A 56,807-nucleotide genomic window follows, 5' to 3' on the forward strand; every position below is an offset into this window, starting at 1 on the left:
AAACCTCTCCGTATTCTCTCTTAGTCTTGTTCAGAAATCAAATAGGAGTCCTATATATATAATTATTATTAAGAAAACTCTACCAAATTTAAATCATAATATTAATAACTAACTAATGACTAAATCCAATAAGAAGCCAGGATGAGAGTCAGGAGAGTTAGCGGTAGACCAAAACGGAAATGTTCCCAGAATGACAACTGATAACCAAGTTTTGCAACAGCTTCAGCAACAATTAAATTAGCAACTGAACCTAACAAAGTTAGATTACCTGCCAAAGTAGAACCTGCTGCTAATAGTAACCAGGTTTTTGTGTCTGGATGGGGAAGTAAATGTTGTAAGAGCAATACTGCTGGAACATTGGAAACTAAATTTGAAAGGAGAGCCGTAACTCCTAATATGCTCAGGGGAGTATGAACTAAACCGCCAAATAAATTCAATATTCCTAATTTTTCCACTCCAGCAGTCACAATAAACAGTCCAGAAAACATCACCAGTAAATCCCAGTCTACTTTATTTAAAACTCGTTGCGGTTTGATTCGCCTAGTAATAAACAGTAAACTAGCAGCTACAAGTGTTGCTTGGGCTGGGGATATCCCAATTAAGAATGCAATTAATAGTCCTCCGGTTATCAATAGGCTTTTAGTAAGTAACGGTTTAAAGATGCGGTAACGCACGGGGGTTACACTCGGACAAGACTTAGTAGAACGGACATCAGGATAAAGCCACCACAATAACCCAATTTGTATCAACAAACTTACTAATGCGATGGGAGTCAATGCTTTAGCAAAATCGAGATAGCTGATACCAGAGAATGAACCAATTAGGATATTTTGCGGATTACCACTTAAGGTGGCCACTGAACCCAGATTAGTTGCTCCCGCCAAGGCAAGTAAGTAAGGAATAGGATTGAGTTTCAAAGTTTGGGTTAAACCGAGAACCAAAGGAGTCAAAATTAGAGCGATGGTATCGTTCAGAAAAAAAGCGGAGAGAATTCCACTGCCAAAAGTTAAAACAATCAGCAAACCCAAAGGACTGCTGGTAAAGTGTGTAACTGTATTAAGGGTTAGTTGAAAAAAACCAGCGTAAGCTAAGTTTGTGCTGATTACCATCATGCCAAAGAGGAAAATCAGCGTTTTATAGTCTATAGCTTGCCATGCTTCTTTGAGGTCTAATACCCCTAATCCCATTAGCAAAGATGCACCAACTAAAGCAATACTGGTTCGGTTCATCCGCAAAGCAGGTAGATATCCTAAACCTAAACCTATATAAGTCAGCCCAATGATGATGTATCTGAAAACAATCATGATTTCGCTAGATTCTTTTGATGTGATGCCTTTCTATTAACTCCTGTTTTTGTTTCAGGTACACAGAACCAAAAAACTCCCAAAGCCACAACTGCGTAGGCATAGCCCGCCGTAGGCATCGCTGCTAAAATCGAAAAACCAACATTATAACCAGCACTTTTAACCACAAACCTAAGCTTTCACATTGCTCAAACCCGCACCAATGCCAATGGCAGTGTTGAGCATCCCTTGGGTAATATTAAAGCGCCCTGTGCCTTTAGTCAAATCAGCTACCATCAACACTGAAAGCACACCAAAAATTGCGGCTCCAATACCATCCAGAATTTGCACAGAAACGAGAAAACTGATTCTTGACCAAAATTAGCTAATCAGGTGTCCTTCTGGTTCCTTACCTCTGCTCTTACTTTGTTTTACTCATTAGATGGAGCAGATTCTATCTTTTCTGATTGCGTCTCGTTCGTTTGTTGCAATTGGTTGAGATGAATATTATTCACTTGAACAATAAAGTATTCTAATGCCTGACTTGCTTTTTGTTGCTGTTGGGTTTCGTCAGACACATCATAGCAACGATAAGGCAAAGTTACTCCCAATATAAATTTCTCTTGTTCAGCTTCTAACAATTCAACGGCTGTATTAGCAGCAAGGGAATTCTTCTGAAAAGGAAAAGAAGTCACTATACTCGCAACGATAGAAGCAATAGCTGGACAGAGTACAGGGAGCCACTTGAGCCAAGCTTGTCCGGCTTCTAATTTGTCTACCAGAACTAAAATTGGTGTGACTCCTGATAAAATCACTGTTGCAATTTGCAAACCATAGTAAAGGTTCCTTGATACACTCCTAATTCTTTTATAATCGTCAATCAAGTCTTGGCTGTATTGTAAAGCCTTCCCTCTTGTCAGAGTCAGCGTATCTTTATCCCAGGAATTAGGATTGGTCAATAGATAACCATAGAGTTCAGCTTTTTTGGTGAGTTCAGACTGATAAGCGGCCTTCTTATAGTTCTGAAATACTTGTCTATTGATGAGCAACAAAAAAAAAAAAAAGTTAGAGATACCGCTCCAGAAATTACAACTGTTTTATCATCTGAAAGAAAAATAATAAAGAGTCCAGAAGAGATAAAAGCTGCAAGTAATAAATACTCAATTACCTTCAAGTTAAACAACTTTTTCTCATCTGATAGTGAGGATAAATTTTCAATTCTATCAGAAACCTGACTTTGTTTTTTTTGCCCAAGATTAGTTAATTCAGAAGTAGTCATTGGCTTTTACTCAATAGCTTATTGGGTGAAATGTAGCAATAAAAGGAATAGCAACAAGTAGAATTGCTTTGAGGGGGTAGAAGTCAGGATAAGTTCGCTGGAGAGCAGGTTCACTATAAATAGCTAGTCTTCTAACTTTTGCTTAGATATCCCTTTTATTAAGGCTCTTAGGTAGTTTCTCCCTTGCCAAAACCTTCTAGCATCTGCTGTTGGCTCCCACTTTGCGATTGACTAGTTGGCTTATAATGCTTTACAAAAGTCAAAAATGTTTCTTTCGGTTAAGTAAAATCATTTAAGTCCCGTAAGTCTATTCAATACTAACCATACATACATTTGATTGATAATGCAAGGGTTTATATCTAGTGATTTTACGTAGATAAAAAGTGTTTTTAATACACGTATTATGATTGCCCCAAAAAATATATGATTTGGACTTTGCAATACTTGAATTGTTTTTTTTTGAATTTTAAATCTATCCGGGATGTTAAGCTGTCGCGTAGAGATTGGTGACAACTATTTCGAGAGGAAATTATGCAAGAGTCTGTGATTTATCAAGATATCTTCAAAAAGGAAGACAGTAGGAAGCGCTAGCACTGATAAAATGCGAACAATTGCAGAAATTAACGAGAAAATCAGCCGCCAACGTGCGGTAGTGTTGACGACTGAAGAATTAAAAGCACGAGTTGTAGAAATCGGTGTTACTAAAGCTGCTAAAGAAGTTGATGTAATTACCACTGGTACCTTTGAGCCAATGGAATCAAGTGGTGCAATTATCAATCTGGGACACACTGACCCCCCGATAAAAATTCGCCGTTGCTGGTTAGATGGCGTGCCAGCATACTCTGGTTTTGGGGCAGTAGATTTATATTTGGGTGCGAGTTGTGCTATGGAAGCGATGGACGGGGAAGAAGTCCGAGAACGCGGCGGCGGTCATGTAATCGAAGATTTGATTGCTGGTAAACCCATACACGTAAAAGCGCAAGGACAAGTAACAGATTGTTACCCCAGAGCAAATTTTGAAACTACAATTACCAGTGAAACAATTAATCAGTTTTATTTATTTAATCCGCGCAATCTTTACCAAAATTTTATTGTTGGTGTCAATGGTGGCGATCGCCCCCTCTTCACCTATCTCGGCCCTTTACAACCGCGTCTGGGGAATGCCGTTTATTCTAACCCCGGCGCTATTTCACCCTTACTCAACGACCCGGATTTGCAACTCGTCGGTATAGGTACAAGAATTTTTTTAGGCGGCGGTATTGGCTATGTCGCTTGGGAAGGCACTCAGCACTTCCCCTTACAAAAGCGTTTAGCTAATCGTACACCGATTGGGCCTTCCGCCACTTTAGCTTTAATTGGTGATGCCAAGCAAATGGATGCTCATTGGGTGCGGGGGTGTTACTTCAAAAGTTATGGCCCCTCAATGATGTTAGGCGTTGGTGTACCACTGCCTGTATTAAATGAACAAGTAGTTGAACACTGTGCCGTGCAAGATCAAGACTTAGTAGCCCCAATAGTGGATTTTTCCATTCCCCGGCGTGTCCGTCCCACCTTTGGTTTGGTGAGTTATGCCCAACTGAAATCTGGGCGGATCACCATTGAGGGCAAAGCAGTACGCGTTGCCCCCTTAGCGAGTTTGTTTTTTTCTAGGCAAGTCGCCCTAGAGTTGAAAAAGTGGATTGAAGCAGGTACCTTTACCCTCACAGAACCAGTTTCCCCAATTCCGATGGAGCGATCTTTTTTACCCCAAGACCGGCGGACGGATTTTTGATACTGCGGAATGGGGAGTAAGAATTTTAGATTTTAGATTTTGGATTTTAGATTGAAATTTAATCCAAAATCTAAAATCCAAAATCCAAAATTGAATTGCCCCATGCCCTAATCTTGAGTTGGTTTTGGTCGCTTGATCGGCTTAGGAGCGGGCGTTTTTGGTATAGGTTTGGACACCACAGAAGGATCGGCACCTGCGCCTGTTTTCTTGATGGGACGAGGGGTTTCGCCAGTGCGTCTGGGGGGGAATGGTTTTCTACCACCAGCACCAACACTACCGCCAGCACGAGGGCCACCTTTGAATGGTGGTTTGCGTTTTTTGGGCAAGTCAGCGATCGCCTCAGCTTTTTCTACTACCAAAACGTCAGCTTCCCGCTTGGCTTGGAAGTCCCAGAACTTTCCTACTGCTTTGGTGGTCAGCACACCCCTCAATTTCAACTTAAAATACTTGGGTTTGTCAGTTGATTTCCGTGGAGCCTGCCTAATTTTGACTACCAAGCTTTTAGCATCAAAAGACTGGTATACTACTTCACCACGAACAGAAAAACCACCATCTGCAACTTCTGATGAGGGAATCAGGGCAGTTGTACTTAATTCAGAATTTTCGGATAAGCCATCATCGGGTGTCTGTAACTCTTGCAACTCCAAATCTGACTCGTCCTCATCTGTTGAGTTTTTAGCCAGATTTTCTGGCTCCCAAACTCCGACGATTTGGATGTGCAAGGTATCATTTTCTTGTCTTGTACGTGGATATACTACCCATAAGTGTTCTTTTTCTAAGTCTAGATGATTCTTGACTAAGCTCATAATCCGGCCTAGGAGGACGGCATTGAGTTCTACACCATCTGCGGTCAGCAGCGTACCTTGAGTAAATTGTTCGCTGCTAGCATGATAGCGACCCCGGACTAACCCGATCGCTCGATATTGCATCGGCTCACTAGGAGGCGGAATCGGTTGCAGTCGATTGACTAAGTTCCCATTTGAGTCAATCTCAATGGGGTTGACAGGCGAATTTTCAACTTCTTTAGAGGACTGAGCTGCTATGTGAACATTAGCGGCTGCCTCTACGTTAGTTGGGCCCTGGTTAGAGGCAGAAGAATTGGAGGATTCAGGCAACGGCATCAGGTCGGAATTCATAAAAACTCCTTGCGGCGGAGACACATCCCATTGTGGGATTTTACAAAGGCAGCTGGAAAGAGCATTTGTGCGACTGATGAAAGTATATTTACTTTTCACAAAGTCACACCAGAGTACTCTCAAACAATCCTAAAGGCGCTAAATTTAGTGTTTATACACTAAATGTGTATTTTAGGCCCTCAACACTAGTTTCGGAAGCATATCATAGCTACAATTCTGACGGCTCCTCCTAAAGTCATCACTTACTTTAGCAGTGTGGATAGTTAATTGTTATAAAATTCACAGGCAATTGGCGGTATTCCGCAAAGTTTTGGAAATTTTTAACTTTACGATTTGTGTAAATGATAATGTCATTAGAGTTTAGGAGAAAGACAAAACTGTGACTCAAACACGCAATCGCTGGATAGTTCAAGTCGTCTTGGCGCTGGCAATTCTTGCTTTTGTGGGTGTTTCGGTGATTCCCATAATTGGAGCATTTAATAATACGCCACCGTCAAACCAGAATAGCGTTAGCACCAGAGGCAGTTTGTCCTCCGCTGACCAAAAATCAAAACTCGAAGACGAAGTACGGGGTTACGAACAGGTTTTGCAAAGGGAACCAGAAAATCAGACTGCGCTTAAGGGCTTATTACGGGCGCGGCTACAATTACTGAGTCAAAAAGAAAAAAGTGAGGTTAAACCAGCTGATATCCAAGTCGTCATTGAACCTTTAGAAAAGCTAGCCAAGCTGAATCCCGAACAGTCAGAATATTCAGTGCTACTGTCTCAAGCCAAAGAGCAAATTGGCGATCGCGAAGGAGCTGCTCAAGCTTATCGCTCCTTTTTGTCTACAAAACCTGGTGATTTGAAAGCTTTGCAAGGAATGGTGGCTCTGTTGATCAGACAGCAACGCCCTGAGGCGGCCATTGGTTTGTTGCAAGAAACCCTTTCTAACGCAGCCCAAATAAATACAATTCAGCCTGGAAGTGTAGATACAGTCGCCGTGCAGGTGCTGTTAGGTTCTGTTCACGCTTCCCAGAAACGCTACACTCAAGCTAGCTCTGCATATGACCAGGCAATTAAGAAAGATCCCAAGGATTTTCGCCCCGTTGTGGCAAAAGCGATGCTCCTGAAACAACAGGGTAAAGACGCAGATGCAAAACCTTTCTTTGATCATGCCGCAGCTTTAGCACCTGCTCAATACAAAGACGAAATTAACAAGGCAGCAACGGCTTCCCCTATTCCTAATCCTGCTGCATCTCCCTCGCCTTGATTGAAAAGTACGCCTAAGTAATGGGCATTGGGCATTGGGCATTGGGCATTGGGCAATTCAATTTTAGATTTTGGATTGACGATAGCGCCACGAAGAGCGAGTTCGCGTCCCTTACCCGTCTCGTAGAGAGCGTCTTTTGGATTAAATTTCAATTCTTTAATCCAAAATCTAAAATCTAAAATCTAAAATTCTTACTCCCCCTGCTCCCCCTCACGCTCCTTCAATGGCAGCAACGACACCAAAGACCAAAAACAGGCATCCGCCAATCAGGGTGAGTTGACGCTCAGAAATGCGTCCGGCAATCATTTTGCCGCCGATAACAGCGATCGCAGCACAAATGGCATGTCCTAAAATTGCACCTATTGTGACTCCGATTGGATTATTACCTGCTGCTAGGGCAATAGTGGCAATTTGCGTGCGATCGCCCCACTCTGCCATAAATGTCAACCCAAAAGCTTCTATTACAATTGCCAAGGAAGTCTTTTGCTTTGGCAACTGCAAATCTGCTTTTTTCACCGCAGCTTCAGCTTCTTCTACAACTTCTGTATCACAAGCAGCAGGCATCTTACTAGCGTCATATAACAGTTTGATACCAAAGGCAACAAATAGAGCTATTTCAGCATAATGAATATAAACTTTTGGCAACAAAGATACCGCTTGTCCAAATAGCACTGAAAGGATTGTCATCGCCGCTAAAGCAGCTGTCACACCTATAAATACCAGCCGGCGCGGGTGGTGCATTGCCAAAATTACAGCAATAAAAAATGTTTTATCGCCTAGTTCTGAAACTGTTATTAATAATAAGGCTGCGGTAAAAGCTGTTAACACTCTCTCAAGCTCCTAAAGAATCGTTTACCGATGTGAAGCTTGATGAGAGCCAAAAGACCTCACCAAGTTTACACTTTTCGGTGTCAACTTAGTGAAGGTCTCGCTTTCAAATATTTATTACTTGCCATCTGAACCAGGCTCATCGCCAGTATGTTGATTCAGATGTACTGGCTTTCAAGTTTTTTAGCCAGCAGCTACTCCCCTTCTATGCAATTAAAATTATACATATTTTACGGCTAGAAGTCAAGGGAGTAGGGAATAAAGCGGCACATACAGTCCAATTTAGTGCTTACCAGGTAAAAACTCATCATCTGTGACTTCTCGTAACTGGTATGGACAGGTAACAGGAAAGGATTCTACTAACAAACCAGTTTCAGCTTTTGCTTGCTTAACTGCTTGTGCATAACACTCCGCAAAAACGATCTCAAGATAGGATTTGAGACATGGTTAGATAATTTCTTGCATATCTTTATAATTAACATTGGTGCCTTAAAATGTGACGCACCCTACGGGCTAAAGTAATTGCCAATTATTTAACTAATCAACTTTAAGCTTTGCCAATATCTCTAGGCGTTTCAGATAATTCTTCATGTGTTCAGCACTCTCTGTTGGAACAGAAGGAAGAAATACTGCTCTGAAATCGTTAAGTGCCATATCATTTCCTTTGTCTACTACTTTACTAAAGTCAGAGGTGACGTAATAATCACCCCAAACATTGTTTACCTGCACATAATGCCAACTCATTCAAAAAATTGGCTCGATGAATCATGCACAAGGGTAATGCCACCTCCTGTCTCATCACGCAAGTCCAACCAACTTGGCGCTGAGTTCCCACATTCGCTCGGCTTTTTCGTCATCGCGGGCTTGAGGAGAGACTTTTTGCACAAAGGATTTGCCATCTTTCTTCTGGCGATTTCCCCAGCTCCAATAAGCACCGGATTGATTGTACTCAGGATCGGCAACCACCGCAGCAACTCGTTCTCCCGCCAACTCCTGAGACACGTATCCCCCAGTGATGTACTTCTGGAATAATGGGAAGATTTTCTGAAACAGAGGATAGTGGTTTCGGAATAGGGGCGTTTCTGCAACACATCCGGGATAGAGAGAATTGAAGACGATACCGGTTGACTCGTGATAGCGCTGATGGAGTTCCCGCATAGTCAGCACGTTACAAACCTTGCTGTCTTTGTAAGCTTTGACTGGTTCAAATTTCTTGCCATCAATCATCGAGATCGGCTCTTTAAACCCTTCTGCAAAGCCCAGCAAATCTCCCAAATCGGGACGCGGCGGAATCTTCCCACCTAGTTCGTCTGGATTGTGGGTGACAGTTCCTAAAATGACGAGCCTTGGCTCTGAAGATGACTTCTTCAGATCCTCCAACATCAGATTGCACAATAGGAAATGTCCAAGGTGATTTGTGGCAACGCTTAACTCGTAACCTTCTGGGCTTCGCAATGGCTCCTTTATTAAAGGCATATAAATTGCGGCGTTGCACACCAAAGCGTCTAAGGACTTTCCACTTGCTCGGAAGTTCTTCACAAACTGTCGAACGCTTTCCAAGGAGCCAAGGTCGATATGTATGCTGGTATAACTGTTGTACGGGATTTCCACAGCTTGGGCAGCTTTTTGTGCTTTCGCTAAATCCCGACAAGCCAGTACCACATACCATCCCCTTTCAGCAAGAGCTTTTGCCGCATACAAACCCACCCCCGAAGAGGCACCCGTAATTACAACCGTTGGCTTGTGATGTTGTTCCATTCTGTTCCGCCTCTATTGACTGTCTCTAGGATCTCACACCAGTGAGCCACTATTGTCACCAGCTTTTTCAATGCAGCCCGAAACGCTTCTTCCTCATTTCTATGTTCTGAAAGATATCGTTTCAGTTCAGTATTGGTCATCTGGTTTAGGTTCTGCATCATAGAACAAATTTCCAAGCTTTTAAGGCTGTAACCAATCCCGATCAGGCTTTGTGATTTGACGAGCATTGTTGTATGCCATATCAAGTGTAAGACATGTTGAAGCTCGGTAAAAGGTTGAATGTCTCTCAACAACTAAAGCAAGGTCTGCTCGTTGAGGGTTTCCTATACACAGTGGTAGAAGTAATTGAATCTGCCCTCTGTAGTATTGGGGGATTGCTGTCTTATAATTCCTGCGAACCCTTTCTTTCGCATTGTCTATCGCTCCCTTCAAGAAAGTTTGAAGAGCGTAGTCATCCATAGATTTGTATGGCTCTGGAAAACGTTCTTTGTTCTCTTCAATGATATGTTCTACATTTATTCTCAAATCTTTGCGAGTGTCAAAAACAAGTGAAGCTGGGTCATCAAAGTAGTGAGCTAGATCGGGAAGTTCTGGAAAGTTGTTTAACTCCCAGCGTCCTCCACGGAGCCAAGCCTTGAAGAACCAACGTTGTACGTCTGTTCTGCGATTAACTTCAAACGAAGCATAAATTGTCTCTTGGCTAGGTGTGACAAGACCTGTATTAAAACAACTGTATTGACCATCCTCAGAAAGGGAAATTTTTCCTTCTTCAGCAACCTTGCGGTAGGTGTAACGAATGTAGTTGTAAAGAACTGGAAGAGAACGATCGATAACCGTATTTTGATAATTCCAGTCTTCCGATTCAGCCTCCTCCTTTGCTAGTTCCTGAAGACTAGCATCCATATCTGGAATAAACGCAAATTCAAAAAAATCTTCAGGCCACATACTTTCAAGACTTAATTTAGGGCTTAACTTACTTGAGAGCTAACTAATTAAAGGTGGGTGATGCCCACCCTCCGGTCGTGAAATCTAATATCTAAACTTACTGCAAATATTCTCGTGTTAACTTGTGATTGCCAAAAATTTCCATGTCATATTCAATATTATCTAAAAGAATTGAAAAATTGGTTCTGTCATAGTCTCCCTCACAGAAAGTTTCGAGGCACAGATCATTGTCTTCATCAATATATGCCTTCATAAATATGAACTCAAAATTAAATTCGTTCATATATTCCAAGAGGTGTATTCTATTCATATTTGGCTTAAGAGAATAAAGAGTTCTAATTAATACACCTCTACCTGAAATATATTTAACAATCAAGTTTTGCTTTCTAGGATGACGGCATAAAAGTAAATCATCCCCTTCTTCAACATGATATCCATTGAACTCCAAATGATTACGATATCTTGCTAAGGAATGGGCAACAGAATCACTAATACTCATTTCTGGCATGGTTTGAAGCCTCACAAATTTTTTTAGAAGAGCAGGTAAACTAAACTTATTATTCCCACCCAACCTATAATTTGATCAGGACTAACACCAAAACTCATATTTTCCTTATATATAGGAATCCTACTTGAATCTTGCTCAGTATACTGAGAAGGAAAGCTCTGTATGTCAAGCTTCTAGGCAGCTTATTTGTTCAAAAATCAAATATGAGTCCTATATCTTTATATCTTAGGGATTAAGAAAAGCATTTTTTAACCCCCAAGACCCAATAACTAATACTTCCGCTCTTTTGGCTCAAACATAGTAATCGCCACCGGGCGATACTGTATATCAATTCCCGCTGGTGAATAGTAAGCCATTGTGTGTTTGAGGAAATTAGCATCATCTCGCTGGGAATAATCTTCGCGGAAATGAGCGCCACGACTTTCTTGACGATTCAGGGCTGATGCCAAAATAGTTTGTCCCACTACCATCAAACTTCGCAATTCCAGGGCTTCCACGAGTTCCGTATTCCAGCAACTACCTTTGTCATCTAAATAAATTTGCGGATATTGTTGTTGTATTTCTTCTAGTTTCTGCAAGCCTTCAGTCATTAACGCCTCAGTGCGGAAAACGCCACAGTACTGCGTCATACAATCCTGGAAGGCTTGACGGACATGGTTAATGCGGTACTTTCCTGGTTGTTCTAGCAAAGCTTGGATTTGTTGCTGGGCTTCCGTTACATAGCGTTGCTCATTTACAGAAGGCAACTTACGTTTTTGCACAAATTGCGCGATCGCAGCCCCAGTCCGTTTACCATAAACTACACACTCCAGTAGTGAATTACTCCCCAAACGATTTGCACCATGTACGGAAACACAAGATGTTTCACCCGCAGCAAAAAAAGCATCAACTAAACCATCGCCACTACTGCGGACTTGCCCATCAGTATTAACTGGGATACCACCCATACAATAGTGAATTGTTGGGCGGACTGGCATAGGTTGAGTTACCGCGTCAACACCTACCAAACGGTGTGCTTCTTCCCAACAGAAGGGAACGCGACTCATAATTTTTTCTTTACCCATATGGCGCAGATCCAGATAGACAAAAGGGCCACCAGCACTACCATCGAGATGAATACCACGACCGGCGCGAATTTCGTAAGCGATCGCTCGTGAGGTAATATCACGAGGAGCTAGTTCCATGCGACTGGGTGCATAGTTCGCCATAAAGCGATCGCCTTCACTATTAATCAGATACGCTCCTTCTCCCCGTACCGCTTCTGAAATCAACACCCCTACCGGATATAAACCAGTGGGATGAAACTGGACAAATTCCATATCTTCCAGGGGCAAACCTGCGATCGCAGTCATTGCCAAACCATCACCAGAAGAAGCGTAATCATTAGAGGTGGTATTATAAACGCGACCATAGCCCCCTGTAGCAAACATCACCGCCTTGGCCCGCACCACCTCTATATGTCCATCCAAAAGATGAAACATTACCACACCCTTGGCCTCATTTTCTGACAAAATGAGACGCATCACGTACCATTCTTCATAAACTTGCACCCCATAACGCCGCAGGTTGTTCACCAATTCGTGCAAAATCGCGTGGCCGGTCTTATCAGCAGCGTAGCAAGTGCGGTTGTGGGAATGTCCCCCAAAAGCTCGTTGAGCAATGCGCCCATCCGGTAAACGAGAGAACAAAACGCCCATGTGTTCCAAGTCAATCACCACATCTGGCGCTTCTTGGGCGAGAATTGCCACAGCATCTTGGTCTGCCAAGTAATCAGAACCCTTGACAGTATCAAAAGCATGTGCCTCCCAACTATCTTCTGAATCAACATTTTTCAGCGATGCAGCCATACCACCTTGAGCCGCGACCGAGTGGGAACGAATTGGGTGGGTTTTGGCAACCACAGCAATATTTAAACTGGGGTCAATACGAGCAATTTCCACAGCAGCGCGACATCCTGCTAATCCACCCCCGACAATAATCACATCATGTTCCAGCATAATTAGCCCCCGACTGCAAACCACTGCTGTTCTATTGTAGAGAGGTGATTGTGATTAATGAGGCAGTGCGTTGCGATCGTTGCCGTGGCATCTCTACAAAAAAAATTCCCTGCCTATAGACAGGGATGTTATTACAAATTTTGAAATTAGGAGTGAAAAGTCAACAACAGAGGCAGAAGGCAGGAGGAATACTGCCGTCTGCCTTCTGCCGCGACCGCGCTTAGAGCAAGGGTTTAAGTCGAGAAGACCAAAATTTCCGATTTGGTGGACTGGAAGTAGATGGGGTTGAAGCCGAGTCTTTATTTCAACCTCCTGCCTCCTGCCTCCTGCCTCCTGCCTTCTTCACAAATCAAAAGTTATGGGACAGATTGAGTGACTCATAACTCTTAACTCCTAACTCTTAACTCCTAACTCTTAACTCTTTAACTAGTTGCTTGTACAGGTTGTTGCTGAGACACATTACCTGGTATAGGTTCCATTTTGGTTCCAGGCCCTACAGGGCTAACTTCAATATGATTTAACAAGGTAGTGACAAACGCAAACAACAAGAAAGGTAGCGATAGCAGAACGACGAGACCCGCTGTTGCTAAAGCGTACACGGGTCGCTTGGCACCCATCAGCGCCAAGGCTGATGCCAAACTTAGGGTAATTGTTATCAACCAAACAATTATTTGACCGTAGATATCACCGAAAGTCAGGGTACAGACAAACCGATACTTTTGAATATTATTTCCGCTCATCACATTTGCCTCAAGTCTCTCCTAATAGGTTCTAGGTTAGAGCCATGTTTGCCTTGCAGACAATTTCTAAATATTTTTGCAAGCTTCGTAATATCACTTCACAATCAACTTTTATTCTCACAAAGCGCAATTCCTAGTACAGCATGGCATAAATAGATCAACCATACCCTACGCGAAGTCCTAAAAAGCTAGTTTTATAGCGGAGCCAGTGTGTTGGACGTTGTACCCCTGGAATACAAGCTAGCAAGAGCGTCTTCCCTTCTCCCAAAGGAGAGGCTAACGCTAAAAAGAAGCAACTGGGGTTGTGTTATGCCGCTAAATATTAAGTATACGACTTACGCACTGTACAAATTAATCATGGTATGCTTTACCAAAATAGGTCATTTCAGGCTTTGATTAATCATTACTTTGATGGGAAATAGATTTGCGCTGTAGGGGTAAAGGGCATTGCTAAACCCCGATCACAGATCCGGTTTTTTCCATATGCATATTTAGTGTTTTATGTCAATTGGTAAGTCCTAAAATATATAAATCGAGCAGAATCAGGATGTAAAAACGGATTTTTGGTGTTAAATTTTGAGTATTGCCCAAATTTGTTGAATTAACTCAACAAAACCCTTTATTTTTCCTGGCAATATTGTTTTAGGAGTGAATGTGAATACTATCTTTGTTCGTAAAGGTGTTTTTTGGTTCCCAAGTATAGCTGCTCTTGCAGTCCTGAGTAGCAGCTTATCTGCAAGTGCCCAGACAGTGGACAAGGCGAGCAGTCAGCTATTAACCAACCCTTCCGCAACCCTAGCGTTTCCTAACGAGTTTAGTACAGAACTAGACATTACAAGCCAAAATCTCTCTACAGAAACAACTGAAACATTTACAGTCACAAATTTAACTAAAGTACAGAAGTTCCAGAGCGCTGCAATACAGAAAAACGCTAGTGTAACGCCTACACCTGTACCAGGCACAGTGGCAACCTCATCTGCGATGCTCACTTCTGAGTTTGTACAACCAACTTCTCAACCAACTTCTCAACCATCTGCTCCCAGAGTCGCGCAATCGGATATTGATTTAGGTAGAACTACTCGTGGTGGCAGCAGCTATGTTGGCATCGCTGCTAACATTGGTTTAAGTGGTGATGGCGACACGTCTTTGGGCGACGGTAACTTTGCGGTAATTAGCAAAATCGGAGTGACAAATTCTATATCGGTGCGACCCTCAGCCGTATTTGGGGACAACACTACAATTCTACTTCCGATCACCTACGATTTTTCCTTCAAGTCAGCGGATGCTTTTAGCGAACCGTTAGCGATCGCACCTTACATTGGAGTAGGTGGAGCTTACAAAACTGGTGATGATTCGCAATTTGCCTTTTTGGTATCTGGTGGTATCGATGTGCCTCTAACTTCTCAATTTACGGCAACGGCTGCTGTGAATGCGGGATTTTTCGATAAGACTGATGTAGGCTTGTTGTTAGGAGTTGGTTACAACTTCAGTGGGCTTTAAAAGTTAGGAGTTAGGAGTTATTATGATTAAATTCATAATAACTCCTAACTTTCTACTTGGGGGTAACTTTGTCAATCACCTTGATTTTGCCATCGTCTCCTACTGTCCAAACATCGTAAACACCGACGACATCGCCGTTAGCATCAACATCTACGTTCCCACTGGCTCCTTGGTAGTTAATCTTCTTACCATTTTTAAGTAACTTCAGTCCCTCGCAGACATCAGTAACTTCTGTGCCAGGCCCATTAGAAACTTCACGGATTTTGCTGGCGATACCAACGCCTGTATTTTCCTTAGCAGCTTGCGCTGCCAACGTCAATAAGGCAGCCGCATCCCAAGCTTGAGGAGCATATTCCCCTGGTGCACCACCCTTTTTATCCTTCCACAGCTTGTTGAAAGCTTCTAGTGCTTTGCCGTTGGAACCCGGTACTGTTCCGATCGCTCCAGTTAAAATATATTTCCCATCACTACCTTTGCCAACTTGTTCTGGGAAAGTAGGTGATTTCACCCCATCTGTAAGCAGAATTTGCACTCCCTTGGCCACACCTTGCTGATAGGCGGCTTTCAGGAACAAACTACCAGTTTCAGCGTACAATACAGCCAGCACTGCATCTGGCTTACCAGCAAAAGCCGCAGCCGCTTCTGTATCAAATGTCTGGGCTTTCGGATCGTAGCGAACAGGTTTATCTTTATTAACTATAGTTCCACCCAATTTTTCAAAAGTTTGCACAAATGCTTTTTCAAAGCCAACGCCATAGTCGTTATTAATTACTACTGTAGAAATTCGCTTGAAACCTTTTTTATTAGCAAGTTGGGCTAAGGCTAGTGCTTGGTAGGTATCGGGGGGAGCTGTTCGGGCCCAAAAGCCTTTAAAGTCGCCTTTTTGAGCCTTTTCGGTAAAGACAGGACTGGTACTACCAGGGGAAACTAGCATGACTTTATTCGGCGTGGCAATGGAGACTGCTGCACTAGAAACGCTACTGGCAAATGAACCAACTACACCTGCGACTTTATCTAAAGTTGCTAGTTTGGTCATACCGGCAGCACCAGATCTGGGGTCGGTTTGGTCGTCTACTTGCACCAAGGTAACAGGTTCGCCATTCACCCCACCGCAAGCGTTTACGCTATCGACAAGTAAAGGGACAGAACCTAGCATCTGCTGTCCCACAGAAGCCAAGTCGCCTGTTGTCGGTAGTAGGGAACCAATTTTTAGCCCTTGAGTACTGCTTGTGGTAGTTGAGTTTGCTGCTGGGGTAGCGGTACTTCCGTTGTTAGCTGCACCATTGGGCGTACTGCTATCACCACAAGCCCCAACTAGAAACCCAGTTGCTAGGGTAGCTATACTTAAAGCTAAGGCGGCGCTAATTTTTCTCATAAGTCACTTTCACTCCTCAGATATTTAGGAGCCTAAAAGTAAGATTCAAACTAAATTTGTAAGTTAGCTGGATCTTAATCAAGACTCCAAAGGATAGATCATATCATCCACCTTTGGGAGTAGAAGTATTTAACCCTAGATTAATATTTACTTTTGTACACAGAATAGACTCCGTGTATCAAAGGCTGGAAAACGGAGAGGGAGGGATTCGAACCCTCGGTACGGAGTTGCCTGCCGTACAACAGATTAGCAATCTGCCGCTTTCGACCACTCAGCCACCTCTCCTGACTCACAAATAATAATGTTAGCAGATTTGTTGCGGAGAGTCAATAGTCATTTGTCATTGGGCATTGGGCATTGGGCATTGGGCATTGGGCATTGGGCATTGGGCATTGGGCATTAGTCATTGGTCATTGGTCATTGGTCGGTGGTTATTTATAAAATACTGAGGACTAAGGACTAGGGACAAATGACTAATTTTTTAAAGGACTTGCGATCGCATCCAAGCTACGGGCAAAGTGCGTAACTTTTTCCACTGGGGAACATAAGCTCGCCGACTGAATACATCGTAATCGTTGCGTTCAATCACCTCCAAAATCTGACCGTATAGCATTGATGCTGCCCACACAGGCCAACGGGCGTCCGGCGCTAAATAAGTAATTCCCCGGTCTGATGTGGTATAGAATTGGCGAGCTCGGTCAATTTGAAAGCGCATCAATGCCCGCCAACGCTCATCTACCACACCTTTGAAGAAATCTTGCTCGGTGTAGTTGAATTTTGCCAAGTCCTCAAGGGGAATGTAGATCCGCCCCCGTTTGGCATCTTCTCCCACATCCCGCAGGATGTTGGTGAGTTGATTGGCAATTCCCAGAGCGATCGCTTCTTCTGTGGGAAGATATGGTTGTTTGTTCTGCCGCCACGGTGCTGTGTACATGGTGCTATCTACACCCATAACTGCTGTTGACATTAAACCAACAGTGCCAGCAACGCGGTAACAGTAGAGGTATAACTCCTCAAAGGTTTCATAACGACTGCGATATAAGTCCATGCGCTGACCGGCAATCATATCCCGAAAGGGCTGAATGTCCATCGGAAAGTGCTGGAGGGTATCAACTAAAGCTACATCGTAATTTTCTAATGGGCGTCCCGCAAAAATCGATTCCAGCTGCTGTTCCCATAGGTCTAGGGTTTCTGGCGTGGTAATAGCAGATGCGGGCCCATCCACCAATTCATCTGTACGGCGACACCAAGCGTAAATTGACCAAATAGATTGACGTTTTACCGGACTCATCAGCAAAGTACCCAGGTAAAAAGTCTTGGCATACTTTGCTGTGAGATGCCGACAAAGTTTATAGGACTCGTCTACAGAGACCAGCGTTTTCATGCGCGCGGGGGATTCAGGCAGTTGCAGCATTCGTTGCGGGCGGTCGGGTGAGCGTTTGCAGGTTTGAGGAATTTGCTACCGGGAGAGCCTCAGAAATGGCCTGCGCTGTCAGCTTACCAGAAAGTACGGCACCTTCCATACTGCCTAAGTAGCGTTGCATGGTATAACTTCCGGCGAGATAGAAGTTGGCAATGGGCGTAACTTGTGCGGGACGGTACTGTTGACGACCAGGGGTCGCTTTGTAAACTGAACGCGGCGTTTTCACCACATGAGATTTCAGCAATGTGGCTGGATTGTCTCCCCCAAAGTGGTCGGGGAAGAGTTTTTCTAACTCGGCAATCGTTGCAGCCACAATTTCCTCATCGGATTTGGCAATCCAATCTTTTGCCGGAGCTAGAACTAATTCCAGCATTGAGCGATTGGGGTTGGCATATTCACGGCAGGTATTGCTCATATCAGCATAAACGCTTAGGAGGGGCGATCGCGAAAATAGCAAGTGATCAATTTCTGTAAGTTTCCGGTCAAACCACAGATGCAGGTTAATCACTGGTACTCCTTCCAAGCCTTCTAGCTTCTTAAAAAACTCCATTTGCTTCCAAGGCTTAGGCAACATGACTTTCATTGGGTCAACCGACATAGCAGATACATAGACATCAGCCGTGAAAACTTCATCTTCTGACCCATTTAACCCCCGAATCAAGTACGCTTTCACCGTACCATCGGCGTTGAGTAAAATCTCCTTCAAGGGGGTATTCAACCGCACTTCCCCACCGCGTTCTGTGATGTAATCTACGATCGGGCTGCATAGCCGTTCTGTGGGAGAACCATCCAAAAATGCAATTTTGGAACCATATCGTTCTTGCAAAAATCGATTCAGTGCAGTTAATAGGATCGTTGCAGAAACTTCATCAGGATTTATAAAGGTGAGCGCTTTACATGCGGCGATAAAAACGTCACTAGTTACCCGCTCGTCAACACCTTGCCTTTTCAACCACTCTAAGAAGCTGTACTTATCCATGTCTTCAACATACTTCTGACCCCGAACCACTGCTGGAAGTAGGCCAATTGCAAATCGAATCTTCTGCTCCCAAGTCAACATGTCTTTGTTGCGAAGAATCGACGCAATCACGTTGAAAGGAGATGGAATATCTGGAACATCAAAACGTGATAGTGTCCCAGGCTGATCCGGTTGATTAAAAATCAGCGTATGCTCTTTCCACTGCAGTCTGTCCTCAATGTCCAACTCCTTGAGCAATTGAAGCATATTGGGGTATGCCCCAAAAAAGGCGTGTAACCCGGTTTCGTACCAGTCGCCGTCAGAGTCTTTCCACGCCGCAACCAGACCACCCAGTACGTCCCGGCTTTCCAAGACAATGGGAGTATGACCTGCGTCCGTGAGATATTTCGCGCAGGAAAGTCCTGCTAGACCAGCACCCGCGATCGCTACTCGCATTTAACCCTTATGTCCTTCAATATTTCTTAATGGTTTTGTCGTTCTCATTATACGTTGCAATCCGTTACATTTGGCAGTTATTGGGCGATCGCTTCCCCAAAAAACTTCTGTAAAAGGGAATTTTACTTGAGATGCACCTACCAGAATAAATTGCCAATATCATTGTTGGCAATGGGTTTGCGACGTGCATTTCATCTAGATTTACACCACCGGATGTCAATAAACAAAAGTCATTCCTTTGACTGAAAATAGGTAGTTACAAACTCTTGATCTTAAAGTAGTTGATTTCTTTGGTAATTCGTGTATTTGCTCTAAGGAAATATCTAGGGCATTGGTAAAGCCTGCTAGTTGATTTACAGGTTACTTTCATTCGGTAAAAACTTAATTAATGCAAAAACTTATACTAGTATTTTTAAGTATTTAAACTTAATTAGCAGTGTTACAATTGTATAAACGGAAGGGGAAACTCATACCACACAAGTTACTAAATACATTTCAGTAGAGAAGCTGTTCGGAAGTCGTGCTGCATCCCATAGTCAGTTCGGGCAAATTCTATTTGTAATATTAAACGGTCTTTATGAGTAGGAGTAATTCCTTTATGAAAACAAAGTGGATCTTCCGCAAATCCAAAACCAGCTTTGCCACAAATCTTTACTAAAGATTCAGAACCATAATAATCGCTGATATCTTGATCTGTCTCTCGTTTACGTAGCCAAAGATGTGACGGCTTCTTCTTATTGTGACTACCGCGAACACAGACATGAGGACCGCTTTGATCATCTACATCAGTCAAATAAAAGAAAAACTTCAGAAAACGATAATCGTCTATATCGTAGTGAAATAATTGAGCAGCTTGACTTTTTTGACGATATGTTATGTCACCTGAAAAACTCCACCACATCAGATTCCCTTGATGTACTGCTTGAGCATCTAAATATTTAGTAGCTATTGCCAATAACTTTGGATCATTTTGAATTTTTTTTATAACTGGGCAGAGTAAAGACGTATTAAAATAACTACCGATGAAAAAATGTTTTCCTGACTTAGTTTGTGCTTGTTCCTTTTGATTATAAAAAAACCCCATATTTGTTTTTCTATTGCCATAACAAACTGTTGAATGAGCAAATTAGACTATTTCTTTAACAATATCTTGGGGTAAATTAATTTCTAAATATAACCCTTCGGTTTTCAGGGTGTTAACAACGTCATCTACATTCACATCTGGAAAATAACAATTGCTCTCATTGAGAACGGATGAATATAATTTAACTGAACGTCTTAAGAAAAATATCATCATAGCTCGCCCAGTTTTAAATCGAGCAATTTTACGCATTAAAAGCCATCTAGGATTTTTAGTCAATCCTTTGTAATTTTCATAACAAATATCATAAAATTTTGAATAAATTCTATTTAGATTGTTATTGAATAAACTTATAGACATAAGTCTCCTGAGATTTGGATGGTAGGATGCGTTAACGGAGTGACTCCAAAGGAAAATCGCAAAAATGCTTTTGCGGAAAAACTAATCTATACTTGCGTAAGTAATACTATGTAATATATAGCAATCGGATTTGATTCTTGAAATTATTTGCGTAGGCAGGGAGTAGGGAGTAGGGAATGGGGAATCAGCCCTTTCGAGTTGTACGGAGTTTTTTCAAAAATCAAATAGGAGTCCTATATATTTTAATTGTTAAAAATCAGTAAGAATACTTGCTGAGAGTATATTTACTGTTTCTTTTTACAAGTTAGTCTTTTTTAAAGAGTTGGTGAGAGGTTGAAGGTATTGAGCATAGGGCATTGTTCAAGAAGCGCGAGAGCAAACAGAAAATTCTTCCCCTTTGCACCTCTGCCCCCTGCCTCTTAAAAGTCCCCACTCTCCATAAGGGTGTAGAATCAGGATTTATGTCTTCTAGGTTGAACATCCCAGTTGTTTGCTACACAACCATAGGTAAAGGATTATGCCAGTATCGCAGGAGCTAAGGCGCTTTGGACATCACCTGATTCTAGGTGTTTCCGGCACTACATTAAGCAATGATGATAAACGTGCACTCAACCAATTGAGTCCGGTTGGGGTGATCTTTTTCGCTAAGAACTTTTTGGATAGCACCCCCTATGAGGTTTGGCTGGAAAGCTTCAAGGATTTGAACAGCCAGATACGAGAATATACTGAACGTGATTCAATGTTCATCACCCTGGATCATGAAGGAGGCCGTGTAATTCGTACACCACTGCCAATTACCCGCTTTCCTCATGCCTTGTTGCTGCGATCGCACGCCCGTGAGGTAGCAAAAGCCACAGCCGTAGAACTCAAATCACTGGGAATTAATTTATCGTGGGCACCTGTAGCAGATATTTTTTCCCATCCCAACAACCCCGTGATTGGGCCTCGGTCTTTTGGTAACACTCCCGATACTGTGGCCAAAAGTGCCCGTGACTACTACTTTGGACTTCAAGAGTCAGGAATTTTGGGATGCGCCAAGCACTTCCCTGGACATGGAGACACGAGCAAGGACTCTCATATCGAGCTACCAATACTTAATCTGACTCTAGAAGATTTGCGACTTCGAGAACTTATACCCTTCAAAGCGCTAATCGAAGTACAGATTCCTTTGATTATGAGTGTCCATATCTTATTTCCCAAGATAGATGGTGATGTGCCAGCAACGCTTTCCCAGGCTATCCTCAAAACCATACTTAGAGAGGAACTTGGCTTTGAGGGAGTGGTTGTATCTGACGATTTAGATATGAAAGCGATCTCAGATATGTTTATGAAAGCTGGTACTGTAGCGCGGTCATTTCATGCAGGCTGCGATTTGTTTATTGTCTCGCGCAATATCAACTCATCATCTATAGAAAGAACTTATCAGATTGCTGAAGATTTTGTCGATTCCCTCACCAAGGGTAGCTTAGACGAATCAGTAGTCAAGGCAGCCAGAGAAAGAATTGAAAAACTACTGGCAGTAACACCGCAATATCCCATACATGCTTTGGATAAAGATATATTATTGCAACATGCTAAATTAGCGATCGCTAGTTCGTATTAATAAGCTAACGTGCATTCAAATTACATATTAGCAATTGCCAAAAGGCTGGCTAGGATTGCATTTTTTAATTTTTAATTATTAATTTTGAATTGCTTAATGGGTGGTATAGGGGTCGAACCTATTTCTGCGAGTTAAAAGCTCGCTGCACAGCCGTTATGCCAACCACCCTAGTTAATTTAAATAAAGAAATGAGCGCTGCGATCGTATTACATCGCAAGCGTTGTAACACCAATGCTAGATATGAATCCACCTGGGAGGTACTGCCCCTCCTATTTCTGTGTTATCAGCACAGCGCCTCACTTTTCGGCTTCAGGTGGAAAAGAGGAAGATAGAGGAATCGTAGCTTGCTTCCCGTAGGGTACACCTACAGTTGCCCATACCCTGGTTTTCAAGACCAGTTGCCGTCCATACTCTTCGAGAAGGCTTCGCCTACAGCGGCATCTTCCATTCAAGGGTGCCTGACGGGACTTGAACCCGCTATGACTGGTTCCACAAACCAGCGCCTCAACCACTTTGGCTTCAGACACCATCAGTGGAATCAATGGGAATTGAACCCATAACCTCCTGCTTGCAAGGCAGGCGCTCTATCCATTTGAGCTATGACCCCATCAAACAAGTTAAAAGTTAAAAGTTAAAAGTAAACACTTTTGACTTTTATTCAGGCGGGAGTGGTAGGACTTGAACCCACAACTTTCGAGGTAGAAGCTCGAAGCTCTATTCCATTGAGCTACACTCCCAATATTTGGTAGTCCTGGCAGGAATTGAACCCGCAACATTCTTCTTGTAAGGAAGACACTCTACCAATTGAGCTACAGGACTACGCAAGTAGTGGAGGGACTTGTACCCCTACGGAGAAGCAAGCTACGCGCAGTATTCTCGAAGAGTACCCACGCACTGAGTATGGCGTACTCAGATGCTACTGACTACATCACACCCGCAAGTTCAGAGCGGACGGCGAGATTTGAACTCGCACGAAGACGTTGGAAGCGTCTCATGCTGCCGTTACATCACACCCGCATTAGTCAAGCTGGTAACAGGAATTGAACCTGCAACCTACTGATTACAAGTCAGTTGCTCTGCCAATTGAGCTATACCAGCACTAATTTTGGTGACGGGGGCAGGAATTGCACCTGCTGATGTGAGGCTTATGAGACCTCCAAGCCACTCTTGCTTCATCCCCGCAAAATCACCAATACCCCTGACTGGATTTGAACCAGCAACCTCTTCGTTCTAAGCGAAGCGCCTCTTCCGTTGGGCTACAAGGGCAAAGTTTGAGTGGCAGGGATTGAACCTGCCACCTGGAGTTTCCGAAACTCCCGCGCTTCCAACTGCGCTACACCCAGATATTTTGGTATTCCCGACAGCATTTGAACCTGCAAAAAACTAGATCCTCGGTAAGTGTGCATCTTGCATTCCGCCACCAGAGCTTAGTATCCCTGACAGGATTTGTAGACGCAAAGCGGCTTCCCGTTCGCGGAGCGTCCCCAAGGGAAGGGTACCTGCAAAATCTGGACTCTGATTCCAGCACTTATGCCACATTCCGTGATAGCGGCATATCGGGATGGCAGGACTCGAACCTGCGACTCCATGCTCCCAAAGCATGGCTTCTCGCCACTGAATTACATCCCGTTGGTACTCCTGGTGGGAGTCGAACCCACAACCAAACAGATTTTAAGTCTGCCACCTCTTCCAATTGGGCTACAGGAGCAAGTTTTGCTACTCTTGGTGAGAATCGAACCCACAACATACCGTTTTTGAAACGGCAGCCTCTTCCAGTTGGGCTACAAGAGCAGAGTTTGGCAGCCCCACCAGGACTCGAACCTGGAATCTTCGCCTTCAAAGGTATGTTGCCAATTACACCACAGGGCTTTATTGCCAGGGCAGGGCTTGAACCTGCAACCTCATCGTTCAGAGCGATGCGACTTACCAATTCGTCCACCCGGCAATGAATGGCTGCCCCAGTAGGACTCGAACCTACAACCGCGCGGTTAACAACCGCTTGCTCTCCCATTGAGCTATGAGGCAACCAAGCCCCCCAGGTCGGAATCGAACCGACGACCTCCTGTTTTTCAAACAGGTGCTAACTACCAACTGAGCTACCGGGGGATAAAATAATAGGACTTACGCAAAATATCTCACAAACTCTGATTTCTCCATGTCGCGCCAGTTGCTACAACGGGGGTAACCCCCCTTCGGGTTCACCAGTCGCCTACGGCGGGAAACCCGCCTACAGCGCTGGATTCACCGCAACGCACTGGCTTCTCTGCGCCTGGAGTGGTTCGTTATTCCGTAACTTGTGCGTAAGTCCTAAATAAGAGATCATGTAACGAGAGCGGAGGGATCTGAACCCTCAAGTCTTCAGTTTCGTAGACTGAGATGTTATCCAGTTACACCACACTCTCAAAACGGAGAGAACAGGATTTGAACCTGCGACGGATATTAACTACCCGTTTCCTCTTAGCAGGAGGACGCTTTGGGCCACTCAGCCACCTCTCCATAGTGGGTCGAGCAGGATTTGAACCTGCGTGCAAAAAAGAACAGTTTTACAGACTGTCGCCTTCAGCCAGACTCGGCCACCGACCCATAATCATTCCCTCGACGAGAATTGAACTCGCATCTGTGCTTTGAAAGAGCACTGACTTAACCATTCGTCCACGAGGGCATAATTTATCGAATTTTAGATTTTAAATTTTAGATTTTGGATTAAATTTTTTAATCTAAAATTGTCTGACACAGGGACTAGGATTTGAACCCAGAACATCGGATTTGGAGTCACGAGGTGTTACCGTTACACCATCCCTGCATTTGGTAGCAGTGGCGGGATTTGCACCCGCATATACCAGGGTATGAACCTGGGGCTTTGCTAATTAAGCTACGCTGCGATACGATCGCACCAAAGGTCAGGGCGGGAATTGAACCCGCGCTAATCGGTTTTGCAGACCAATGCCTTACCAACTTGGCTACCTGACCATTTGGGAGTCCCGACGAGATTCGCACTCGCAATCTTCAGTTCGAGAAACTGACGGCTTAAACTATTCGCCTACAGGACTGCAACCAGGGTGACGGGATTTGTAGACGCAAAGCGGCTTCCCGCAGGATACCCGCAACATTTCCGCAGACAACGGAACGCTCTAGCCAGTTGAGCTACACCCCGATTTTTTGGAATCTGTGCCTAAACTTTGAGGTTTTGAGGCACAGATTTTTGGTGAACTTACCCATTTCTTATTTAGTTTTCAAGGTTCAGAAAAATTACTTTTAACTGTTAGAAACTCTTAGCAAAACAACCGAAACTCTAGGTAGTAAGCCTGTTGTATATTACGGATGTATTCAGTGGTTTTGAGCAGTGCAAACTTAGAACTTTTTTCGTTTATTGCCTCTACTTCCAATCGTTTGCAAGTAAAAGCAGCTTTGTTGCCTGGGGACTCTGGTTTATTCCAACGCCTGTCCTTTAGTTGTATGTAAAACATGACTTTGACTCTTGGGAAGCTTGTCTTCTGCCTTACTACATTTATACTACAAAATACTACAAGAAGTGTCAAGGGGTTTGAGAAAGTTTTTTTGAAATTGTCTAGAAAAGCTGCTGCACTTAGATTTGAACTTGCTAACCCCTCTTAAAAGTCAAACTACAGTTATGATTGGGTGAGTATTTAAAAGCCTGACGTGACAGACAACTACCTCAAGCGACAAAAGATAATTAGTGTTGTGGCGATCGCCTCTATGATTACAGCTTGTAGTATGGCTCCAGGCACCTCCCCACAACTAGGGTTGAACAAGCCTTTAAGCAAAATCCATACTGCACAAGGTCAAGATCATCTAGCAAAGGGTCAAATTAATGCCCAACTACCGCCATCAGCCAAAGTAGAAAACCCTACCTTTACAGTCCCAGCTAAATTTCAGGGAAAAACAGTTTATCAGGTGCATCCCAGGAACAACGAGAAGGTTATTGCTCTAGGCATTGATGATGGCCCTTGGCCAAAGACAACCCTAGAAATGCTGGATATCCTAAAGCAAAATGATGTTAAGGTGACATTCTTTTGGGTAGGACAAGCCTTGCAAGCAAATCCTGACCTAGCCAAGCGTGAGGTAGCCGAGGGACACGCCATTGGCAACCATACTTGGCATCATTGGTATCGGCGAATGGATGAAGCCACAGCCAAGAGTGAAATTGATCGCACAGCTGACCTGATATACAAAACTACAGGAGTCAAAACTGCTCTGTTTCGTCCTCCTGGAGGTTTTTTAAATAACGGAGTAGCCGCTTACGCCAAAAGCCAGAAGGACGCTGTAATTATGTGGTCAGTAACTTCAGCTGATACTGACCCTCACGCCAAACCACAAGCATTTGTAAATAATGTCCTGAAAGGCGCGAAACCAGGTTCTATTGTTTTAATGCATGATGGTGGTGGCGATCGCCAAAGAACTGTACAAGCATTGCCACAAATCATCAGTGGACTCAAACAGCAAGGCTACCGATTTGTGACAATTCCCGAACTTCTAGAAATGGGACAATAAAGGGTGAGTCGAATTTCTCACCCTTTGTTTATTCACTCACGACAGAAGCACTGCTCTCTTGAGCTTCCTGCCAAAGTTTGTGCAAAAAGAACTCAGCGCGATCGCTGATAGTGGTGACAAACACACCTACAGCATCCTTATAACTATCTGATAGCCAAGAACCCCGCAGGGTGACTTCCATATATTCACCATCGCAGGCACAGAGGGCAATGATTCCTCTGTCATCTCTTTTTACCTCAGCCTTGAGTACTTCTACTCCTGGCAAATCAATAGGAAGCAAAAAGGAAGCGGTACTGGGTTCAATGCATAAACCTTGCCCAACTCGCAGGGCTAAAATCACTCGCTGTGCTACCCATGCTTCTAGCGACAGAGTGATACATTCTAAATCAAAGCTACTTTCAGTGTAAGTTAATTTCAGCATTCCTTATGCTCTCCTGTTATTCCAGGTTTGCTTGCATATCTATCCAAAACTGTTCAGCGAAAGAAATCGCGGGGTGCATTGGTGCTTTTGGTTTGGTACGCAGTTGCATACCAGCCTCAAACAGGCTGCGATCACCTTTGCGGGAGTTACATCTTTCACAAGCTGCGACTACGTTATCCCAAGTGTGAGAGCCGCCTTTTGATCGCGGCATCACATGATCTAGCGTTAGACGTTTGCCGCTACCGCAATATTGGCAACTGTGATGGTCTCGTCGCAACACTTCCCGCCGATTCACTGGCGGAACTTTCCACATCCGTTCATTGGAAGTGATTGTCAAGCGAATGTGTTTTGGTACATCAATTACCAAACTGGGTGAGTGAACTCGCCATCCGCCTTCTGTACTAAAACCTAGCGGTTGGGCTTTGTTGGTTACTAACAGCACAATCGCCCGCTTAATATTGATCCGACACAGTGGCAAGTAATTTTGCGAAAACACCACCACAGATTGCTCTAACACTTGCATTGCGATCGCGCCGCGCATGGAAGATATCGTCACAGCTTAACTCCTTATAAAAAAACCCCCGCTTCCTTTGGGTGAAGCGGGGGTTAGAATTGACCGGAAAATTTTCTGGTCTATATTGGTACAGTATTTCTTTGCCTGTACCCCCCGCTTTCTTCGTCTAGTTCTGGTTTTGCAATCAGCGCACTAATGCCGAGATGTCTAAAATCATAATTACCCTCTGTGATTTGCCCATGATTTCGGCTACCATCGCCCATAAATAAATACTCCACTCCCATAGCAGCTGATTCCCAACCAGCTCGGCAATTGGTAGCGCCTAAAGAAGTAGAGATGGGGTAAATGGATTTCACAGAAAATTTCACCTATTGAACATTCCTTTAAACATACTACACTTGTATTACTATCCTGTCTATACCTTTAAGGAGAAAAAGTGATGCATACGATCGCTCGCACCCCAACCACCGATATGGAAGTTACCAGCATCCGCCTGGAGCGGGAACTCAAAGATAAGCTCAAAGAAATAGCTGGGAATCAGGGATATCAAGCTCTGATTCGAGATATTCTTTGGAATTATGTCCAGCAAAAATCAGGTGAGTGGAAGCCTCGATTTTCGCGATCGGACATTCGAGCTAGCATAGCTGCTACAGCTCAGCAAGAAGAACGCTGTGTACTCACAGGTCAACTAATTCAACCCCAACAACCGATGTTGTTAGGACTGACGAGGAATGGCGATATGGTTCCTCTGAGTGTCGAGAGTTTGGCTGGATAGTCTTATATTCAGGCAATGCAGCCCAGTTATTAATCAAGACTGCTGAGTTAAAAGACCGCCACGTCACTTGCTCCTCTGTGGAAATCAAAAAGACCACAGTGGCTCCACAAAGGGCGAGGCTAAAACCCAAGTACATCATTACTGAGTACTTTTACCTTACTTATCACTCAGTAAGGTAAAAATAATTGGGCTGCATTCAAAATTTAGTTTTATTCATATCTTACTGAGAGTTACGGACATCAAATAGTAGCTTGTTAAACCTACTATTTTTGAAAAAAATGTAATAAAAATTTACAAAATAAATAAGATAAGTTTAAGTAATTTCACCTGAAATTAAGGGGAATTTTGCTGGAAATCCAGAGAAATTACGGTTTATGTATACTTAATAGATCAGATAAAGTTAGTAAATTATTTCAAGATAGAGCAGTCAAAAATAAGCTAAATTAAGCATTTATAGGATATCTTAAGTATTCTATTACTTATGTGGCATTGTAGCAATTTGTTGTGTGTGGTGATTTGACCATCTGAGATAGAAAAGGGCTATAACAGGTGAGAGAAAGTATTCAGACAAGATTTGTCAATTATCAAGGTGTAGCAACACAAGTAACGGTGAAGAATATGCCAAGAGGTTGGGTGCAAAAACAATGGTGTTATTATCCAAGGGCGTACTAAGAATGAAAAAGCCTTTATCGTCGCCGCCACATTACGTCGATGACATAGACCGACTACAACCTTACCAAGGGGAGCTGATGCAACATCAGAAAGAATCTGCCCAGCAGTTGGTACAAAAGATTAACCAAATCATTGCCAATAGCTCGGCGACGGCATTGGTGCTGCAAGAGATTGCCCAATTGCTAGGAGTTGTCTTTCAAGTAGATTGTTGCTGCTTGGTTTCGGTAACAGGTGAGACATCCGAGGAAGCGACTAGTACTAATTGGTGTGCTGATAAGTATCTAGGGTTGCCACACCCAGAAGAGATGTTTTCAATGGAACAGTTGCTTATGCACTCGCCAGTGCTGCAATGTGCTGCCCAGCCATTGAATATTGAAGACATTTCCCTCATTCACAACAGTCTAGTAATTGGTTGTCAATATTTGCCACTACCGATAAAAGCAGTTTTGGCAATTACCACCCGATTTGGTGGCAATAATAATGGGGTGATTGGTCTGATTAAATTTCAACCTTATGATTGGACTGAATCAGAACAACAATTGCTCAAAGAAGTGCAGTCAGCTTGCGCGATCGCTTTTTCGGGAGTGGCACAAGCTCAACTAATTGCTCATCAAGAGCAGTACCTGGAAAAGAGTAATCAGCATCAAAGCTTGATCAAACAATTAACTATACTGAGTCGTAGCAACTTGGAGCTTAATCAAATGCTCCAGTTAGTTATCGCCTCGACTGCGGAATCTTTACAAGCAGATCGGGGTTTGCTGATATTACTAAAATATACAGATCCACTATTTAGGACTCAAGCTAAAAAACAAATTCCGAAAGCGAAAGCTACCGTAATTGGTGAATGGGCTAGGGAAACACAAAGTCTCGGCACTAGTAAACCAAATACCTTAAATGAGTCTTTCTTGCTTTCAGACTGTGGTTTATGCCAGCGTGCCTTCATGGATTCTGGAAAAGCAGTAATCTTTGATGACTATACAGACCAAAACAATACCTCGCCAGCTGCTGCATTATTTGCAGTAGAAGAATTGCCTGCGGTACTATTAATACCACTAGAAACACAAGGTAAAATCTTAGGATTCCTGGTGCTACAGCAATCTGTGATTCGGAGTTGGCAACCAGCAGAATTAAATCTTGTAGAAATGGTTTGTGCTCAAGTGAGTAACGCCATAATTCAGTCACAGACATTGCGCCAAGTGCAAACTTTGGTAGATGAGCGGACGGCAAAACTCCAGAGTAGTCTGGAACTCCAGGCAAAATTGCATGAAAGAACACGGCAGTATGTTGAGCAGCTACGGAAACTTAACGAACTCAAAGATGAATTTTTAAGCAACATGAGCGATCGCTTGCGCTATCCCCTGACAAACATGCTGATGTCAATTCGCAATTTACGTTTGCCAGGAATAACCCCAGAGCGTCAGGTTAGATATATGGATATTCTAGAGGAGGAATGTACAAAGGAAATCAACTTGATTAATGACTTGTTGACACTCCAGAAACTAGAGTCGCCTCACGAAGCTCCCCAATTAGAATTTATAGATTTAAATATTAGAATCCACGATATAGCAGCATCTTTTGAGAAAAAACTCGCAGACAAAGGGTTAAAGATTTCTGTAGATTTACCAGAGGATTCGCTAAAACTGCAAACTGAACTGGAGAGTTTTGACCGCATTCTCCAAGAGTTGTTAACTAATGCCTGTAAATACTCACAGCATAATACCATCGTCCACTTGCAAGCTGCTCACCGAGTTGATCAACAAATTGATCAAGTTATGATGAAGGTGACGAATACAGGACATGCCATCTCCGAAGAAGAAGCCACCTACATCTTTGACAAGTTCCGTCGCGGAAAAGGGCGCTGGACTCCAGGAACTGGCTTGGGACTTGCTCTAGTCAAGTCTTTAGTGCAGCATCTGAATGGAGTGATCGCTGTTGAAAGTGTCCAAATCTCGGATTCTGAACAGAGCGAAATTTGCTTCACCCTAACTCTGCCTCAATTTTCTGAGGAAAGCAAACCATAATTCTGAAAGTGACTAAAAAACAGAACACAACAGAGAACCCTGATTTCGAGTCTCCCACTGATGACACCAAGCTAGAGGAAGATTTACTTACTCATGCATTTGCTTTGTCGGCTAAAGTAGAAATTCAAATTGAGAAAATAGCAGAGCGACAGCGCCAAATTACTGCTAAAGTCCAAATTCCCCACCCAGTCGAACAAATCTGGAAGGTTCTGACAGATTATGAAGCCTTACCTGACTTTCTCCCCAACCTTGCCAAGAGTCGTTTAATCGAGCATCCCAATGGTGGTATTCGACTAGAGCAAGTAGGCTCCCAGCGCTTACTGAATTTCAACTTTTGGGCGCGGGTAGTTCTGGATCTACAAGAATACTTCCCTAAAGAAATTAATTTTCGGATGGTAGAGGGAGATTTTAAAGGCTTTTCCGGTAGCTGGTGCTTAGAGCCTTATTCCCTCGGTAAGTATATAGGAACAAACCTTTGCTATACAATTCAAGTTTGGCCTAAACGCACTATGCCAGTGGCAATCATTGAAAATCGCCTGAGCGAAGATTTGCGGTTAAATCTTCTGGCTATTTACCAACGTGTAGAAGAGTTAGCCAGGAAAGAACCTTATATCTAATTAGACTATCATTCAGGATTCTTCCTGAATGATAGTTTTGCTTGCTACATTTCAAGTAAAAAAGCTTTTGCTTTTTATTGTTTTTAAGTACCCCCAGGGGAATTCGAATCCCCGTTACCTCCGTGAAAGGGAGGTGTCCTAGGCCTCTAGACGATGGGGGCATCGGACTCAGACCTTTTATAAGGTAACGAATTTCCTTGCTCTTGTCAACAGCTTTTGCCAAAAAAAGTTTGTGGCAGCTAAACTGGGTGGAGGCAAAAGCTTGAAGAGGATACAAAGACATGGAGACACAAAAACAATCCCGTAGACGCTTGTGCGGAAAGCCGCAGGGTGGATCAGCGTCCGGCATGGGGAATATTGGGGGATACATAGATCGAAAAAACGCTAAATTCAGCAAGGGACAAAAGGTATAATGTTGTACCCTGTAGAGTTAATATCTACGGTTTTTTACAAAAGATTTTGAAATAAATCGCTCAAAATCTACAACATGGAAGCATCTTTTGAAATCACCCTACAGATGGCGATCGCTGTTTTTGCAGGCATTAGCGCCCAAGTGCTGGCTGCATACCTTCGTTTACCCAGCATCGTCTTGTTATTGCTGTTGGGCATCCTCTTTGGCTCTGATGGCATAGGGCTTTTGCATCCCCATTTGCTGGGCAGTGGACTGGAAGTTATTGTCGCCCTAGCAACGGCAATAATTTTGTTTGAAGGCGGACTAAACTTGGATCTGCGAGAGTTAGGCAGAGTTTCAGTCAGCCTGCAATTGCTTGTCAGTCTCGGAACGCTGATCACATTGCTTGGTGGGAGTATGGCAGCCCACTGGCTGGGTGAATTTCCCTGGAACATAGCTTTTCTCTATGCTTCCATAGTTGTGGTGACAGGCCCAACCGTTGTTGGCCCTTTGCTCAAACAAATCAATGTAGATCGGCAAGTGGCAACACTTTTGGAAGGAGAAGGGATTTTAATTGACCCTGTAGGGGCTATCCTGGCCTTCGTTGTCCTCGATACCATTTTGAACGATAATACTGACCCCATTAATGCGATCGTCGGTTTACTGATGCGCCTGGGTGTTGGTGGAGCAATTGGTGGTGCTGGCGGTTATCTGATGAGTTTGATTTTCAAACGCGCCAGTTTTCTGTCATTCGAGCTAAAAAACTTAGTGGTGTTGGCGATACTTTGGAGCCTGTTTAGTTTATCGCAAATGATCCGCAGTGAATCGGGAGTAATGACAACAGTAGTTGCCGGGGCAGTCTTTGCTAACTCCTCAGTCCCAGAAGAACGACTGTTACGGAGCTTTAAGGGTCAGTTGACAATTCTCAGCGTCTCGGTGCTATTTATCTTATTAGCTGCTGACCTATCCATTGCCAGTGTGTTTGCTTTGGGTTGGGGTAGTTTATTCACTGTTTTGGTATTAATGTTTGTCGTTCGCCCGATTAATATCCTCTTGTGTACCTGGAACAGTGACCTAAACTGGCGACAGAAACTGTTTTTAAGCTGGGTTGCTCCCAGAGGAATTGTTGCCGCCTCCGTAGCTTCTTTTTTTGCGATTTCGTTGACACAGCGCGGCATTAACGGCGGTGATTCCATCAAAGCTCTAGTTTTCCTGACAATTATCATGACTGTTGTCTGCCAAGGGCTAACAGCTGGCTGGGTTGCTAAATGGTTGCAAATCACCTCCAAAGATGTAACTGGCGCAGTGATTGTGGGTTGTAATCCCTTGAGTCTTTTGATTGCCCGGTTCTTTCAAGAACGGGGAGAAAACGTGGTCATGATTGATACTGACCCCCAATGTCTTGTGCAAGCTGAGGCGCAAAATCTCCGGGTTATTGCCAGCAGTGCGCTAGATGCTGCTGTTTTGGAAGAGGCAGGACTTGCCTCTATCGGTACTTTTTTGGCTATGACAAGTAATGGCGAGGTGAATTTTGTTTTGGCTCAACGAGCAGCTGAGGAATTTAAGCCGCCGCGTGTCTTAGCTGTTTTCCCGCGTGATCCGCAAGCGAGTACCTCGGTTAGTAATAAAGTTAATCAAGCTTTTATCCCAGACTTAGCGATTAAAACTTGGAATGAATATTTGAATGATGGGCGAGTCAAGTTGGGGACAACCACGCTGAATGAGTTGGAGTTTTCCACTCAATGCGATCGCATCCAAGAAAAGATTCGGACTGGGGTGTTGATACCGCTATTGGTAGAACGAGAAGAACGCTTACAGGTAATCTCAGCTAACCAAGATTGGGAAATTAGCGATCGCATTATTTATCTGTTGCATGACCCCAGACCTAGCCTGTTAAAACGCTTATCTGGTGCTACCCAATCTACTCCCCTCTCTCTAGAAAAGTTACCAGAGGTTGAAGACCTATCCCTTGCCCAATTTTAGATTCTGAATTTTGGATTTTAGTGAAGCAGCACGGTCTTGGGGAGCCAGTGCGTTGGGCGGCTCCGCCGACTTGAAGCACCTGGCGTGGTTTCCCCCATGAGTGACTGCTGAACCCGTTCGCGCAGCGTCTCCCCTTGGGAGAAGGGATTGAAGGAAAAATCTAAAATCTAAAATCTAAAATCTAAAATCTAAAATCCAAAATTGAATGACTCCTAACTTCTAACTCCTAACTCAGCTTGATACATTTGCCATTCCTGCCACACTAAAGCTGATAAATTTAGTATGGCAAGAATGAGCGTCACCAACGAAATCAGATAACTGTGTATTGTATAAAGGTGTTCGACGGTAACTGTGTTAATGGCTCCACCACCAGTCAGGATGTCGCGCAGTTGCCCACCAATAAAAGGAATGGCTTCGATGGTTCCTAGCTCAATGTTAAAACGCCAGTATCCTTCCTGAGTCCAATCTAAAATCATCGCTGTCCAATCCAGCCCGATCGCACTTAGGGTAAACAAAATCCCACTAATCCAAGCAGCCAGCCAACTCTTGCGAAATTGCCGACCTAAAAACATCACCACAATTTGAATTAGAGCGATCGCAATTACCGCGTTACCAGCAATATCATGCGCTCTCCGAAACAACCAGCCGTATGGCAGTTGTGTATTAATCATCTTTAAGGAGTTATAAGCTCCGCCTGCTGTCGGTTCATAGTAAAAAGCAAGCAAAACTCCGGTAGATACATAAATTAAGCACAAAGTCAGAATCACGACTGATAATATCGTCGCTATTCGTCGCAAAATCTTATCGAACTGGGTGCTTTGCATGGCTCACCCCTCCTGTTCTTAATTAAGTATTTATTCCTGTTACAATTTTAGCTAAGAAATATTAATAAATGTTGCAATTTTCCGAAAAAGATCAAGTAGGGGCAATTCATCAATTGTCCATAAGAAGAAAATCATTCTTTTCGGCTATTGTTTGGGTAATTGATTACGAAGCGATTGTTGGAATTAGTACAAGATATTAATTAAATCAAATATTCTACCCAAGCTTTTAAGGGTTCTGCTGAACCATACCAAATTCCAGGACTTCTGGGAGAATGCCTCACACCTTCAATCACCAGATTTTCTGCCCCTTCTAGGTGAGCAGCTTCGATGGGTGTGATTCCATCTCCCCAAGTGTTGCCCTTACCACAGGTTAATTGATAACTACTGTAAGCTAACCAACTACCAGGCCGCCTTTCTCCAAAGATAGTTTTGCCAGCGATACAAACATAACGAACGTTTTTGTAAAAGGCTCCTGGGTAATTATTGGTGACAAAATCTAGATTGGAGCGTGTCCAGCGTTCTTGACTAATATGGGGTGTACCCAAGGTGATGAGAGTAGCAACCAAGGGATGCGCTTCCCAGATCAATGGTTTAGCATCACCTCGTACCAAATAGGGCTTTTCTCCCATGTAGATGCGGGATATCCAACCTCCGGCTGAGTGACCAATCAAATTAACTTGAGTAGCATTATGTTGCTGCAATGTCTGCTTGATCGTAAGATCGAGTTGTTGCAGAATCGGTGTTACTGGTCTTCCTCCAATAATGGGTAGCCAGTCACGTCGTCGGAGTGGTACTGTAACCGTGTGAAAATCTAACTGTTGTAGGGATTGTTCTAGTTGACGGTAAGCGATCGCGCTTTCTAGATATCCAGGCAAAATCACTGTCGGTAAGGGCATTTTAGATGCAATGATTGGGGATTTGAACTTTTTTGATGAAGAAGTAGTCAGATTCAGAAGCTAGAATTGCGATCGTCGGACTAACTCCTTTTATAAAAACCCAAATAGCTTTGGTGGAGTTTAAGGCTAGAATCTCAAGAAAATTGTACAATTTGCAACAGTTTTAAGGGCTGCTGATGTGGTAGTATTTTCACATAGGGCGTAGTCTAGGACAAGCAAGTGTGCCATCTGCCACAGAAGCCTAGTTAACTGGAAAACAGTCGAAAAAACAAGGTAACTTCAGCAGGTTTTGTGATGTACTCAAACTTGCATGTTCATTTAAACTTTATAAATATCACAGATATTAATTTTAATTGTGTGTGTCATAACAATAAAAAATAAACAGTAGTAATTTTTCAAATATCTCTTTAGCAAGCTCAAATTTGAATATATGATACAGCGTCATTGATCTAGGTTTTATACCCCAAACTAAAGTTTTCAATCATACTTCTTTCCTCCAGCAATAACTGCCCTCAGCAATAACTGTCTTCTGTTAATAAATGGCAATTTTGGCGTTTTGATTGCTAGCATAGGAAGTTATTATTTCCTTAGAGGGACGCATTTCTTGCAAAATATTGCAAGATAGTCGGAAAGAAAAAATCGCTAGTAAACTGCAACTGAGCCGAGTGAACGATAACAGCTATGTCTTACGTCTCCCTGCTGAAAAATATACCAGAAATCTTAAGCCAGCCAATTGGGATAGCAGCTATAGCGTCTCTTGGCATTCACGGTGCGATCGCGATGATTGTGCCATTGATGCCTATGGATTCTAGCAAGCCCAATCAAACAGCATCATCCAAAACAGTCGGACTTTTGGAATTGAGCCAAGCCGACCAAAACCGTTTGCCGCAAAGCACACCAAAAATTGGTTTACAACAATTTCCTCCAGTAGCGCCACTTTCTGCTCCGAACTTTGGCGGCCAAAGTATATTGCCCCCATTGGCACCAGCGCCATCCAGTCAGCTAGTACTGCCTCCACTACCCGCATCATCGAATAACTATCGGGTTTCTTCCTTGCCTACAAGGCAGTCTTTGCGGATGATTCCTAGTGATAATTTGCGATTTGACACCTCTAAATTTGACAGTTCTAAATACAATACCAGCGCCAAATTCACTCCATCAGTTCCTCGTGTGAATGAGAGTACCACCAAATACGAGCCACCTAAACCACTGGCTCTAAATAGGTTGCCAGAATTGCAGTCGCAGAGAATACCTGATGATATTCTGCAAAATGCCCCATCTTCAAACTTATCTGACACTAGCCCCATTCCAACAGCACAGGGAAATAGGACTCTACAGATGACGCAACCAAGTAATGATGCGTCTAGAATTGCTCAAAACCCACTGATAAATTCTCTCAAACAAGCTCCAAGGGCTGGAGATAGCTTAACCCTAACGAGGAGAACCACGCTCAAGACACCCGATTTATCTGGAAAAGGAACCGAACTGGCGATTGCCCAGCTAGACTCCTACGCAAACCTGAGAAAAGAAGTCCAGCAACAATACCCCAACGCTGAACAAAAACCAGTTATCCGCCAAACATTAGCCACAAATAAGCCGAATCTTGAAGGTGCTGTTTTGGGTGTATTAGTGGTAGATCGTGATGGCAAGGTCTTAGATATCAAGTTTCAAGACAAGTTAGTTTCCCCGGAATTGCAATTAAAAGCAAGACAATACTTCAACAAGCAATCCCCCAAGGGAGATAGACGGATAAGTTCCTATCCATTTAACCTACGTTTCCAAAACAACACTAGTAACACTACTGGGACTCCATTATTATCTGCACCGGGAATCAATAACAATCGGCTTTCGCCCTCACCAACAGCTAGTTTTAAACCATTACCTGATCTGCAAATCAGAAATAACCAACCTTTGTCTTCACCAGCAGGCACTCTCAAACCATTAGTTACACCGGGAGCCAATAGCAATCAGTCATTATCTGAACTCGGAATCAGAAACAATCAGCCCACGCCTTCATCGGCATCTACTACTTCCGAACCGTTATTGTTGCCGAGAGTGAATAATAGTGAGCCGACGCCCTCTGCCGAATCGGAGCAAACATTAGTAGAACGGTTGCGCCAAGTGCAGGAAAACAGACAAAAGTCTAATCCAAAGAACTAATCACTTTCTGGTGATTTTGGATTAAAAAACAAGCTAAAAGCGATGAATGATAAAAATTGTGAATTTATCATTCATCTTGAAAATATCCTTTTTAGCAGTTGACGAATTAGCAATCGCTAGTTCGTCATCTATATAAGTAACTTTGAAGGTTCTAATAAGGAAATGCACTGAGGGATTTCCAATCAACAAATTATCCAATGTTGTGGGGTGGGCATCTCGCCTTTAATTACTGGCGGGCAATAGTTCGGCGTGAGCGCTCAGTCGAACGCTGCCCACGCCACAATAATTAGACGGTATAGCTAGTTTACCAGCCTTGTTCTGCATTCTGAAAAACGTAAGCAGCTACCTCTAGAATCTCCTCAGAACTTAACTTACTTTTAAAGGCAGGCATGGCATTTTTCCCCTTTTGCACTTGGTGGATAATCGCCTGGATTGAGTCGCGATCATAATTTTCTAGGTACTTTGACAATGCTTCCTTTTTCAAGGTTTTCTGGCTAATCAGGATGTTACCGCCACCTATATGGCAAGAAGCGCAGTTAGCCTCGAAAATTTTAGCACCGTTGGATGTTTCGGCAGCTAGTGCTGGACTAATAAATGTGAATTTGAATAGGGCGATCGCTAACAGTAGGATTAATAAAAGTATTCTCAAGAAAATTTCCTCGCAACAAGCCTCCAGCAAGAGTATAAACGCGATTAATCCCCGATGAAGTCAAATTTGATCAAAATTGGCTGTAACGAGTTCACCCCTCCATCACCACAAGTTACTTAGGGTCTTAGGCGGGGATAGGACTCGTTACTCACCATTTCTCGATTGTGTGCGTCACTCTAAGAGCGTGGCGTGTTGATATGAGCTAATTTCACTGAGAAATCATCTTGTGTCAAAGGTTGGTGTTTCTAGCCTTGGACAGTGATTATACCAACCATACCAGCACCACGGTGAGGTTCACAGTAGAAGGTGTAGTCACCAGCAGCTGCGTCTGCGGGGAAGGTGGTTGTTTCCTTTTGACCAGGACTCATCAACAGCTTCTTATGAGACAGAGATTTCGCTAAATCAGCGCTCTTAGTGGGGTTTTTGGCAGCATCAAACACAACATTATGGGGAGGAACTTTGTTGTTCACCCATTCAATTGTATCGCCTGGTTTAACGGTCAACTTTTTCGGTTCAAATGCTAGCAGCCCTTTATCGCTGCCTAATTTCACCTTGTAAGTTTCAGCCGCAGCGCTGGGAGTAAAAATAGCGAAGCTGCTAACAACTAAAACGATTGTCAACACAGCTAAACCAAGGCGTCGCCAGCTTGCCGAAATTAATTTCATGGCTCTCTCCTAACAAACAATTTTTTTTTCCTTTCTCATTTTAAATAAAATCAACGCCAAATATGACAATCTGTCATAGATAGATTTTTTTTTTAAGAATGGGGAGCAATTTATTGCAAAAAGCTGGGCAATCAGTAATTAATACTAGACTGCTATAGCACAAAAAGCCTGTGAAGAAAGGTGAACAGTAAAATAAAAGATTTTTATTTTTTCTTTAGGAATATCGTGACTTTTCAAAAATTTTTTCTATCTCAAGCAGGAAGATTTTGTGCTGGGGTGAGAACGAAAGCAGCTAAAGTTTGCTGAAAACTGGGGAATGGGGAATGGGGAATGGATTTTTCCCTATGCCCTATTCCCAATGACACAGTACTAATTCAAGGATTTAGTAATAGATTTTTCCGCCTCCCCACTTAGTGCCAACGATTTTGGGTTGTAAAAGAATATGACCAGCGATCGCCTCCAAGTCATCATCCGTCAGATTTCGCATTGTTGTGAAAATATCTGCGCTTTTGATACTGGGGTGAACTTCGGAAATCTCTTCTTCCCCGTCGTAAGTAGTGGGATTTTTCAGGTAATCCACTAAGCCTTCAACGTTGTTACGGTTGGGTGTTGCCAGTGCCAAATCGTCTGGAGCGAGTCCCACGTTTTGGTTTGTCTTGGTAACTCCCCCAGCATGACATTGGGCACAAGCGAAATTAAATAAGCGTTTGCCTTCTTTGACTTGTTTAAGGCTGAGTACAGTGGTCTCACCCTCAGTATTTAATGGCACTGTTCGGGTAGCTTTGTCCAGTTCAACTGCTGTCGCGCTACCGACAATCAACTGAAACGAGAGTAAAACAGTAACCACAACAACGCCAATTAGTCTTCTAAACATGTTTCCCCTTAAAGATTTTGACGCTCAACACAGCTAAAAAAGCGATTCTCAATCTCCAAGCTACTAATAGCTAATGACTCATGTTCTGTGTCATTAGCTATCAGTGATTAGCCAAAGCTCCGAGATAACCCTTCAGGTGATCTCGTTATCACCCTCCAAGTCGCTAGTCCCTTTTGGGCGTGTTTCAGACGATATTTGGGAAATAATTGCCTTTGCATCTTCTAACGCCAAACGGGTTTTTTGGTGTTTGTAGGCGATTCCCAGTTGGTTACACAGAGAAAACACTTTTTCTACAGGAATGCTGTAGTCGGCTGCTATCTCTGCGATCGATAGGTCTCCAAAACCCATAGTGCTTGTTAACTGATAGATAGAGATTGAGTCGCTGTAATACCAATATCACGTTAGGAGTGCAATTTGTTGCCCAAAATACTGTTTAGGGAATGGGGAGTGGGGAGTGGGAAGTAGGGGGATGAGGGAGACAAGGGACAAGGGGACAAGGGGACAAGGGGAATAAATCCATGCCCAATGCCCAATGCCCTATGCCCTATGCCCTATGCTGATTAACCTTTTCCCCCGGTAAAGGTGACGCTTTGAATAAAGTAACGATTAAAAAAGGTGTAAATGCCTAAAGCTGGCAAGGTGAAGACCATAGAAGCCGCCATAATGTAGTTCCAATAGCTAATGTATTGACCTTTGAAGGTGTTCAGCCCTAAAGGGAGGGTAAACATTTCTGGGTCAAATAGGATAACTATAGGCAGTAAAAAATTATTCCAACTCCCCATGAACACAAAAACCGCCTGTGCTGCTAGTGCTGGTTTTGCTAGAGGTAAAACAATATGTCGGAAAATTCCAAAGGTATTTAAGCCATCCAGTTGCGCTGCTTCTTCTAGTTCTTTAGGAAAATTAACAAAAAATTGCCGCATCATAAAGATAAAAGTGGCATTAACCATGCTAGGCACAATCATGCCTTGGTAAGAATTCAGCCAGCCGATCGCTTTTAAAATCAAAAATGTGGGAATTAGGGTGATTTGCGCCGGGACTGCCAGTACAGCCAAAATTAGGAAGAACCAAAAGCGTTTACCAACAAAGCGGAGTCTTGCCAAGGCATAACCAGCCATTGAATTTAACAACAAGTTTAAAAGCGTGACGCTGACGGCAATCACCACACTGTTGAACAACCAGCGCCAAAATAGTGGTTCTTGGAGAAAGATTTGCCTGTAGTTATCGAGAGTAAAATTCTTGGGGAGAAAATTGGCTTGGGCGCTGACAATCTCTGATAGCGGCTTAAATGATGCTGAAAGTGCCCAGAGAAAGGGAATTATGGTGACGATCGCATAGAGTGTCAGCAAGAGGTATAACAAGACTTTAAGCCAGGATAAGCCAGAGATATTAGTCAAATCCGTTCCCCTCCAAAAAGTCGCCGCTGAATCAAAGTGATGGCAATGATCACTGCTGCCAACAAAAATGCGATCGCAGCTGCATATCCCATTTGTAAATTCCGAAACACAGCTTGGTAAATTAGCAGCACCACAGTTAAGGTAGCGTTGTTTGGCCCGCCAGTACCGCCAGAGAAGATGTAAGACTGGTCAAAAAGTTGAAAAGTACCAATTACCCCTACTGCTACCACAAAGAAAGTTACAGGCTTCAGCAAGGGAAGAGTAATGTAGATAAATTGCTGCCACCCATTTGCGCCATCGAGTTCCGCCGCCTCATAAAGTGTTTGGGGTATATCCTGCAACGCCGCCAGATAAATCACCATGAAAAACGGTGCGGTTGACCAAATGTTCATGATCATAATCCCTTTGAGCGCAACTGCTGGATCACCTAACCAGTTATAAGTAGGTAGCCCCACAAAAGCAAGAAAATCGTTTAGTAGCCCATCAGTGTTATAAATCCACATGAAGATCAGCGTCAGCACTGTTGAAGAAGTGACTGTGGGCAAAAAGTAGAGGATGCGCCACCAGTTTTTACCGCGAATCCCAGAATTCAGAGTTACCGCCAGAATTAAAGCTAGGACTGTTTGAATTGGCACAACAATGGCGACATATTCGGCTGTGTTTCTCAAAGCAATCCAAACTCGTTCATCTTCAACTAATCGTGTGAAGTTGCGAAAACCGATGAACTCGTACTCAATACCGCCAAGGAGTTGAACTTTTTGCAGGGAAAGAAAAACGGCGTAGAGAATAGGTAAGACTACAAAAGTCCCTAAGACCAGAATGGTGGGCATCATGAACATATACCCAGCCAAGTATTCTGTGATATTCCACCTGGGGTTACTCCGCCGCCTACTAATTTCAAACACTATTGAACCTCCATCTAATCCAGCACTAACCCGGCTGTAGCGATGGGTCATGCATGATTATTTATCGTACTCCTGACTTCTGAATTCTGTTCAAGAAAAAATTGCCAGTTTTATCAAAGGATTATTCATTGTAACTGCTCGTAATATATTGTACGGTTTGTGTGAAAATCGATTTTTTTTGAAAGTGGAGATTTTAAATGATATTTAATTCACTCAAAATGTGGATTGTTCCACTAGTTATGACCTCAGTTAGTCTTTGCTCAAATCTAGACAGAGCAACAGGACAGACTATTTATCCATTTATTGGCAACTATCGGACAACAGTGAATATTACGCCTATTTCAGGCAACGTTTCCCAGGTATTTGAGGTTGGTTTGAGTGATGATGCCCCCGATGATTTAGGATTATACAAAGGTTTGACATACTCCGTGATTGATGACAAGGGAAATCTCACTTTTAATAATAATCCAGAAGTATTTGGTGTCCAAGGTTTTCCATTAGGCTACATCGTGTTTGGCGGCGGTGCTAACAAGTTATTTGGAACTAGTGATGCTAGTGCTTTAGTGAATTTTAAAACCCTCACAGGTAAAGGCTCTGGCATCGTCAATATCACTGACGGTGAGGGCATATTCAAAAACGCTACAAGCACACTGTTGTTCTCCGAAGAAGACATAGTTAATTTGGGACCAACTATTACCTTGAATGGTCTGGCTTTAGTCAGTGGTTCTATCAAAGTTCCTCAAGAAGTTCCAGAACCAACAACCATCATGGGGACAGTAATAGTATTTGGTGGATTAGCTGTTGGTTCCTTTGCAAAGCGAAAGAGAACTGTTAGAAAACAACATTAGTGGCAAAGATTAAAGTATTCATAAACGCTTTAATTCTTATTATGGATGCTTTTATGTTTAGAATATCGGAACTTCGTGTTCAGAACTCGGAACTTTGTGCTCAGAACTCAGAACTTCGTGTTCAGAACTCGGAACTTTGTGCTTAGAACTCAGAACTTCGTGTTCAGAACTCGGAATTTTGTGCTTAGAACTCAGAACTTCGTGTTCAGAACTCGGAACTTTGTGCTTAGAACTCAGAACTTCGTGTTCAGAACTCGGAATTTTGTGCTTAGAACTCAGAACTTCGTGTTCAGAACTCGGAACTTTGTGCTTAGAACTCAGAACTTCGTGTTCAGAACTCGGAACTTTGTGCTCAGAACTTGGAACTTCGTGTTCAGAACTCGGAATTTCGTGCTCAGAACTCGGAACTTTGTGCTCAGAACTTGGAACTTCGTGCTCAGAACTCGGAACTTCCAGAATTCGAGAATAAATGAAGACTTAGGTTCAAGGAATATGAGACTCTACTTACAATCTCACCTTTAGAGGGCTGTTTCGACACGATTCAAAAATTCGCCTAAGACTTGTAGGAATCGTTCTGTCTCTTCCAGATGAGGCATATGTGAACTGTTTTCAAACAGTACCCACTCAGAGCCAGAAATACCCTGGTGAACTGTTTCAACACAAGTAGGCGTAACCTCATCGTAGCGACCTGAAAGCAGCAGTGTAGGCACAACAATTTCACCGAGGCGGTCTTGAATATTCCAGTCGATGATTTTGCCTGCACCCCGAAACTCTGTACCAACTTTGCTGTAAGCTCTAGTTAAGCTGCTGGGCCAAGGATCTACTCGGCAAAGAAAAGAATGGTTGAATACCTCCATTGCCTGTTTGTATTCGGCGTCTTGGGTGTTACCATCAGCTTCGTGCTTACTAATGATTTGTTGTACTTCGATTGGTAGCTCATTCATCAGGCTATAAGCTTCAGTTACAAATTGTCGAATGCTAGAAGGTGTGCTAGCTAGAACGAGGCTGACTAGCCCAGTGGGTTGAGAAAGGGCATGTTCCAGTGCTAAACAACCGCCCCATGATTGCCCAAATAGATGAATTTGGTCTAAATTTAAGGCACTGCGGACGGCGAAGAGTTCTTCTTTGAACAAATCAATGGAATACAATTTTGGATCTGTAGGGCGATCGCTATTACCACACCCTAATTGATCGTAAAAAATAACTCGCCTTCCCGTTGCGGCGATGCCTGCGGCGGGCGTAGCCAACGCTTCCAAAGGTTCTAAGTAGTCGTGGGGTACTCCTGGGCCTCCGTGAAGACACAGCAGCGGTAGCTTGCCAGGTTCTTCTAGGTCTGGTTTAACGATGCGATACCATACCTGATGACCACGGAATGAAATAAAGTCTTCAATGGCAAAAGTATTAGACATGGCACAAAAATTATTTGACATTATAATAGTCAACTATACGTAGACAAAAACAGCAAATGGGTATCATCCACCCAAGAATAATTGATTACCACGGCATTTCAGCAACCCAAGCACAGCTAGATTTTGCCATAGCATTTATAGATGAAGATATTCCCCTTTACGTTGACCCTTTTCTTTTATGGAAGTCTCCCTCACAACAAGACCAATCACTTCATACCTCTATAATTAATTGCTTTAATAACTTAAACTTTCTTGTTCAGAAAGGCAAAATAAATCAGGCTCGTGACATCCTCATTTTTGCATCTGAATGCCAAGAGATTGGACTTGGATTGTCAAAAAACCGAAAAGGTATAAAAATTAGCCGTAATAAAGCAGATGAAATTATCTCTCTATTTCAGAAAATTCCTGTATATGGAAAATACGGATTTCTTCAAAGTGAACAAATCCAGTTTTATATAGATGGAATTGCGAAAGATCGGATCAGTGATATTTGTTGTAACTTTATTAAATCATTTCTGATAGACTTTACAATCGACCAATGTAAACAAGTAGGAATACCAATTAATAAAGCTGTTGTTTCTGGACTTTATGACTACCGTAAGAACTCATTTATCCTAGATCAGGAAATTACATTGCCTGTCAATCCTGAAACCAAAGAGCCTTTAATTTTTGTTCCTAAGAGATGGCTAAAATTTTCTCCGTGGATCAACTTTGAAGACTACTTTAAGGATTACTGTCCTCGTGATGAAATTTTTAATCCTGGTGAACCAGAAGAACGCGTTAAGGTTCTAAACTTCAACAGAGAGAATTATGGCATTGTTCAGGAATATATCAAGGTAAAAGAGCGAACTCAGGACGACTGTAAAAACGATCCGCTCTTTAAACAGATTCCCGTCTTGTCCGCTAAACGAAAATTAGGTGAAATACAAAAGCTACCAACAGGAAAGACGAATGAAGCAGACATTAAATACGAAAATTATATCTGTCAACTTCTTGCATCGCTTTTCTATCCAGACCTTGACTTTGCAGCAAAACAGAGTCGTACAGAATCTGGAAGACTGATTCGAGACCTGATTTTTTACAATAATAGATCAATTGATTTTCTTCAAGAGATTCATCAAGACTATATCTTGATTCTGGTCTTGGTAAGTTTGGTGTTCTCGTGACAAGAAACCCTCTCTCAAAAGCAATGTTGGGCAATACTATTGATTTATGGTCTGGACAAAGGCGATGTATCATTACGCTTACAGATGAGGATATATCGTTAATGGTTAATATTTTTGAGAGTAAGCAGCGCTCACCAATTGATGTTCTCAAAAAGAAGTATGTGGAATTTCGTCGAACTTGTCCCTCATGAAAGCAAGAATATATGAACCGTAAAGATGTTGACGAATTTGAAAAACTATCGGTACAACTTCAGAGTATTTATGACGAACTTTCTATATTGTCTAAGGAATCTCCCAATGATGCCGTAAATAAATTTAAACTCAACTTTATTAATAAATTGCTTAATAACTAAAATGAATTACTTAGTCAAAATATCGACCTTTTGATGACTTTTCAGAGTTTGATACAGATGACATACCACAATACAGTGATGTAGTTTTAATTCTCTCACAATATTTACAATGTTTTGAAAAGCTGCGTGCAGATAATGTAAAGTTGGAGAGTGGATACTGGCATTGGTTAGTAGATGCTGAAAGAGATGAAACTGGAGATGAATTAGGCAAAGTTTATTATATTAGAACAATTTGCCCAAAACGATTAAGAAGTAAATAAAATATTTATGAATCCAAAACCTCAAAAGCAGACAAGTAGTGAAAATGTTGAACTGTACGAAATCATAATTCCTCTATTACATGCTATGCAATCAGAGTTCCAAGAATTAAGCAAGAAGACAGAGGCTGTGCTCAATAAGAGTAAAATGAAAATTGTTAACCGACTTCTACAAAGCTGTCGTAAAATACTCGCATCAGAGGCATCGTTTGACTATCTCGATCTAATTGATGAGGATGATGTTCCTCAGAATAGTGATGTAGTACTGATGCTATCTCAATACGTTGCTGCCATGAATCAGTTTAGATTAACTTACTTATGATTATAAAAAGAGTCGTTGGTTTATTGATAAATAAATTGCGCTCTCAAAGTTGATCGCTAGTATTTAAGTATAGTTGGCAGTGGATACCCTTTAGTTACTCCATCGCCTTAATCTGCTGATTAGCTTCATTCTGTGCCTTCAGCATCGCCTGCTTTAATGGTTGTTGTCCTAATAAGGCGCTGACAAACTGATTATCAAAGTTATTCACGATCGCACTTGGATACTGACCTACCTGCCACGGTGTAGCGTAATTAACTCCCGCCACTAATGGCGATCGCATCGGGTCTTGGTCATAGCCCAAATTCTTTGCCACTGATTTACGTGTTGGTAAAGCAAACCCTGTTCCTGTCCACTTCTGCATCCCTTCTTTACCGGTGAGATAGGAAATCAATTCCCAAGCTTCGGCTTTGTGCTGTGCTTGCTTGTTCATCACGTAGGCAACGGTAAACACCATCGTGCCTTTTTTGTCATTAATAGTAGGCAATTGGGCGGTAGCAAACTCTAGTTGAGGAAAGGTTTCAGTTAGATAGGGAATTGCCCAGTTACCTTCAATCACCATTGCCACTTTACTCTGACCAAACATTTCACTACCTGAGTTTGTCCCCACATCAGATTTTTGGGCAGAGGAGCGGTCTTTTTGATACTGGTCTACCACTAACTCTAAACCCTGTAAACCTGCCTCGCTGGCAAAGGTAGCATAACCATTTTGATCAACGAGTTGTCCACTAAAGGCTTTAATTTTATAAGCCTGACGCGCCAATTCAGGAATCTCTCCAAAGCCGTATCTGTTAATTTTGCCTGTCAATTGTTTCGAGTAGTTACGTAATTCATCCCAAGTAGCTGGCGGACTACTCAAACCTGCGGCGGCGAAGGCTTTTTTGTTATAAAACAGGGCAAGGGTAGAATAGTCTTTGGGAAGTCCATAAATCTGGTTTTGATATTTAAAGCTGTCGAGTAGGGTCTCCTCGAAGTCTACTAGGTCAAATTTGGGGGTGATGTAAGCATCTAACGGTTCCAGGACATTTTGACTCATTAAGAAAGGAGCTTCCAGCGCATCCAGATAAAAGACATCAGGCGCGGCTTCCCCAACCAAACGAGTTTTAATTACATCCATATATTGGTCGGAGATTACTTCATATTTAACCTTAATAGTTGAATGTTGTGCCTGAAAGTCTTGCAGTACTTGTCTCAAGAGTTTTTGCTCAACAGGAGATCCTCCCCAACCACTGAGTTTAATGGTGACTGCGGTAGATGCTAACGGTTTGCTTGGTAATTGTAGGTTTTGACAAGCAATAATAGCGATCGCGATCGCCAATCCCAAAAAACTAAATAATCTTTTTTTGCTCACAGATAGATAAAAGTTTCTTTCTTCTTACTTATACCTTCTGTTCTTAAAGAGTGATATTTTACTTCTAGGACTTACGCAAAATCATGAAAAAACGAACCGCAAAGGACGCAAAGGAATAAGGTTTTAGAGAGTTATTGTGTAAGTCCTAACTTCTTTGAAATTTTTGTTGAGAATTGCAAGCTAAAATAACGAAAAATTATCAGCAATGCTAATTAAAGCATACTAAGTTCCTCTGCAACCAGATTTATTCCCAGGTATTTCACCGATAAACATAGATTATGGATTCTGTTAAGGTTGAAACAACTGCGCCACTGACTCTAGAAATTCCCCAGATTGCCTCATCACCCACAACATTTTCTCCAACCTCTCGAATCCCCAAGGATACTATTCGTACTAGCTTAAAAGCTTCCACTGCGGATTGTGTTTTAGCATCAGTCTATTCTCTTGGAACTAGCGGGATTTTACTCAGCAATTTCTTGGTGGAATTGGGTGCTAGTCCAGTGGTATTTGGGATGTTGTCCTCTATCCCGATGTTGGTCAATCTCATTCAGCCATTGGGTGCTTACTTGTCTGAACGCACCACCAGCCGCTTTCAATATTCTCTTTGGACACACGGAATTGGTCGGCTGCTATGGCTGGTATTAGTAATTGGTATTGCTAGCGCCAGCTGGGGAGTGGTTAATACTCACCAATTAGTGATATTGACACTCTTGATTGTTCTATTCACCCATCTTTTGGGAGGACTAGGAACTGCATCGTGGCTAAGTTGGGTGGCAATGATAGTTCCCCGGCGATTACGAGGCAGGTATTTTGGGATACGCAATAGTGCCGGTAGTCTCACCAATTTGGTTTGCGTACCAATGGCTGGTCTAGCTGTATCACATTGGTATGGGGGAACTCTACAAGGCTATGGGGTGGTTTTGCTGGTAAGCATTGTGTTTGGGATTGTGGGATTGGGGTGTCAATATTTCCAGGTGGATATGAATCCGCAATTGGAAAACACTTATGATGGCAAGTTACCCCCAACAAGTGAGATTCAGCTAGAGGTTGCAAAAGATGAATCCTCTGAAGTACCTCAATCAATTCACATACCACAAAACCAATTAGCTAACAGTATTTGGAAAAACTCTAACTTTTTGATATTTCTGCTGTATTTCAGCTTCTGGACGCTTGCTGTTAACCTCAGCTCTCCTTTTTTTAACCTCTATATGCTGGACACGCTGGATTTGGATGTCAGCTACGTGACTATCTACAACAGCCTTCAAGCGGGGGCAAATTTGCTGATGCTTATCCTGTGGGGAAAATTAGCAGACAAGATAGGTAATCGTCCCATCCTCATCTGTATTGGAATTTTGGTTGCAGCCACACCAGTGGTGTGGCTGGGGATTGGTGCTAATCGCCTTGACATCTGGTTGTGGTTCCCACTGTTACACATCTTTCTTGGAGGTACTTGGGCGGCGATTGATTTGTGCAGCAACAATATCCAATTGGGGATTGTACCAATTAAAAATCAGTCTATCTATTTTGCGATCGCAGCTGCCGTTGCTGGAGCGAGTGGTGCTTTAGGCACAACTATAGGCAGCTTCATCGTCCAATTTGCTCAGTCTGGAGGATTACTAGGGTTGTTCGCCCTCTCTAGTCTATTTCGACTAGTAGCCCTTGTTCCACTCATGTTTCTCAAAGAGCCGGGGAGAGGATGAGGGAGTGGGGAGTGGGGAGATGAGGGAGATGAGGGAGATGAGGGAGAAATAACCAATGCCCAATGCCCCATGCCCAATGCCCAATGCCCAATGCCCCATGCCCCATGCCCAATGCCCCATGCCCAATGCCCCATGCCCCATGCCCCATGCCCAATGCTTTATTCTGCGGCGGTAGAAGTCAAGGACATTGTTTCCCACAACACCATATGAGGTGGTGTTAATACAGGCTGGTGTAGGGCAATCAGCTGGGTTAGGGTGTTCTTTAATTGGGTACGGGGTACGATATCATCAACAAAACCGTGCAGAAGCAAATCTTCAGCAGTCTGAAAATTCTCCGGTAGTTTTTCCCGCAGGGTTTGCTCAATCACTCGCCGACCGGCAAAACCAATAGTTGCTTTGGGTTCTGCCAAAATGATATCGCCCAACATTGCAAAACTTGCGGTAACGCCGCCTGTTGTGGGATTGGTCAAAACGGGAATATACAATAGTCGGGCGTCTTTATGGCGTTGGAGGGCTGCGGAGATTTTCGCCATCTGCATCAGCGAAAGCATTCCTTCTTGCATTCTGGCGCCACCAGAAGTGCAGATGATAACTACAGGATAGCGCCGTTGAGTAGCTTGCTCAATCATCCGAGTGAGTTTTTCTCCCACCACCGAACCCATGCTACCACCCATAAAACGGAAGTCCATAACCCCAAGGGCAATGGGCAAGCCATTGATTTGACCCAACCCAGTGTTAACCGCGTCTATTAAGCCAATTTTCTCTTGTATTTCCCGTAAGCGATCGCTGTAGAGTTTGCGATCGCGAAATTCCAGGGGATCGGTTGGACGCAAATGCTCGTCCAGAGGTTTCCAAGTATTATGATCTATCAATTGACGGATGCGCTCATCACTGTCTACCCGATTGTGATGACCACATTCGACACAAACCATCTGATTGGCTTTCAGGTCTTTTGTATATGTCAACACACTACATTTAGAACATTTATGCCACAGACCATCAGCAATTTCACGTTCTTGGCGTTCGAGGCTAGTAGATCCTGATTTCCGTCGATTTGCAAACCAATCAAATAGAGACTTTAAACCGCGTGATTCTTCGTTGTTAGCCATTTTTTATTTTATTTTAAGTGGGTATGAGGTCGAAAACATGTCAAGCCATATTGGGTTGTCCTTAGCCTTTTATCATTTGTTTTTACTAATGACTAATGACTACATCGTTAAACTACGCTTTTAAGCTAGTTCAGACCTTAATTTTCATCTTTGGTTGCCAGCTTAACGAAAATACTTATACCAATACAAGTCTCTTGCTCTTTTTTTCAGCAGACTTAATTATATGGACGTACTGACAAAGCCATGAGAATACCAACCTCCAAATAAGATGCTTTCCCCTTCCCACTCAAATCAATTATATTAAACTCAAAGAGGCTGTTACTAACCCCATTGGTCTTCAAAACCGGACGTGAGACTTTCACTTCATCCGGCTCCTTAATGATTTGGCGCTTTGTCATGCGTACCTCATTACCCATTCATTCTCAACTATGAGCGAGTTTTCTGGTGGGCTTAGGAATCCATACTCTCCGGGTTAGGCTGACCTTTGACCCCAAGTTTAAGTTTCCAGTCAGTTCTAGAGGTTGCTTTGGGGTTAGGGACTTAATGCCATCCACACCAGCAGTCTTTTTCCCCTGATTATCCTGGGTTACTCCCGAACCGATAATGCTCTGAGCAATCAGCATCTGTTGCCCTAGTTGTGCCTGCTAACGGTTAAGCGTCGTTAACAGGGTAATACAAGTTACAAGCTGAATATTATCAAAATATAAAGGGCAGATGGAGTAATGCTGGTTACAGTCACAAATTATAAATATTTCTTATGAAAGGGCTTTGGGCAATAATCAATAGTTCTTGCCCTTCTCCCACCCTGTAGGAAGCTAAGGCTACATCTGCCCAGTCTTTTTCTTCTCTACGAGACTAAGGCGTAGCTTGCTTCCCTGTAAGGGTACAATTTTTAATTTTTAATTTTTAATTTTTAATTAATTTCTCCCCTCTCCAATTCAAGAGGCGGGAAAAAATAATCGCAAGTAGGTAGACAAAATGGCTTCGCCGCTAAACAGAGTAATAACAGATCCTAAAGCCAGAAAAGGGCCAAAAGGTATTTTTTGCCCTAACCTTTGTCGCGATCGCCGTATAATAACACCGCTACCTACTAATGCTCCCAGCGCACAGGCAATAAAACTAGCCAAGAGCAAATATTTCCAGCCTAACCAGGCTCCCATCATGGCTGCTAACTTGGCATCACCGGCACCCATTGCCGCTTTACCAAAGGCAATTGAACCCAATAGGGCGATCGCATCAAACAGCCATAAACCCAATACTGCACCAACTATCGCCATCATCAAGTGATTTACCAATGCTACAGAGCTAGCTTCTGGTAAAAAACCAACCACCATTTGAAACAAAATCCCTACCACCAAACCCGACTGAGTAAGTCGATTGGGTAGGGTCATTGTATCGAGGTCGATAAGCGATAGCGCCAATAACCAACTACAAAAAGCCCAATAGCCTATTGTTAAAGTCGAAACTTGAAATACCAAAAAAATCACTAAAAAAATTATGCCCGTTACCCCTTCTACCACAGGATAACGGACAGAAATTTTGCTTTTGCAATATCGACACCGCCCTCTTAAGGAAATCCAGCCGAATACTGGTACATTGTCGTAAGCTTTTAGCTGGTTGAAGCATTTAGGACAACGAGAAGGCGGCCAAAAAATTGACAACCCAGCCGGTAGCCGATAAACAATAACGTTGATAAAACTGCCAATAGATGCACCCAAAGCCAAGACCATTACACTCGCCGGGACGGCGAACAAAATGTCCATACGTCATTTGTCCTTTGTCATTTGTCTGTGAAGTTTTGAGCGGAGGCTTCCTCCGATCAGACTTCTCTCTGTGTCATTTGTCGTTTATCTTTTGTTCTTTGTCGAGAACTAATGACCAATGACCAATGACCAATGACCGATGACCGATGACTAATACATATGAGATTCAATTTGACTTAAGGGCACAAAACATTCTTGAGGTAAGAGAACTGGTTGGTTAGTAAAAATAACCTTCCCTCGATGATTGATGCGATTAATTGCTACACCGGAAGGTTGCCCAGCTATTTCGGGATGTACTTCACAGTGAGTGTAGTATATCTGCCCAGCAGCTCTAATTACGGCGGGATCAATCAAAGGCGGCTGGTTCTTTGGGGCGGTAAAATTTGCTTGTCCTTGTCGTAATGCGTACACTATCGACTGTTATTTGATTGCTAGATTTCTCTTTAGTCTACCCGAAACTTATAGCAAAGGTTGCCAAATTGCCCAAGTTGCATTATTTAATTATTTTCCTTGAATGGCTTTAATCAGTGCATCACCCATAGCGCGGCAACCTAAAAGATTTTTTCCTGGAGAAATTATATCCCCTGTGCGATCGCCTTGTTCTAAAACTTGTAATACGGCTTGTTCGATGTGGTCTGCCGCTTTTGGCTGGTCTAAACCGTAGCGTAACATCATCGCCGCACTCAAAACCTGTGCTAGAGGATTTGCTTTATCAAGTCCGGCAATATCTGGGGCGGAACCATGAACTGGTTCAAATACACCAGGGCCAGAAGCGCCTAAACTAGCTGAGGGTAACATCCCAATACTACCTGTGAGCATGGCAGCAGCATCAGAGAGAATATCACCAAACAAATTGCCTGTAACTATGGTGTCGAACTGCTTAGGAGCGCGTACCAACTGCATAGCAGCATTATCTACATATAAATGAGAGAGTTCGATATCTGGATATTCTTGTGAAAGTTGGGTGATGCGATCGCGCCACAACTGAGATACTTCTAATACATTCGCCTTATCCACCGAACAAAGTTTCCCACCGCGTTTGCGGGCTGCTTCAAAAGCTACCCGCCCAATCCGTTCAATTTCCGATTCAGTGTAAACCATTGTATTTACACCGCGTTTCTCACCAGTTTCTGTAGCAAAAATCCCTTTGGGTTTACCAAAGTAAATCCCACCAGTGAGTTCACGCACCACCATAATATCCACGCCTTCCACAACTTCACGTTTCAAAGTCGAGGCATCGATTAGCTGGGGCAAAATTTTCGCTGGACGTAAATTGGCAAATAATCCCAATCCTGCACGTAGCCCCAACAAACCTGCTTCTGGGCGTAAATTAGATGGCAGGGAATCCCACTTATAACCACCAATCGCAGCGAGTAATACAGCATCACTGTTACGGCAGGTATCTAGAGTGGCAGCTGGCAGGGGTTCACCTGTAGCGTCAATTGCTGCACCACCGATGAGGGCTTCTGGGAATTCAAACTGAATATCAAATTGCTTCCCTACGACTTTTAGCACATCTACCGCCACTGCCATAATTTCAGGGCCAATGCCATCGCCGGGGAGTAGAGTAATGCGGTAGTTCTGGGTCATAGCTGGTTATTACTGGGTAAATGCTTGCAGATTAAATATCATACCCAGCAAAATGTACCGATGGAGTTTTTAATTTATTTAAATGTATGTTGTCTGAATCGCCCTTTTGATGACCAGACACAAGAATGATCGTCTCTATTAAGCGAAGTTTTGGACTAGGCGCACTCTATTGTTTTAGGATTTTGGTTGTGCAGCTTGCCTAACAACCTGTTCGTCCAAACCTAATGCTTGAGCTATCTGCTCAATACTTAAATCCAACGCTAATAATTGGGGTATTATTTCTAACTTACTTTCTTGTCTGCCTTCTTGTCTACCTTCTTGTTTACCTTCTTCAAAAACATCTTGGTAGAATCTAGTTTGCTTTAACTCATTTGATCCAAACATTCTCCCTATCTACTCCTGGGTCAATCGCGGCAACTTGTAGATTAATATCGTCTCTATCAATTGTATAATTTCCTTAATCGTAGCGATATCTGTAATTTGCTGTCGGGCACTGTTGACTATTTCAATAGCTCTTCTTGTCGCAGTTGATTCCGGTTCGATGATAAGTTTAACTGTCTCTATGCCGATTGATGATGCCTCAATTGAGCTTAATTCCTCAAGATACACGCGAGTCACTCGTTGCGAGTTGAGTAATTCTGTATATCTTTCGGTATCTCCAGTATCAACGCTGCGATTGGGGAAGATGACAACACCACGCCAATTGTTGGTTAATTCCGTTTTGTCAAGATAGTTAAAGATTTCGGTGAATAAACGTGAGTAGAATTTTTTGTCGGGTTGAAATTGGACTTCGGCAAAATAAATTGGTAAGTCTAGTGCATTTGGGAGGAATACACCATCGATTCTAAATGCCAGTTGTTTGACTTCAACTGAAGAAAATTGATAAGCGCTAGCTAGTTGCGGCGGTTGGTTAATCAGTTCAAAGAAAGTGCTGGTAATACTCTGAAAGATCCGATAAAATATAGTGTCTGTTTTCAAGAGAACTAGTTTTACAGTTGATAAACATATTTTACACTTCGACGATCGCATGGCGACTCTTTGGACTATACAAAAATTAGCTGGCAAGATACTGCATATATGTATGTCAACAATTCAATAAAGAATATTTTGATTGTGTTTGGTGATGATACAAAACACCTTATAAAAATATCAGGTGTTTAAAGCTGACATTAATATTGGCAATTCCCCCCTAGAATTTTAGGAATAGGGTGTTTTATAGTAAAAAAAATGATTGGGCATGAGGCATTGGGCATGGGGTCAACTTTTTCCCTAGTCCCTAATTGTTAATCCTTAGCCCTAGTCTCAGACAAAAAAGGGGAAATTCCGCCTAAAGGACTCGAAGCCTGCGTAAATCAGTATGGCCCGTGATTAGATGCGAAAGCGTGTCTTGATCATTCGTGGGCGTTGACAGACTCAATTCCCAATTGGCTAGAGTACGGCAGAGTTATGACCCCCAGCATTACAGATTCAGCGGTGAAGGCTGCAATTGCAGCTGTTGCATCGGAGTCAGCCACAGCAGAAGAAAAAATCCAGATGCTGATTGAGATAGCACAGGGTTTTCAAAAAAAGCCCAAAACTGCCCAAGATTTGCGGAATGCAGTTGGCTTATATTACCGGGCTTATGAGATGTGTGGTGAGGAGTATCCCCTACTAAAAGCCAGGGCGCAAGTGGGGATGGCAGGGACGTTACAGGCAATACCGGATGCTGAGTATCAACTGCTGCTGCAAGCAAAAGCAGGTTATGAAGAGGCGTTACCAATTTTAGAACAATTAGCTTCGCCAGAGGAATTAGCAGAGACGCAGATGAATTTTGGGCTGGTGTTGCAGTCGCTTGTACCATTCAATTTGGCACGGATAACCGACAGCATTCAAGCTTATCACGAGGCTTTGCGGGTGTTTACTTGGGAAAATTACCCCCAAGAATACGCGATTTTATATAACAATATTGCGATCGCTTACCTTTCTATGCCCCTAGCATCAGAACGAGAATATTTGCGTCAAGGGTTAGCAGTGCAATCATTTGAGGTAGCACTAAAGCATATTAATTTGATTGATCATCCCAGAGAATATGCGATGTTGCAAAACAATTTAGGTAACGCTTTGCAATATTTAGTGAGTTCCCATCCTGTGGAGAATAATTTAAGGGCGATCGCAGCTTACGATGAAGCGCTAAAAGTGCGTAATCCCAAAGATACACCTTTAGAGTACGCTAACACAATTTCTAACAAAGCCAATGCCCTATTCAACTTACCAGATGACCAGGAAAAACCAGAAACTGGTAATCATAAAAATCTTTTGCAAGCGCGTATCTACTATCAAGATGCTTTAGAAATATTTACGAAATTTCAACAAATTGGACAAGCAGAAGTAGTAGCCCAAGCGCTACAAGATGTAGAAACAGAAATAAAAGGTT

51 protein-coding genes, 27 tRNA genes and 4 pseudogenes (1 of these 82 running past the window's edge) are annotated in these 56,807 nt (G+C 42.9%); 15 read left to right on the forward strand and 67 right to left on the reverse strand.

What is annotated here, in order from left to right; translation table 11 throughout:
• Positions 1-119 precede the first annotated feature (119 nt).
• From PUQ00_RS08480 to PUQ00_RS08490, 3 genes and pseudogenes are all read right to left on the reverse strand, one after another.
• Positions 120-1,304 carry an anion transporter gene (locus PUQ00_RS08480; RefSeq protein ID WP_300415107.1) on the reverse strand — a complete coding sequence of 395 codons (1,185 nt, stop codon included), beginning with the start codon at positions 1,302-1,304 and terminating at the stop codon, positions 120-122.
• A gap of 171 nt (positions 1,305-1,475) precedes the next feature.
• The gene (locus PUQ00_RS08485; protein WP_300415109.1) at positions 1,476-1,634 is read right to left on the reverse strand and encodes a hypothetical protein; all 159 of its coding nucleotides are present in this window, start codon (positions 1,632-1,634) and stop codon (positions 1,476-1,478) included.
• Between the two features lie 80 nt (positions 1,635-1,714).
• A pseudogene (locus tag PUQ00_RS08490) lies at positions 1,715-2,562 on the reverse strand (DUF4231 domain-containing protein).
• A gap of 601 nt (positions 2,563-3,163) precedes the next feature.
• Between PUQ00_RS08490 and PUQ00_RS08495 the strand changes: the two are divergent.
• Complete coding sequence (locus PUQ00_RS08495; protein ID WP_300415111.1) at positions 3,164-4,333, forward strand: homocysteine biosynthesis protein; 1,170 nt, start codon at positions 3,164-3,166, stop codon at positions 4,331-4,333.
• Between the two features lie 107 nt (positions 4,334-4,440).
• Here PUQ00_RS08495 and PUQ00_RS08500 read toward each other — a convergent pair whose 3' ends face one another.
• Positions 4,441-5,469, reverse strand: coding sequence for a hypothetical protein (locus PUQ00_RS08500; protein ID WP_300415113.1), 1,029 nt, complete (start codon positions 5,467-5,469; stop codon positions 4,441-4,443).
• A 379-nt stretch (positions 5,470-5,848) separates the two neighbouring features.
• Between PUQ00_RS08500 and PUQ00_RS08505 the strand changes: the two genes are divergently transcribed.
• On the forward strand, positions 5,849-6,721 hold the full coding sequence (locus PUQ00_RS08505) for a tetratricopeptide repeat protein (RefSeq protein WP_300415115.1): 873 nt from the start codon (positions 5,849-5,851) through the stop codon (positions 6,719-6,721).
• Here PUQ00_RS08505 and PUQ00_RS08510 read toward each other — a convergent pair.
• From PUQ00_RS08510 to PUQ00_RS08555, 10 genes and pseudogenes are all read right to left on the reverse strand, one after another.
• On the reverse strand, positions 6,646-6,873 hold the full coding sequence (locus PUQ00_RS08510; protein ID WP_300415117.1) for a hypothetical protein: 228 nt from the start codon (positions 6,871-6,873) through the stop codon (positions 6,646-6,648). The genes PUQ00_RS08505 and PUQ00_RS08510 overlap by 76 nt on opposite strands.
• 58 nt (positions 6,874-6,931) lie before the next feature.
• On the reverse strand, positions 6,932-7,549 hold the full coding sequence (locus PUQ00_RS08515; protein ID WP_300415119.1) for a TMEM165/GDT1 family protein: 618 nt from the start codon (positions 7,547-7,549) through the stop codon (positions 6,932-6,934).
• Positions 7,550-7,831: 282 nt separating this feature from the next.
• Positions 7,832-7,984, reverse strand: a pseudogene (locus PUQ00_RS08520) (DUF29 family protein); the annotation flags it as partial.
• A 102-nt stretch (positions 7,985-8,086) separates the two neighbouring features.
• Complete coding sequence (locus tag PUQ00_RS08525) at positions 8,087-8,293, reverse strand: hypothetical protein (RefSeq protein ID WP_300415121.1); 207 nt, start codon at positions 8,291-8,293, stop codon at positions 8,087-8,089.
• Between the two features lie 54 nt (positions 8,294-8,347).
• Complete coding sequence (locus PUQ00_RS08530; protein ID WP_300415123.1) at positions 8,348-9,307, reverse strand: protochlorophyllide reductase; 960 nt, start codon at positions 9,305-9,307, stop codon at positions 8,348-8,350.
• Positions 9,277-9,468 (reverse strand): hypothetical protein, encoded by a 192-nt coding sequence (locus PUQ00_RS08535; RefSeq protein WP_300415125.1) that lies wholly within the window; start codon positions 9,466-9,468, stop codon positions 9,277-9,279. Before PUQ00_RS08535 ends, PUQ00_RS08530 begins: the two co-directional genes overlap by 31 nt.
• A gap of 19 nt (positions 9,469-9,487) precedes the next feature.
• On the reverse strand, positions 9,488-10,252 hold the full coding sequence (locus tag PUQ00_RS08540) for a DUF3825 domain-containing protein (RefSeq protein WP_300415127.1): 765 nt from the start codon (positions 10,250-10,252) through the stop codon (positions 9,488-9,490).
• A 97-nt stretch (positions 10,253-10,349) separates the two neighbouring features.
• Positions 10,350-10,775 (reverse strand): DNA mismatch repair protein, encoded by a 426-nt coding sequence (locus tag PUQ00_RS08545; protein ID WP_300415129.1) that lies wholly within the window; start codon positions 10,773-10,775, stop codon positions 10,350-10,352.
• Positions 10,776-11,029: 254 nt separating this feature from the next.
• Positions 11,030-12,757 (reverse strand): succinate dehydrogenase/fumarate reductase flavoprotein subunit, encoded by a 1,728-nt coding sequence (locus tag PUQ00_RS08550; protein WP_300415131.1) that lies wholly within the window; start codon positions 12,755-12,757, stop codon positions 11,030-11,032.
• 422 nt (positions 12,758-13,179) lie between these two features.
• Positions 13,180-13,497 (reverse strand): hypothetical protein, encoded by a 318-nt coding sequence (locus PUQ00_RS08555; protein ID WP_265276097.1) that lies wholly within the window; start codon positions 13,495-13,497, stop codon positions 13,180-13,182.
• A gap of 654 nt (positions 13,498-14,151) precedes the next feature.
• Here PUQ00_RS08555 and PUQ00_RS08560 point away from each other — a divergent pair.
• The gene (locus tag PUQ00_RS08560; RefSeq protein WP_300415135.1) at positions 14,152-14,997 is read left to right on the forward strand and encodes a hypothetical protein; all 846 of its coding nucleotides are present in this window, start codon (positions 14,152-14,154) and stop codon (positions 14,995-14,997) included.
• Positions 14,998-15,049: 52 nt separating this feature from the next.
• On the opposite strand, the gene PUQ00_RS08565 is transcribed toward PUQ00_RS08560, so the two are convergent.
• From PUQ00_RS08565 to PUQ00_RS08590, 6 genes are all read right to left on the reverse strand, one after another.
• Entirely contained in the window at positions 15,050-16,372 is a 1,323-nt protein-coding gene (locus PUQ00_RS08565) for an ABC transporter substrate-binding protein (protein WP_300415137.1), read from the reverse strand.
• Positions 16,373-16,565: 193 nt separating this feature from the next.
• A tRNA-Ser gene (locus tag PUQ00_RS08570) sits at positions 16,566-16,657 on the reverse strand.
• 196 nt (positions 16,658-16,853) lie between these two features.
• Positions 16,854-17,786, reverse strand: coding sequence for a 15-cis-phytoene synthase CrtB (gene crtB, locus PUQ00_RS08575; RefSeq protein WP_300415139.1), 933 nt, complete (start codon positions 17,784-17,786; stop codon positions 16,854-16,856).
• The gene (gene pds, locus PUQ00_RS08580; RefSeq protein WP_300415142.1) at positions 17,770-19,209 is read right to left on the reverse strand and encodes a 15-cis-phytoene desaturase; all 1,440 of its coding nucleotides are present in this window, start codon (positions 19,207-19,209) and stop codon (positions 17,770-17,772) included. Before pds ends, crtB begins: the two co-directional genes overlap by 17 nt.
• A gap of 484 nt (positions 19,210-19,693) precedes the next feature.
• Positions 19,694-20,293 carry a phytanoyl-CoA dioxygenase family protein gene (locus PUQ00_RS08585; RefSeq protein WP_300415144.1) on the reverse strand — a complete coding sequence of 200 codons (600 nt, stop codon included), beginning with the start codon at positions 20,291-20,293 and terminating at the stop codon, positions 19,694-19,696.
• A 42-nt stretch (positions 20,294-20,335) separates the two neighbouring features.
• The gene (locus tag PUQ00_RS08590; RefSeq protein WP_300415146.1) at positions 20,336-20,650 is read right to left on the reverse strand and encodes a hypothetical protein; all 315 of its coding nucleotides are present in this window, start codon (positions 20,648-20,650) and stop codon (positions 20,336-20,338) included.
• Between the two features lie 517 nt (positions 20,651-21,167).
• Here PUQ00_RS08590 and nagZ point away from each other — a divergent pair.
• Positions 21,168-22,253, forward strand: a complete 1,086-nt coding sequence (gene nagZ, locus PUQ00_RS08595; RefSeq protein WP_300415148.1) for a beta-N-acetylhexosaminidase — start codon at positions 21,168-21,170, stop codon at positions 22,251-22,253.
• Between the two features lie 97 nt (positions 22,254-22,350).
• Here the strand turns inward: nagZ and PUQ00_RS08600 are convergent.
• From PUQ00_RS08600 to PUQ00_RS08725, 26 genes are all read right to left on the reverse strand, one after another.
• Positions 22,351-22,421, reverse strand: a tRNA-Lys gene (locus PUQ00_RS08600).
• A gap of 285 nt (positions 22,422-22,706) precedes the next feature.
• Positions 22,707-22,780: transfer RNA gene (locus tag PUQ00_RS08605), tRNA-His, on the reverse strand.
• Between the two features lie 6 nt (positions 22,781-22,786).
• A tRNA-Ala gene (locus PUQ00_RS08610) sits at positions 22,787-22,860 on the reverse strand.
• Between the two features lie 56 nt (positions 22,861-22,916).
• Positions 22,917-22,990: transfer RNA gene (locus PUQ00_RS08615), tRNA-Arg, on the reverse strand.
• Positions 22,991-22,996: 6 nt separating this feature from the next.
• Positions 22,997-23,072, reverse strand: a tRNA-Val gene (locus tag PUQ00_RS08620).
• A 127-nt stretch (positions 23,073-23,199) separates the two neighbouring features.
• A tRNA-Gly gene (locus PUQ00_RS08625) sits at positions 23,200-23,270 on the reverse strand.
• 8 nt (positions 23,271-23,278) lie between these two features.
• Positions 23,279-23,351 (reverse strand) — tRNA-Thr (locus tag PUQ00_RS08630).
• Between the two features lie 95 nt (positions 23,352-23,446).
• Positions 23,447-23,519: transfer RNA gene (locus tag PUQ00_RS08635), tRNA-Leu, on the reverse strand.
• A 4-nt stretch (positions 23,520-23,523) separates the two neighbouring features.
• Positions 23,524-23,596 (reverse strand) — tRNA-Pro (locus PUQ00_RS08640).
• A gap of 213 nt (positions 23,597-23,809) precedes the next feature.
• A tRNA-Pro gene (locus PUQ00_RS08645) sits at positions 23,810-23,882 on the reverse strand.
• 1 nt (position 23,883) lies between these two features.
• Positions 23,884-23,961 (reverse strand) — tRNA-Leu (locus PUQ00_RS08650).
• Positions 23,962-23,970: 9 nt separating this feature from the next.
• A tRNA-Leu gene (locus PUQ00_RS08655) sits at positions 23,971-24,044 on the reverse strand.
• A gap of 6 nt (positions 24,045-24,050) precedes the next feature.
• A tRNA-OTHER gene (locus PUQ00_RS08660) sits at positions 24,051-24,122 on the reverse strand.
• 3 nt (positions 24,123-24,125) lie between these two features.
• Positions 24,126-24,198 (reverse strand) — tRNA-Gln (locus tag PUQ00_RS08665).
• Positions 24,199-24,203: 5 nt separating this feature from the next.
• A tRNA-Asn gene (locus PUQ00_RS08670) sits at positions 24,204-24,278 on the reverse strand.
• Positions 24,279-24,284: 6 nt separating this feature from the next.
• Positions 24,285-24,359: transfer RNA gene (locus PUQ00_RS08675), tRNA-Phe, on the reverse strand.
• 221 nt (positions 24,360-24,580) lie between these two features.
• Positions 24,581-24,655 (reverse strand) — tRNA-Arg (locus PUQ00_RS08680).
• A 4-nt stretch (positions 24,656-24,659) separates the two neighbouring features.
• Positions 24,660-24,749, reverse strand: a tRNA-Ser gene (locus PUQ00_RS08685).
• 4 nt (positions 24,750-24,753) lie between these two features.
• Positions 24,754-24,836, reverse strand: a tRNA-Tyr gene (locus PUQ00_RS08690).
• A gap of 7 nt (positions 24,837-24,843) precedes the next feature.
• A tRNA-Glu gene (locus PUQ00_RS08695) sits at positions 24,844-24,914 on the reverse strand.
• Between the two features lie 70 nt (positions 24,915-24,984).
• Positions 24,985-25,056: transfer RNA gene (locus PUQ00_RS08700), tRNA-Trp, on the reverse strand.
• Between the two features lie 3 nt (positions 25,057-25,059).
• Positions 25,060-25,135: transfer RNA gene (locus PUQ00_RS08705), tRNA-Met, on the reverse strand.
• A gap of 15 nt (positions 25,136-25,150) precedes the next feature.
• Positions 25,151-25,223: transfer RNA gene (locus PUQ00_RS08710), tRNA-Cys, on the reverse strand.
• 3 nt (positions 25,224-25,226) lie between these two features.
• Positions 25,227-25,303 (reverse strand) — tRNA-Glu (locus PUQ00_RS08715).
• Positions 25,304-25,307: 4 nt separating this feature from the next.
• Positions 25,308-25,407 (reverse strand) — tRNA-Asp (locus PUQ00_RS08720).
• A gap of 118 nt (positions 25,408-25,525) precedes the next feature.
• Positions 25,526-25,720, reverse strand: coding sequence for a hypothetical protein (locus tag PUQ00_RS08725; protein ID WP_300415150.1), 195 nt, complete (start codon positions 25,718-25,720; stop codon positions 25,526-25,528).
• A 193-nt stretch (positions 25,721-25,913) separates the two neighbouring features.
• Between PUQ00_RS08725 and PUQ00_RS08730 the strand changes: the two genes are divergently transcribed.
• Positions 25,914-26,765 carry a polysaccharide deacetylase family protein gene (locus PUQ00_RS08730; RefSeq protein WP_300415152.1) on the forward strand — a complete coding sequence of 284 codons (852 nt, stop codon included), beginning with the start codon at positions 25,914-25,916 and terminating at the stop codon, positions 26,763-26,765.
• 28 nt (positions 26,766-26,793) lie between these two features.
• Here PUQ00_RS08730 and PUQ00_RS08735 read toward each other — a convergent pair whose 3' ends face one another.
• The 3 genes from PUQ00_RS08735 to PUQ00_RS08745 all read right to left on the reverse strand — a co-directional run bounded on the left by PUQ00_RS08735 (position 26,794) and on the right by PUQ00_RS08745 (position 28,068).
• Positions 26,794-27,186: an alr0857 family protein gene (locus PUQ00_RS08735; RefSeq protein ID WP_300415153.1), complete on the reverse strand. Its 393-nt coding sequence runs from the start codon at positions 27,184-27,186 to the stop codon at positions 26,794-26,796.
• A gap of 16 nt (positions 27,187-27,202) precedes the next feature.
• On the reverse strand, positions 27,203-27,727 hold the full coding sequence (locus PUQ00_RS08740; RefSeq protein WP_300415253.1) for an HNH endonuclease: 525 nt from the start codon (positions 27,725-27,727) through the stop codon (positions 27,203-27,205).
• A gap of 92 nt (positions 27,728-27,819) precedes the next feature.
• Complete coding sequence (locus PUQ00_RS08745) at positions 27,820-28,068, reverse strand: hypothetical protein (protein WP_300415155.1); 249 nt, start codon at positions 28,066-28,068, stop codon at positions 27,820-27,822.
• A gap of 71 nt (positions 28,069-28,139) precedes the next feature.
• Between PUQ00_RS08745 and PUQ00_RS08750 the strand changes: the two genes are divergently transcribed.
• The 3 genes and pseudogenes from PUQ00_RS08750 to PUQ00_RS08760 all read left to right on the forward strand — a co-directional run bounded on the left by PUQ00_RS08750 (position 28,140) and on the right by PUQ00_RS08760 (position 31,785).
• Positions 28,140-28,475 (forward strand): hypothetical protein, encoded by a 336-nt coding sequence (locus PUQ00_RS08750; protein WP_096535028.1) that lies wholly within the window; start codon positions 28,140-28,142, stop codon positions 28,473-28,475.
• A 674-nt stretch (positions 28,476-29,149) separates the two neighbouring features.
• Positions 29,150-31,184, forward strand: a pseudogene (locus PUQ00_RS08755) (GAF domain-containing protein).
• Positions 31,177-31,785 carry an SRPBCC family protein gene (locus tag PUQ00_RS08760; protein WP_300415162.1) on the forward strand — a complete coding sequence of 203 codons (609 nt, stop codon included), beginning with the start codon at positions 31,177-31,179 and terminating at the stop codon, positions 31,783-31,785. The pseudogene PUQ00_RS08755 and the gene PUQ00_RS08760 overlap by 8 nt, the downstream one beginning before the upstream one ends.
• Before the next feature lie 88 nt (positions 31,786-31,873).
• Here PUQ00_RS08760 and PUQ00_RS08765 read toward each other — a convergent pair.
• A tRNA-Glu gene (locus tag PUQ00_RS08765) sits at positions 31,874-31,946 on the reverse strand.
• A 326-nt stretch (positions 31,947-32,272) separates the two neighbouring features.
• Here PUQ00_RS08765 and PUQ00_RS08770 point away from each other — a divergent pair.
• Complete coding sequence (locus tag PUQ00_RS08770) at positions 32,273-34,159, forward strand: cation:proton antiporter (protein WP_300415164.1); 1,887 nt, start codon at positions 32,273-32,275, stop codon at positions 34,157-34,159.
• A gap of 212 nt (positions 34,160-34,371) precedes the next feature.
• Here the strand turns inward: PUQ00_RS08770 and PUQ00_RS08775 are convergent, their stop codons facing one another.
• Positions 34,372-34,983, reverse strand: a complete 612-nt coding sequence (locus PUQ00_RS08775; protein ID WP_300415166.1) for a cytochrome b N-terminal domain-containing protein — start codon at positions 34,981-34,983, stop codon at positions 34,372-34,374.
• Positions 34,984-35,183: 200 nt separating this feature from the next.
• Positions 35,184-35,879, reverse strand: coding sequence for a lipase (locus tag PUQ00_RS08780; RefSeq protein WP_300415168.1), 696 nt, complete (start codon positions 35,877-35,879; stop codon positions 35,184-35,186).
• 681 nt (positions 35,880-36,560) lie between these two features.
• On the opposite strand from PUQ00_RS08780, the gene PUQ00_RS08785 reads away from it, so the two are divergent.
• Entirely contained in the window at positions 36,561-38,039 is a 1,479-nt protein-coding gene (locus PUQ00_RS08785; RefSeq protein ID WP_300415171.1) for a hypothetical protein, read from the forward strand.
• Between the two features lie 304 nt (positions 38,040-38,343).
• Here PUQ00_RS08785 and petJ read toward each other — a convergent pair whose 3' ends face one another.
• The 6 genes from petJ to PUQ00_RS08815 all read right to left on the reverse strand — a co-directional run bounded on the left by petJ (position 38,344) and on the right by PUQ00_RS08815 (position 42,529).
• Positions 38,344-38,688 (reverse strand): cytochrome c6 PetJ, encoded by a 345-nt coding sequence (gene petJ / locus PUQ00_RS08790; RefSeq protein ID WP_300415173.1) that lies wholly within the window; start codon positions 38,686-38,688, stop codon positions 38,344-38,346.
• A 245-nt stretch (positions 38,689-38,933) separates the two neighbouring features.
• On the reverse strand, positions 38,934-39,353 hold the full coding sequence (gene petE / locus PUQ00_RS08795) for a plastocyanin (protein WP_300415174.1): 420 nt from the start codon (positions 39,351-39,353) through the stop codon (positions 38,934-38,936).
• 382 nt (positions 39,354-39,735) lie between these two features.
• Complete coding sequence (gene psbV, locus PUQ00_RS08800; RefSeq protein WP_300415176.1) at positions 39,736-40,227, reverse strand: photosystem II cytochrome c-550; 492 nt, start codon at positions 40,225-40,227, stop codon at positions 39,736-39,738.
• Between the two features lie 132 nt (positions 40,228-40,359).
• Positions 40,360-40,575 carry a hypothetical protein gene (locus PUQ00_RS08805; protein ID WP_300415178.1) on the reverse strand — a complete coding sequence of 72 codons (216 nt, stop codon included), beginning with the start codon at positions 40,573-40,575 and terminating at the stop codon, positions 40,360-40,362.
• 212 nt (positions 40,576-40,787) lie between these two features.
• Entirely contained in the window at positions 40,788-41,624 is an 837-nt protein-coding gene (locus PUQ00_RS08810; RefSeq protein ID WP_300415181.1) for a carbohydrate ABC transporter permease, read from the reverse strand.
• Entirely contained in the window at positions 41,621-42,529 is a 909-nt protein-coding gene (locus PUQ00_RS08815; protein ID WP_300415255.1) for a sugar ABC transporter permease, read from the reverse strand. The genes PUQ00_RS08810 and PUQ00_RS08815 overlap by 4 nt, the downstream gene beginning before the upstream one ends.
• 197 nt (positions 42,530-42,726) lie before the next feature.
• Between PUQ00_RS08815 and PUQ00_RS08820 the strand changes: the two genes are divergently transcribed.
• A complete protein-coding gene (locus tag PUQ00_RS08820) occupies positions 42,727-43,377 on the forward strand; it encodes a PEP-CTERM sorting domain-containing protein (protein ID WP_300415182.1) in 651 nt (216 codons plus the stop codon).
• A gap of 518 nt (positions 43,378-43,895) precedes the next feature.
• On the opposite strand, the gene PUQ00_RS08825 is transcribed toward PUQ00_RS08820, so the two are convergent.
• The gene (locus PUQ00_RS08825; protein WP_300415185.1) at positions 43,896-44,786 is read right to left on the reverse strand and encodes a proline iminopeptidase-family hydrolase; all 891 of its coding nucleotides are present in this window, start codon (positions 44,784-44,786) and stop codon (positions 43,896-43,898) included.
• 56 nt (positions 44,787-44,842) lie between these two features.
• On the opposite strand from PUQ00_RS08825, the gene PUQ00_RS08830 reads away from it, so the two are divergent.
• Together PUQ00_RS08830 and PUQ00_RS08835 are read left to right on the forward strand one after the other, a co-directional pair.
• Entirely contained in the window at positions 44,843-45,952 is a 1,110-nt protein-coding gene (locus tag PUQ00_RS08830) for a hypothetical protein (protein ID WP_300415187.1), read from the forward strand.
• A gap of 620 nt (positions 45,953-46,572) precedes the next feature.
• Positions 46,573-46,884, forward strand: a complete 312-nt coding sequence (locus tag PUQ00_RS08835) for a hypothetical protein (RefSeq protein ID WP_300415189.1) — start codon at positions 46,573-46,575, stop codon at positions 46,882-46,884.
• A gap of 94 nt (positions 46,885-46,978) precedes the next feature.
• Here PUQ00_RS08835 and PUQ00_RS08840 read toward each other — a convergent pair whose 3' ends face one another.
• Complete coding sequence (locus tag PUQ00_RS08840) at positions 46,979-48,232, reverse strand: ABC transporter substrate-binding protein (RefSeq protein ID WP_300415191.1); 1,254 nt, start codon at positions 48,230-48,232, stop codon at positions 46,979-46,981.
• A gap of 278 nt (positions 48,233-48,510) precedes the next feature.
• Between PUQ00_RS08840 and PUQ00_RS08845 the strand changes: the two genes are divergently transcribed.
• Positions 48,511-49,932 (forward strand): MFS transporter, encoded by a 1,422-nt coding sequence (locus tag PUQ00_RS08845; protein WP_300415193.1) that lies wholly within the window; start codon positions 48,511-48,513, stop codon positions 49,930-49,932.
• Between the two features lie 158 nt (positions 49,933-50,090).
• Here the strand turns inward: PUQ00_RS08845 and accD are convergent, their stop codons facing one another.
• The 7 genes and pseudogenes from accD to PUQ00_RS08880 form a co-directional block, all read right to left on the reverse strand.
• Positions 50,091-51,041, reverse strand: a complete 951-nt coding sequence (gene accD, locus PUQ00_RS08850; protein WP_300415195.1) for an acetyl-CoA carboxylase, carboxyltransferase subunit beta — start codon at positions 51,039-51,041, stop codon at positions 50,091-50,093.
• Between the two features lie 215 nt (positions 51,042-51,256).
• Complete coding sequence (locus tag PUQ00_RS08855; RefSeq protein WP_300415197.1) at positions 51,257-51,439, reverse strand: hypothetical protein; 183 nt, start codon at positions 51,437-51,439, stop codon at positions 51,257-51,259.
• A 24-nt stretch (positions 51,440-51,463) separates the two neighbouring features.
• Positions 51,464-51,664 carry a reverse transcriptase N-terminal domain-containing protein gene (locus PUQ00_RS08860; protein ID WP_300415199.1) on the reverse strand — a complete coding sequence of 67 codons (201 nt, stop codon included), beginning with the start codon at positions 51,662-51,664 and terminating at the stop codon, positions 51,464-51,466.
• A gap of 315 nt (positions 51,665-51,979) precedes the next feature.
• Complete coding sequence (locus PUQ00_RS08865; protein WP_300415202.1) at positions 51,980-52,804, reverse strand: A24 family peptidase; 825 nt, start codon at positions 52,802-52,804, stop codon at positions 51,980-51,982.
• A 150-nt stretch (positions 52,805-52,954) separates the two neighbouring features.
• Positions 52,955-53,215, reverse strand: a complete 261-nt coding sequence (locus PUQ00_RS08870) for a hypothetical protein (RefSeq protein ID WP_300415205.1) — start codon at positions 53,213-53,215, stop codon at positions 52,955-52,957.
• Positions 53,216-53,305: 90 nt separating this feature from the next.
• Complete coding sequence (leuB, locus tag PUQ00_RS08875; RefSeq protein WP_300415208.1) at positions 53,306-54,394, reverse strand: 3-isopropylmalate dehydrogenase; 1,089 nt, start codon at positions 54,392-54,394, stop codon at positions 53,306-53,308.
• A gap of 174 nt (positions 54,395-54,568) precedes the next feature.
• Positions 54,569-55,372, reverse strand: a pseudogene (locus PUQ00_RS08880) (Rpn family recombination-promoting nuclease/putative transposase).
• Between the two features lie 468 nt (positions 55,373-55,840).
• Here PUQ00_RS08880 and PUQ00_RS08885 point away from each other — a divergent pair.
• Positions 55,841-56,807, forward strand: the 5' portion of a protein-coding gene (locus tag PUQ00_RS08885) for a hypothetical protein (RefSeq protein ID WP_300415211.1). Its footprint extends 2 nt past the window's final position; 967 of the gene's 969 nt are visible here — the first part of the coding sequence; its start codon is at positions 55,841-55,843; only part of the stop codon is in view: it crosses the right edge, with 1 base visible at position 56,807.

Origin of the sequence: Nostoc sp. S13 (assembly GCF_029379315.1) — a bacterium.
Lineage (GTDB): Bacteria > Cyanobacteriota > Cyanobacteriia > Cyanobacteriales > Nostocaceae > Nostoc.

Coding starts and splice junctions, on each gene's coding strand:
- PUQ00_RS08845 (WP_300415193.1), top strand. CDS start 48,511: ATGGATTCTGTTAAGGTTGAAACAACTGCGCCACTGACTCTAGAAATT.
- PUQ00_RS08480 (WP_300415107.1), bottom strand. CDS start 1,304: ATGATTGTTTTCAGATACATCATCATTGGGCTGACTTATATAGGTTTA.
- PUQ00_RS08825 (WP_300415185.1), bottom strand. CDS start 44,786: ATGTCTAATACTTTTGCCATTGAAGACTTTATTTCATTCCGTGGTCAT.
- PUQ00_RS08500 (WP_300415113.1), bottom strand. CDS start 5,469: ATGAATTCCGACCTGATGCCGTTGCCTGAATCCTCCAATTCTTCTGCC.
- PUQ00_RS08860 (WP_300415199.1), bottom strand. CDS start 51,664: ATGCTGATTGCTCAGAGCATTATCGGTTCGGGAGTAACCCAGGATAAT.
- PUQ00_RS08530 (WP_300415123.1), bottom strand. CDS start 9,307: ATGGAACAACATCACAAGCCAACGGTTGTAATTACGGGTGCCTCTTCG.
- PUQ00_RS08740 (WP_300415253.1), bottom strand. CDS start 27,727: ATGCGCGGCGCGATCGCAATGCAAGTGTTAGAGCAATCTGTGGTGGTG.
- PUQ00_RS08550 (WP_300415131.1), bottom strand. CDS start 12,757: ATGCTGGAACATGATGTGATTATTGTCGGGGGTGGATTAGCAGGATGT.
- PUQ00_RS08535 (WP_300415125.1), bottom strand. CDS start 9,468: ATGATGCAGAACCTAAACCAGATGACCAATACTGAACTGAAACGATAT.
- PUQ00_RS08775 (WP_300415166.1), bottom strand. CDS start 34,983: ATGCAAAGCACCCAGTTCGATAAGATTTTGCGACGAATAGCGACGATA.
- PUQ00_RS08780 (WP_300415168.1), bottom strand. CDS start 35,879: ATGCCCTTACCGACAGTGATTTTGCCTGGATATCTAGAAAGCGCGATC.
- psbV (WP_300415176.1), bottom strand. CDS start 40,227: ATGTTTAGAAGACTAATTGGCGTTGTTGTGGTTACTGTTTTACTCTCG.
- PUQ00_RS08495 (WP_300415111.1), top strand. CDS start 3,164: ATGCGAACAATTGCAGAAATTAACGAGAAAATCAGCCGCCAACGTGCG.
- accD (WP_300415195.1), bottom strand. CDS start 51,041: ATGGCTAACAACGAAGAATCACGCGGTTTAAAGTCTCTATTTGATTGG.
- PUQ00_RS08525 (WP_300415121.1), bottom strand. CDS start 8,293: ATGAGTTGGCATTATGTGCAGGTAAACAATGTTTGGGGTGATTATTAC.
- PUQ00_RS08855 (WP_300415197.1), bottom strand. CDS start 51,439: ATGACAAAGCGCCAAATCATTAAGGAGCCGGATGAAGTGAAAGTCTCA.
- PUQ00_RS08820 (WP_300415182.1), top strand. CDS start 42,727: ATGATATTTAATTCACTCAAAATGTGGATTGTTCCACTAGTTATGACC.
- nagZ (WP_300415148.1), top strand. CDS start 21,168: ATGCCAGTATCGCAGGAGCTAAGGCGCTTTGGACATCACCTGATTCTA.
- crtB (WP_300415139.1), bottom strand. CDS start 17,786: ATGCTGCAACTGCCTGAATCCCCCGCGCGCATGAAAACGCTGGTCTCT.
- PUQ00_RS08540 (WP_300415127.1), bottom strand. CDS start 10,252: ATGTGGCCTGAAGATTTTTTTGAATTTGCGTTTATTCCAGATATGGAT.
- PUQ00_RS08725 (WP_300415150.1), bottom strand. CDS start 25,720: ATGTTTTACATACAACTAAAGGACAGGCGTTGGAATAAACCAGAGTCC.
- PUQ00_RS08785 (WP_300415171.1), top strand. CDS start 36,561: ATGTCTTACGTCTCCCTGCTGAAAAATATACCAGAAATCTTAAGCCAG.
- PUQ00_RS08585 (WP_300415144.1), bottom strand. CDS start 20,293: ATGGGGTTTTTTTATAATCAAAAGGAACAAGCACAAACTAAGTCAGGA.
- pds (WP_300415142.1), bottom strand. CDS start 19,209: ATGCGAGTAGCGATCGCGGGTGCTGGTCTAGCAGGACTTTCCTGCGCG.
- PUQ00_RS08555 (WP_265276097.1), bottom strand. CDS start 13,497: ATGAGCGGAAATAATATTCAAAAGTATCGGTTTGTCTGTACCCTGACT.
- petE (WP_300415174.1), bottom strand. CDS start 39,353: ATGAAATTAATTTCGGCAAGCTGGCGACGCCTTGGTTTAGCTGTGTTG.
- leuB (WP_300415208.1), bottom strand. CDS start 54,394: ATGACCCAGAACTACCGCATTACTCTACTCCCCGGCGATGGCATTGGC.
- PUQ00_RS08750 (WP_096535028.1), top strand. CDS start 28,140: ATGCATACGATCGCTCGCACCCCAACCACCGATATGGAAGTTACCAGC.
- PUQ00_RS08565 (WP_300415137.1), bottom strand. CDS start 16,372: ATGAGAAAAATTAGCGCCGCCTTAGCTTTAAGTATAGCTACCCTAGCA.
- PUQ00_RS08805 (WP_300415178.1), bottom strand. CDS start 40,575: ATGGGTTTTGGAGACCTATCGATCGCAGAGATAGCAGCCGACTACAGC.
- PUQ00_RS08770 (WP_300415164.1), top strand. CDS start 32,273: ATGGAAGCATCTTTTGAAATCACCCTACAGATGGCGATCGCTGTTTTT.
- PUQ00_RS08865 (WP_300415202.1), bottom strand. CDS start 52,804: ATGGACATTTTGTTCGCCGTCCCGGCGAGTGTAATGGTCTTGGCTTTG.
- PUQ00_RS08735 (WP_300415153.1), bottom strand. CDS start 27,186: ATGCTGAAATTAACTTACACTGAAAGTAGCTTTGATTTAGAATGTATC.
- PUQ00_RS08590 (WP_300415146.1), bottom strand. CDS start 20,650: ATGTCTATAAGTTTATTCAATAACAATCTAAATAGAATTTATTCAAAA.
- PUQ00_RS08830 (WP_300415187.1), top strand. CDS start 44,843: ATGGGTATCATCCACCCAAGAATAATTGATTACCACGGCATTTCAGCA.
- PUQ00_RS08835 (WP_300415189.1), top strand. CDS start 46,573: ATGAATCCAAAACCTCAAAAGCAGACAAGTAGTGAAAATGTTGAACTG.